This window comes from Paenibacillus sp. MMS20-IR301 (assembly GCF_032302195.1).
Taxonomy (GTDB): Bacteria; Bacillota; Bacilli; order Paenibacillales; family Paenibacillaceae; genus Paenibacillus_AQ.
Window position 1 is genome coordinate 403,700 of record NZ_CP135275.1, and the last position, 57,671, is coordinate 461,370.

Consider the following 57,671-nt stretch of genomic DNA (forward strand, 5'->3'; position numbering starts at 1 on the left):
CGCCGGGCGACCGGCATTTCGCCCGGACCTTCGGGGTATACGATCTGCTGCTGGTCAAGCGGGGAACGCTGTATATGGCTGAAGAGGGGAAGGAATACGCGATCGGTCCGGGCAGGCTGCTGGTGCTGGAGGCCGGGCTGCCGCACGAGGGTTACCGGGTCTGTGAAGCGGATACGGAGATTTACTGGGTGCACTTCATTCATGAGGGGAAGCCGGCCTATATCCGGCAGGAGGAGATTCCCTGGTCCGCACTGCTGGCCAAAGGAACGGTCGAGGATGAAGAGCCCTCTGCGCAGCAGCGGCTGTACATGCCGAAGTTTGCCGAAGTGGATGTAGAGTCGCTGGAGCCGATTTTGCATGAAATGAACGAAATTCACAGCCGGCTGAACGCCGAAAATGCCCTGCGGCTCCACGTTCTTCTGGCCGAGCTGATGGCGGCGCTTCAGGCCGAATGCGCCCGCACGGCACTGCCGGAGCCGGCGGTCCGGCTGGCCCGCGCAGCGGCGGCGTATCTGGACGGGCACTGGCGGGAGCCGTTTCAATTGACGGGGCTGCAGGAGGAGCTGCACTTCCAGGCGGATTATATTACGAGGTGCATGAAGCAGCATATCGGCACGACGCCGCTGCAGTATGTGCTCCAGCGGCGGCTGGAGGAAGCGAAGAAGCTGCTCGGCGGCACGGTGCTCAGCGTCTCCGATATTGCCGAACGGATCGGCATCCGGGATGCCAACTACCTGACCCGGCTGTTCAGCGCCAGATTCGGCATGACCCCGGTAGCTTACCGGAGGCGGCTGCGCCAGCGGGATGAAGCCGCCTCCGCAGGAGACAACAAGCAATAACTATCCGCGCTCCCCGGAGCCGCTGATCCGTTCACGGTATTCGGTTGGCGTGCAGTTATATAATTTGCGGAACTGGCGGGCGTAATAGTTCTGGTCATGGAAGCCGCTGTCCATGGCCACCTGGGATACCGGAAGATCCGGGTCCCGCAGCAGCGTGCAGGAATAGTCCAGCCGCTTGCGGATGACATAGTCCATGGGCGTAGTTTTGTAGTTGCGGGTGAAGACCCTCAGGAACTGGCGGGTGGACATATAAGCCATATCCGCCATAGACTGCAGGGTGACCGGCTGGAGGAAATGCTCCTCGATATAGGTAACTGCCTCACCGATCCGCAGCGCCTTGTTGTCCTCGCCTCCGCTGCTGTTCTGATAATAACGGGAGAGCATGCCCACGAGGGCGGTAAAATAGGTGCGGACCATCAGCCGGTAGCCGTCCTCCCGGCGCTCATGCTCAGCCAGGATCAGATCGAGCAGCCTTGTTGCCTCCAGCAGCTGCCCGGCATTCAGGGACAGCATGCCCCTGAAATACATCTCCTGCCGGTAAAAGGGCTCGATGTAGAACAAGGCCTGAAAGCCGGGAAGCAGCCTGAGCTCGGGCTGCTGCAGCAGCTCCTCGGGCTGGAACATCACGTTCACGTACTCAATATCCTCGACATTCTTGTAGCCATGGGAAACACCGCTGTGAATCAGAAAAACCTGGCCGGCCGTTACCGGATACTCTCTCCCCTCGATAATATGCACGGCGCTTCCTGACAGAATGACGACAAGCTCAGAGAAGTCATGGCTGTGTACATAGTAATCATGGGTCAGCGGACATTTCTGGATGCGGAAGGTAAATCCGGGCTCAAGTCCGATGTCCCGCGCTAATAATTTGGTTGTCATGGCATTATTATGCTAAGGAAGGGCGATATCGTCAAGGCGGAAAAGGGCAGGCGGCGCTACCATTAGATTGCGGGCATACCGCCGTTAAGGAAGGTCATACGCCTTGGCGTACTTGTCAGGAGGGAAAAGCATGCTGCCTTTATTCACGACTAAGATAATGGAGAACCACAATTCCGAGCAGCCGCATGCCCTGTTTCTTGGAGACAGCATTACGGCTGACGGTCAATATATCCGGCTGGCCGGAGAATGGCTGAAGAAGCACCGGCCGCAATCAGGAGTCCGGCTGACGGCACGGGGAGTGCCGAGCGAGACGGCCTCGGGACTCAGCGAGGCGGCACATCCGTTCCCGCGTCCCTGTATCCATGAACGGCTCACAAGGGAGCTTGCCGAAGCCTCCCCGGATGTAGTCGTAGCCTGCTACGGGATGAATGACGGGATCTACCATCCGTTCGTAGCTGACAGGTTTGCCGCCTATCAGGACGGAATGCGGCGGCTGAGCGCACAGATCCATGAAGCCGGGGCGAAGGTGGTCCTGCTGACCCCGCCGCCGTTCGATGCCCTGTCTATGAACGGCCCGCTGCTGCCGGCGGAGGCGGATGATTTCAGTTATCTTGCGCCCTATAGGGATTACAACCGGGTGCTGGAGCATTATGCGGACTGGCTGTTGTCCGGGGGCTGCCCGGCTGATCAGGTCATCGATCTGCGCACACCGCTGCTTGATCATATCAGGCAGGAACGGTCGATTAACACTGCTTACCGTTACGGTGACGGGATTCATCCGGATGTCTCCGGCCACCGGGTTATAGCGCATACTCTTTTACAAGAGCTCTTTGGTACAGAGCCGGAACTATGGCCGGATGTACGCCAGGAATAACAGAAGCTGCCCCAAAGGACGGATTGACAGGCAAAATCAGCCGGGATTATAGTTAGGTCACCTAAGCGCAGGGGGAGTGAACCCATGAATGTACTCCAGACGATCCGTTCACGCAAATATCTGCAGCGGATCTTACTCAGCTTTATGCTGGTGGTTGCCACACTCGCTGTGGCCTCGCTGTTTCTGAATGCCAGTGCCCGCAGCCGGGTGCTCAGCCTGCAGAATGAAGCTGACCGGAAGCTGCTGACCCAGATCAATTATAACGTTGAGAATATGAACGGCATCGTGAAGGATCTGGCTATATCGCTGTACAACGATGAAGAGCTGCTTGCGCTGAAGTCAGGTGCAGATTACAAGCAGAGTATTCTAAAGATAGAACGTCTGAATCACACCGTCGCCTCATCGCCGTATCTGCACGCCGCAGTCTTTTATAACGGCGCCCAGCAGCGGTTCTTTTCCTCACTTAACCATGACATCAATAACAGCACCTTGTATGGGGCTTTGGAGAGCTATATGGCTTCCCGCGCGGATCTGCCGAAGCTGCAGCTGATTCCCCTGGATCTGGACGGCAAAAACGAGGGGATCGATGTGTTCGCCTTCTTTCTGTATGACGGGGAGGCGCTGGGCTCCATCAATGACAATGTGCTGATTCTGACGGTGAAGCCGGACTGGATGCTTGACAATGTGAAAGCGCTTAATATGGTGGCCGAGCGGCAAAATGATGTGCTGTTCATTACCGACAGTGATGGCGAGGTGCTGATCTCGACGGACGGCCTGCTGCCCGCAGGACTTAACATTAAGCAGGACCTGCTGCCGCGGCTCACGCCGTCGGATAAGCCGGTGGATTCTTTTATCTATAATCATGAAGACCGCAAATACAAGGTCACTTATTTAAGCAAGGCGCTGAATAACTGGCAGATTGTCAGCCTGCAGGATTATGATGTGGTGCTGGGCAGCGTGCGGCAGATGAAATGGACGGAGGTGGCGGTCACGCTGTCGGTCGTTCTGCTTGCGGTCATGCTGTCCGTGTTCTTCTCGCTGCGGCTGTATAAGCCGGTGGGCCAGCTGCTGACGCTGGTGCCGCAGAATGAACGCGGCGCCCCGCAGGGCCGGGATGAGCTGTCGCTGATTGCGGCCAATGTGACGGAGATGATCGGCAAGCTGAAGGGGCTGGAGCAGGAACGGGCCTCGCAGTCGAATATCGCCAAGGTGTACCAGCTGCGCAGCCTGGTCGGAGCAAGCGGGAATATAGACGAGAATACGTTCCTGCAGATCAGGGAGCAATATGGCCTTGATATTGCTTATCCGGGGCCGCTGCGGCTGGCCCTGGTGCAGATTGACGATCTTCAGGGGCTGGCTGCCGGCCAGGGTGCGGCGATGGAGCCCCTGCTGTACTTCGCCATTGCCAATATCGGCCAGGAGCTGCTCAGCCAGGACGGATCATGCGAAGCTGTAGATATGAAAAGCGGGCATCTGGTCTTCATATTCGGCAGCGGGGCAGTTACGGCAGACGGCCCCCCGGGAGCACGGAAGCTGGAGCAGCTGAATGACCGCTTTAAGGAGCTCCAGCAGACCGTACTGGCTTATTACCGAATTACCTTCACCGTTACACTCAGTGAGGTATTCACAGACTACCGCAGCCTGACCCGGCATTATAATCTGGCGGTCCGCCACTCGAATTACCGGATGATTTACGGCAAGGGGGCGGTGCTTAAGCCGGAGCAGCTGCGGGAGAATGAACAGAATGAGACACTGCGCATCCCGCAGGAGCTGGAGCGCCAGCTGACCGAGGGGCTGAAGGGCGGCGATCTGGAGGAGACGGAGCAGGCGATCCGCAGCTGGAGGGAGCTGCTCGGCGGCTTCAGCTACGAGAATATGTTCTCGGCGGTATTGCATCTGGCGGTTACGCTGAGCAATACGCTGGGGGAGATGAACAGCCATAACGTCAATCCGGTATCCGTCAACCTGCAGGCCATCAACCGGCGGATTCTGGAGAAGGAGACGCTTGATGAGATCGAAGCCGTGCTGCTGGAGGTTGTGAGCGAGGTGGCAGAGCAGCGGCGGAGCGGCCGCGAGGACAAGAGCCGCCTGCTGGCGGAGACCGTGAAGGAGATTATCGGCCGGCACTATGCTGACCCGGACCTCAATGTGCAGCGGATTGCCGACATGCTGAAGATGAGCTCCGTTTATCTGGGCCAGGTATTTAAGTCGCAGGAGGGCATAACGGTGGTTGACCAGATCAATGCGGCGCGCCTCGCCTATGCCAGGGACTACCTGGAGCAGAAGGATTTAACCGTAACAGAGATTATGGAGAAGGTAGGCTTCGGCAACGAAAGCTATTTTTACCGGCTGTTCAAACGCCGCTACGGCACGACACCGAAGGAATACCGCCTGAAATCAGCCATTGACCGCAGTAAATAAGAACAGAATGCGGGCCCGCGAGTGAGATTTTTTCATTCCGCGGGTCTTTTTTTGCTTTTCACCGCACAGCCGCAGTGTAAGCTTGGCCTGAACAGGAATCAGGGAACTGTACAGCCCGGATTTACAGCATTCTTGTGATTGTACAGTACCGGAAATGCTCGCTGCTGCGCTATTCTAAGGCCATGCAAAGCCTGACACACAGGCAGCCGTTAACGAGGAAAGGAAGGGGCTTTGGTTATGCAGAAGAACGTTACACTTACCGGGCAGGGGGCACAAGCGGGTGCGCCGCCGGGAAAACGGAGGAAGTCATGGGCCGGAAGAGAGCTGCATCATTTTAAGAACAACCGCGAGCTGTTTCTGCTCTCCCTGCCGGGGATATTGTACAAATTAATTTTTGCTTATATTCCGATGATTGGGCTGATTATTGCCTTCAAAAACTACCGCTATGATCTGGGCATCTTCGGCAGCAAGTGGGTGGGGCTGGATAATTTCCGTTATTTGTTCACCACCGATACAGCCTGGCGGATTACCCGCAATACGGTTCTTTATAACACCGCTTATATCCTGGTGGGTACCTCGGCGGCGCTGCTGCTGGCGATCCTGATGAACGAAATTAAGGCCAAGGTGAGCAAGTTCTACCAGACGGCGCTGTTTTTGCCCCATTTTCTGTCATGGGTGCTGGTCGGGTATGTCGCGTACGCCTTCCTGAACCATTCCGACGGCTTCATCAACCGCACGCTGGAATCGTTCGGCCTTGATCCGGTCAGCTGGTACCAGAATGCCGCACCGTGGCCGTTCATCCTCATCCTGGTGCAATTATGGAAGGTTGTGGGCTTTAATACGCTGATTTATTTTGCCGGCATTATCGGCATTAACAGTGAATATTACGAGGCGGCGCGGATCGACGGGGCAACCAAGCCGCAGATGGCGTTTAAGATCACGATCCCGCTTATGGCTCCGATCATCATCATCATGCTGATCCTGTCCATCGGCAATATGTTCCGCGGCGACTTCGGCCTGCACTATTTTATCCCGAACAACTCGGGCTTTCTCTACGGCTCTACAGATATTATTGATACTTATGTGTACCGTGCACTGCGTGAAGTCGGCAATGTGAGCATGTCTGCAGCTACAGGCTTCTACCAGTCGGTTGTCGGTCTGGTGCTGGTGCTGACGGCCAACGGCATTGTACGCAAGGTTGATCCCGATAACTCTCTATGGTAAGGAGGTGCCAGACAGTGGCCCGCAAAAAATTCGAATTCTCCAAGCTGTTCATTAATCTGCTGTTTACGGTACTCTCGCTTGTAGTCATTCTGCCGTTCCTGCTGGTCGTTGCCGTGTCGCTGACGGACGAAAAGTCGCTGACCGCCAACGGATACCAGTTCATCCCGGAAAAAATCAGTCTGGATGCCTACCGCTATCTGCTGGATGCCCCGGACATTCTGTTCCGTGCTTACGGGGTGACCCTCACCATCACTATAGTTGGAGCGCTGTTAGGCCTGCTGCTGACTGCGATGACCGCGTACGTCATTTCCCGGCAGGATTACCGGTATAACCGGGTGACCACCTTTTATGTGTTCTTTACGATGCTGTTCAGCGGCGGGCTCGTTCCCTCCTACATCCTCATTACGCAATACCTGCATCTGAAGGACAGTCTGTGGGCGCTGATTCTGCCGATCCTGCTGTCGCCGTTCAACATTATGGTCATGAAAGGGTTCATGTCCAAGATTCCGCTTGAGATCATTGAATCGGCCAAAATCGACGGGGCGCGGGAGTTCCGCATCTTCTTCCGGATCATTCTGCCGCTCTCCACTCCGGCGCTGGCCACACTGGGGCTGCTGATCTCCTTCACCTACTGGAACGAATGGTTTAACGCGATGCTCTACATCGATGATCCGAATAAGGTGCCGCTGCAGCTGCTGCTGGTGCGGACGCTCAACAGTATTGAGTTTCTCACAACCAATTCGGAGTTTACCGGACAGCTTGGCATTGATTTGTCCAGCTTCCCGAACAGCTCGGCGCGGATGGCGATTGCGGTGCTGGCCGGCGGTCCGATGCTGGTGATCTTCCCGTTTTTTCAGCGGTTTTTTGTCAAAGGACTTACGGTTGGCTCCCTAAAGGGTTAACATACAATCATGTACAAAGTACAGGAGGTCACACACATGAAAAAAAGACTGTTTGGAGTTCTGGCGCTCGTCTTGCTGGCGTCATCGGTGCTTAGCGCCTGCGGCGGTAACGGCAACAATGGAAACAACGGCAACAGTGCAGGAGGCACTGCCACGGAAGGCGCACAGACGGCGGCTCCGGCTACGGACTCAGGCTCAGCAGAGCTAAAGCCGGTCGAACTGACCTGGTATTATCCGCTGTCACAGCTGCAGGCCGACCAGGCTAAGGTGCAGGAGGAAGTCAACAAGATTGTGCAGGAGAAAATCAATGCCACAGTCAAGCTGATGCCGGTCGCTGTCGGGGACTATGTGCAGAAGATGAATACGGTGCTGGCTGCCGGTGAGAAATTCGACATTCTCTGGACCGGGTATATGCTGAAGCCGGAGGAGCTGGTCCGTAAAGGCGCGATTCAGCCGATGGATGCGCTGCTGGAGCAATATGCCCCTGAGCTGAAGGCCGATGTGCCGCAGGTGATGTGGGACGGCCTCTCGGTAGACGGGGAAATTTACGGGATTCCGAACCAGCAGATCAACGGCTCGCGTTACGGATTCATTATCCAGAAGCGTTTTGCCGACAAGTACAATCTTGACACCGCTTCCATCAAAAAGATCGCTGATATTGAGCCGTTCCTGGCCCAGATCAAGCAGAACGAACCGGACATTATCCCATTCGGCGTCTTCGGCACCTCCTTTATCAATCCGCAGTCGCATGATGACCAGTACTGGGTAGTTCCGGGCCTGGATGACCACTTCTATATCAAGACTGATGATCCTACCTATACCCTGCACCGTTACCCGGAAGAGGAGCTCGACAATTTCCGGCTGGCCAGCAAATGGTATAAGGAAGGTTATATCTACAAAGATGCCGCTACGGAAAAAATGAACGATTATCTGACCAAAGGCCAGATTGCCGTTGACTTCAACGTTACGCTTAAGCCGGGTGTTGAGGCGGAAGTGAAAGCCAAAAACGGCGGTAACGAAGTCATTACGGTTCCGCTGAGCGACTGGTTCTCCAACGGCTATTCGGCAACGACCAACCAGTCGATCAGCCGCACGTCTGCCAATCCTGAACGGGCTATGATGCTGCTCAACCTGGTGAACACCGATAAGGCGCTGTACAATCTGCTCGCCAATGGTGTAGAAGGTGTCCACTACGAGAAGACAACAGGCGATTACATCAAGGCACTGCCGGATTCACGTTATATGCCGAATATGGACTGGGTTTTTGGCAGCGTCTTCAATTCCTATCTGAAGGAAGGCCAGCCGGAGAATGTCTGGGAAGAAACCAAGAAGATCAATTCCGATTCCGAGGTTAATCCTGTCGGCGCCTTCAAGTTCAACTCCGAGCCGGTCAATACGGAGATTGCCAACCTGAACGCCGTCTGGGGCGAATACAAGCGGGGACTTGTTACAGGCACCCTGGATTTCGAAGAAACCTGGCCAGCACTGTACGGCAAGCTGAAGGAAGCCGGCGAAGAGAAGTATGTAGCGGAAGTAACGAAGCAGTTCGAACAGTTCCTGAAGGATAAAGGCTTGAAGAAGTAAGACTAGAGAGACACTGCAATACTGGAGAAACCTGCTGCTCATGGACGGCTTTGCCAATTCAATCATTTTGGCAGGGCCGTCTTTATTTCAATCCGAAAGGAAGAGGAGCTTTGGTGAAAAAAAGGTTGCTTGCAGCGCTTATGGCTGGTCTGCTCTTCATGACGATTCCCGTTCCGGCTGTTACGTCTTCTGTGTCAGCGGAGGGAACAAACCCTGGAATGACATTGTATGTGGCTACAAATGGAAGCGATTCCAATAGCGGGACGCTGAATGCCCCCTTTCAGACGCTGGAAAAAGCGCGTGACGCCATCCGCACCCTGAAAGCGGGGAACGGGCTGCCGGAGGGCGGTGTTACCGTTATGCTGCGCGGAGGCCGGTATGAACGGACCGCCAGCTTCGAGCTGCGCCAGCAGGATTCAGGTGAAGCGGGCAAGCCGGTCACTTATACGGCTTATCCGGGGGAGTCCGTAACCTTATCTGGCTCTAAGCACCTGGCCAAGTCAGCGTTCGTCCCGGTCACGGATTCCGCTATACTCGGCCGTATTATCAGCCCGGAGGCGAGAACCAAGGTGCTGGTTGCCGATCTGGCCGCGCTCGGGATTACCGATTACGGCCAGCTCAGCCGCCACGGCTATTATCTGGCCAATGATCTGAGCGAGGTGCCGCCGATGGAGCTGTACGTGGCCGGGGAAGGGATGACGCTGGCCCGCTGGCCTAACGAATCCACTGTCCAGATGGATGAGATTATAGATCCCGGTCCGACGCGGCGTGATCCGAACGGGGAGGTCCATACGCGCGGCGGCACCTTCACCTATACGTATGACCGGCCCCAGTACTGGACCGAGGCGGATGATATCTGGCTGGACGGGATTTTCGGCTACAGCTGGGAATGGTCGTACAATAAAATCGCCTCCATCGATACAGCCGCCAAAACAATCACCCTCCGTTACGGGGAGATGAGCGGGCTGTTCAAGAACTGGTATCCGGATTTCCATTTTGCGCAAAATCTGCTTGAAGAGATCGACATGCCCGGCGAGTATTACATCGACCGCACCGCACGCAAGCTGTACTTCCTGCCCAATGCCTCCTTCGCGGCTGCAGCAGACCCTGATATTGAAGTCACGATGCTCAAAACACCGATGATCAACGCGCTTAACGCCTCTTATACCGATTTCTCGGAGCTGGTGCTGGAGAACGGCCGTGATTCAGCTGCGGTATTCATGGGCGGCAGCCATATGCGTATCCTGAACAGCGAAATCCGCAATTTCACCAACAGCGGTGTGCTGATCAATACGCAGAGCAGATTCTATTACAACAACTTTGAAGGCGCACCGGGAACAGATCATGACATTATCAGCACTCACATCCACCATATCGGCGGTACGGCCGTTACATTGACGGGCGGTAACAAGACAACGCTCGCGCCGGGAAATAACGCCGTGGAGAACTCGCATATTCATGATTTTGCCTACTACCATAAGGCCTATAATCCGGGAGTGCTGCTGTCCGGGGTCGGCAACCGGATGTCGCATAACGAGCTGCATGATGCGCCTCATCCCGGCGTGCTGATCTTCGGCAATGACCATACCGTGGACTACAACGAAATCTATGATGTATGCACCACCTTCTCCGACCTCGGTGCAATCTACATGAATGCGGGCGAGCAGCCTCATGAGCGGGGCACCGTCATTAAGCGGAACTACTTCCATAACATCGGGGAGAGCAAGGCGGGGGTAGAGGGCGTTTATCCTGACAATTTCACGATGGGGCTGACGATTGACGAGAATATTTTCTACAAAATGGGCAATTCGGCTATTAAAAACAACGGCGGCGCGCATATCCAGACGCGGAACAATATTTTTATCGACAGCAAAATTCCGTACGATTATGCCGACCTGTACCTCGGCGATGAGCCGGATGACCAGGTACCGCTGAATTACATGCCGAAGTGGCAGGCGCTGTTCGCAGCGAACAACAATTTCACGGGTACGCCTTATATGGCGAAGTATCCTGAGCTGGCGGACTTCTTCACGGAGAACCGTTATTATCCCGACACCAACACCTTCCAGGGGAATGTCATTTATAATCCGGTGGTCCCGCGCAGTGTGACAACCAATGTGTACGGGGCGTATGACAAATTCGGACTGGTGCAATACGCAGATAACCTGGTAAGCACAGCAGACCCGGGCTTCACCAATCTGGCCGGAGGGGACCTGTCCCTGCGTCCGGATGCCGCGGTATTTAATGCTATTCCGGACTTCCCGGACATTCCGTTTGCCGACATCGGCATCAATGGCAAGGCGGGGACAACGGCAGGACCGGACAGCTATCCGGTAGAGGACGTTGTGGTGTATGACCAGGCCGTTACCGTAGACCGCTGGAAAACAGTCAAGCTGCGCACGGCTGTCCTGCCGTGGAATGCGGATCATCCTGAGCTGACCTTCTCCTCGGCCGATCCTGCGGTCGCATCCGTGGACAGTTCCGGTGTCGTTACCGGAGGGACGGTTGTCGGCAGCACGGTGATTACAGTCGCTTCGGCGGAGAACCCGCTGCTTACGGCAGAGGTGAGCGTGACCGTGGAAGCGGGCGACGGCGTAATGGATTTCACCAATTTCGAATCGGGGGCGAACGGCTGGAGTCAGGATGCCTACCGCAGCATTGAGAAAATCGGCGCAAACCGCTGGTACAAGGTGCTGAACGGGGCTTCCTCGCTCAGTGCCAAAAGCTTCTCCGAATATGAGCTGAGCTTCCGGCTCAAGACGCCGGCGGTGATGGGCGACAATGTGAACCTGTATGTGTTCGACCGGCAGGCCGGCAGCGGCTCCAGCCGGATCGGTTATAAGACACGGGCAGACGGCAGCTCGGCCTGGCTGCTCTACAATTCAGCCTGGACGGTGCTGAAGGAAGTGAAGCTGCCGGAGCATGACCTGCTGCCGGATACGGAATATAACGTCAAAATGCTAGTAAAAGGCGGAGACATCAGCCTCTACCTGGACGGGGAATTCCGGCTGAAGGGCAATGATCCGGGGCACAATGCCGCGGGGAAAGTCGGCTTCTATGTCAATAACATCAGCCACATGCTGTTCGATGACATTCAGTTCAAGGCCCCGACCACGGAGCTGGCCGGAATCATTCCGGCGGAGAGAGAGGTGCGGCTCGCCGCCGGGGAACAGCAGCAGCTGCATCTGTCCTTCGATCCTTCGGATACGCCTGACACTGGAGTTACCTGGCAGTCGGCCAATCCGGCAGTAGCCACTGTAGACCCGGCTGGAGTCGTCAGCGCTGTGTATGAAGGAAGTACGGTGATTACAGCTGTGTCGGTGGCAAATCCGCTCATTACAGCTGATATTTCCGTAACTGTCTCCAATATTATGCATGAGACGACCTTTGAGAACGGCGGCAACGGCTGGCCGGTGGACCCTAACCGCAGCATCTCAGCCGACCCTGACGGGAACCGGCGCTACAAGCTGCTGAACGGGGCTACGGCGCTGCTCGAGCGCAGCTTTACGTCCTACCAGCTGGAATTCAAGCTGAAGACACCGTCCGTGATGCCGGATAACGGGATTCTCTATCTCTTTGACCGCCAGGACAGCTCCGGCTCGACCCGGATCGGTTACCGGACCCGGGCAGACGGCACCTCGGCCTGGATTCTGTACAACACCGCCTGGCAGAAGCTGACCGAGTCCGTCCTGCCGGGACATGATCTGCAGCCGGATACCGAATATACGGTGAAGCTGACGGCCAAGGACGGCGATATCAGCGTTTACATTGACGGTACATTAAGGCTGTCCGGCAGCGATCCGGGCCATCGGCCGTCGGGTAAGGTCGGTTTCTACACCAGCGGTTTTGACTATATGCTGTTCGACGACATTGTGTTCTCGGTGTTGCCTTGAGTGACTTGAGGCTGGCGGCGGCCCTCCCTGCGGGGAGGGCTGTTTGCATCCGGGCAAGAAAGTCCGGTTAGCCAACGAGCGGAGCGGATGTCGTTATCATGCTAAACATGGGCAGCATCGTCAAGGCGATACAGGGTTGTATGCGGTAACATGAAAGAGAAGACACGTTTGGGAGGTGCAGCATGAAGCGCTGTTTGTATAGGGCTGAATGGCTAGGGGAAGAGAAGGAAGCTGCTGCTTTTGTACGGAGCAGTGAGCTCGCAGGTTCACTTAACGAAGCGATGGCCGGTCTGCGCGCAGATCATTTAAGCCTGTTTGCCGCCGGTAAACAGCTGTTTCTGTATTATGAATGCCTGGCAGAGCCGGTTAGACCGGAGCAGCTGCTGCCAGATATCTCACGGCAGCTTGCCGTCTGGCCGGGCGGGAAGCCGGGACGGCGCTGGGCACCGCTGGCCGATATTTTTCATTACCAGCAGCCAGTGTCGGCGGAGCATTGGCAGCGGCGGAATGCTGCGGGTAAGCCTTACGGCCGCCTGGCTATGCTGAAGCCGGAAGCGGCGGCCAGCTACATTTACTATCACTATCAGTATCAGGAGGAACGGCCGGGGGACGGGGATAAGTACGGGATGATCGGGCTGCACGAGAATATGCTGTTTTTTTATGCCGAGCAGCCGGACACCCGGGAGCCTGCGCCATATGAAGGCAAGCTGCGAACCTCGCTGCGTCCGGATAATTGGGGGGAAGTGATGGAGCCGCATTTCATGAAATGGGAGGGTGCCCCGGCGGGGCAGGCGCTGTGGAAGAACATGGAGCTGCTGCTTGAGCTGCGCGCTCAGAGCGGACAGCAGGGGGTGCGGCATGCGTAATTTATTATGCCTGAACGGCGAATGGGATTTCATGCCGCTGTACGGTCAGCCGCAATGCCGCAGCCTGCCGGACACTATTGTGTACGAGGATTGCAAGGTGCTCGTACCCTCCAGCTGGAGGCGGACCTATCCGCAGCCGGACGGCAGAACCTTCGGGAAAATCCCGGAATATGATTATGCGCCGTTTGACCTGTACGGTTACCCGGAGGAGTGGGACGCCGCTGAGTCAGGAGTGCTGCACCGCAGCTTCCGGGTTCCGGAGAGCATGGCGGGACAGCGGATCGTGCTGCGGCTGGACGGGATTATGCAGAAAGCAGTCATCTATCTGGACGGCCAGGAAGCAGGTGTCTGGGAAGACGGCTATCTTCCGCTCAGGCTTGATATCACTTCCTTAGTGGAGCAGGGGCGGGAGCATCAGCTGCATGTAGTATGCAGCAGCTTCGACACGGTCCTCCTGCCGAATGGAACGTCCAAGATTACCGGACTGATGGGCTCCTGGTATGGCAGAATCAGCCGGGGCATCTGGCAGGATGTGTATCTGGAAGGCTATCCTGTGCTTGCGCTGGAGGATGTAACCTTCCATACCTCTGTGAGGGAAGGGCGGTTAGAGGTTCAGGCGCTTGCAGCCGGGACAATAGCTGCCGAAGCTGACCGGGGTCCATTAAAGGTAAGGCTGAGTATACGGGAGAAGGGCGTGCTGCGGCGGGGTGAAGACGATGCGGAAGGGCCGGATGTGCGGGAAACAGATGAGAATACCGTGGAGCTGAAAGAGCTGCGGGGGCTAGAAATCAGGGGAGTACCGGGAGCTGCTGCCGGGTCTGTCCTGTCTGCGGAAAGTCCGGCTGAGCCGGCCGAAGCTGCGGCTGCCGGGAAGCTCAGGCTGTGCGAGAACACGCGGGAAGGAGCCGTATACAGCGCCTCCTTCCACTTGGATTGGGACAGCGCCAGACTGTGGAGTCCGGATCAGCCGTTTCTCTACACTGCGGTGCTGGAGCTGCTGGAGGGCCAAACGGTTATTGACCGGTATACCGAAGATTTCGGCTTCCGCGAATTCTGGAGCGAAGGCCCGCAGTTTATGCTGAACGGCATTCCGGTCAATCTGCGCGGCGACTCCTGGCATTTCCAGGGCGGGCTGCAGATGACAGATAATTATATCCGCAACTGGTACCGCATCTGCCGGAGCGTTGGCATCAACAGCATCCGGCTGCATGCCGAGCCTTATCCGGCTGATTATCTGCGGATTGCCGATGAGGAAGGGATGCTGATTGTTGATGAGACGGCGATTTACGGCTCGGGCAAATCGATGCTGGCTGATCATCCGGCCTACGTAGAGAACTGCCGGCAGCATGTGCGGCGGCTGGTCCGGCGTGACAAGAATCATCCGTCCATTATCCTCTGGAGCCTGCAGAATGAAATGCGCTGGGTGGACGGGCGGGACGGCTTCAAGCTGCACATGCCCGGCCTGATGGCGGAGATTCGCAGCCTTGACCCGACCCGGCTGATCATCGCCGATGGAGACAACCGGCTGCTGGCCAAGGAGCATACGGAGGTGGAGAGCCGTCACTATAATATCGACGGAGCCCTCAGCCAGTGGGACCGGTCGGTACCGCTGACCTTCGGGGAGCACGGCGGCTGGTGGTATATCTGCCCGCAGAACAGCAGCATGTACACCGGCCTTGAGGTCTACCGGGGTACGGATGAGAGCACAGCAGGGCTGGCCCAGAAGGAGCGGCTGTTTGTCGAGTATGCCAGACGGCAAGGCGTATCCGGCATTTCGACCTTTAACTTCGCCCATTATTTCATGCGGGCGATGCCGGAGCGTGAGATTGTCCTGCCGCCATCAGACCCGGCTGTTCCGGGCGTGAAGCCTAAGTGCATTCCGGCCTACTCACTGACGATTAACAACGGCATGCTGCCGGAGGAGTATCAGCTGTACACCCCTAACCCGGCCTTTGCCATTATGGCTGCAGCCTTCAAGCCGGCAACGATCATTGCCGCTGAATACAACAGCTGGTTCTATGATGACCAGCCGGTGGCCCGCAGCTTTGATGTCTATAACGATACGTATTCGCCCCAGGATGTCCGGGTTGAGGTCGTGATCCGCCAGGGCGGCAAGAGTGTCCATGAGCAGACCCTACAGTTCGTTCAGCAGCCTGCTGAACATAAGGTGATTGAACTGGAGTGGAAGCCTCTCCCGGCTGGTGACGGGGAGCAGGCAGAGCTGACAGCACTGCTGTTCCATGGCGGACAGCAGCTGCATGAGCTGCGTCTGGAATACAGAATGGTATCCGCAAGTCTGCTGGAGCAGCCGGTGAACCTCGGGGGGCAGGCAGCCTATTACGGAGCCGACCGTGATTATGCCTACATCCGCAGGCTTGTTCCGGACTGTAAGCGGGTGGTCTCCGCCGAGGCGGCCGGACTTGCCTCCGGTTCGCTGCTGATTGTCGGCAGCTATGCGGAGGATGCGGACGGCATGCTTGAGACGCAGCTGCAGGCCTTCGCCGCGCGCGGCGGCCGGGTGCTGCTGCTGGAGCAGAGCAGCTTGTCGCTAGGCCGGCTGCCGCTCTCGCGCCGGCCGTTCCTCCGCGCCCATGCCGGCAGCTACAAGCATCCGGTGCTGGAGGGCTTCGACGACAGCAGCCTCATGTTCTGGCACGCGGAGCTGCGGGAAGAAGGGCCGCTGCCGATTATCCGCGCGGCCTTCGAGAAGCCGGTGACCGGCGATTTCACCCTGCTGCTGGAATGCAGCACGGGCGATTTCGGCGACGGCGGCGATCTGTGGTCGCCGCTCCTTGAATACCGCAGCGGAGCGGGCCTGCTCCTGGCCAATCAGCTGGAGCTGATGGCCCATCTGGAGCAGGTCCCGCAGGCCTGCCTGCTGCTGCGGAACCTGCTGGCCCACGCCGGTGGCACCGCCGGCGCAGGCCAGCCCCTGCCCGGGGCGCCGCTGGCCCGCCCCGGGGGCCCGCCGCCGCGCTGGTCCGCGCCGGCGGTGAGGCCGCAGCCCTCCTGGCGGGGCTGCGGCTGCGGTACACGGCGCTGGAGCTGCCAGCGCCGATACCGGGCGCGCCTGGTGCAGCGGCGCGCCCTAACCTGCAGGACTTCGGCCTGATCGTGGCCGAAGCCTGCATGCTGGAGGCGCCGGGCACAGCCGCGGCGCTCCGGCACTACGCCGAAGCCGGCGGGCAGCTGGTGCTGCTGTCGGCTGAGCCGGGGCAGCAGGCGGCGCTCAGCGGCCTGCTGGACCGGCCCGTGCGCGTACAGCCGCACGAGGCGTACCACCTGGCGGCGGAATATGATTACGCCGCCGTGCAGGGATTCAGCCCTGTCGACCTGTTCGGCTTCGACAAGGTGTTTTTATCGCCGCGCGAGGTCAGGAACCATGTGCTGGCTGCACACAGCCTGGACATTGCCGGTGCGGACGCACTCTGCACAAGCTTTGAGGGAACAGCCTGGAAGGACTACTTCGTGCATGGCTACACGGCTGAGTACAGCCGGCTCGCGCTGGTGGAGCTGAACCGCAGGAAGGCCCGCCCTGCTGGAGCGTTCATGACTGAAGTCAAGCTTGGCGAAGGGTCCGTCATCTGCTCCCAGCTGCTGACCGGCCCCGGCAGTGACAAGGCGGTCCGCCTGTATACCCGGCTGCTGGCCAACTTAGGCGCATCCTTTGATGACGGCCTGCTGGACAGTGTGAAGGGGGACGGGGAGTGGGCTGTGGAAACGATGATGGCCCTGCCCTGCCTGCCCCACATTCATTTCGAAGAGATGAAGGCGTACTACATTGACCCGGAATTTTCATTAAATAATCTGGGCGAGGGCCTGTACGGCTGGATGCAGAAAAAAGAGCGCCGCCCCGGTGACGGCACCCTGCGCATAGCCAATGCTGGGAATAACCGCTGGTTTCTGAGCTGTTTTGTGGATGTCCCCGGAAAAGCAGGGGAGGCCGCTCAACATTACCCGGGCCGGCTGCGGATCAACACGGATGCCCCCTATGAAATTTACCTGAACGGTGAGCTTGTGTCTGAGCCGGAACGGGAGCTTACGCTGCAGACCGGGCTCAACCGGCTCATTGCCATCCTGCAGGGAACGGGCGGAGATCTGGCGTTTGGCCTGACCTTTTTGAACCGGGACGGCACCTACATGAAGGGCCTGGAATACCGTCTGACCCTGGACGAGGTTGAGCCGAAATAACCCCATTACATTATAAAGGAGCTGAAGCCCGGTGAATGCGGAGCTTACCAGACATAACGATCCGAAGGCATACTATGCCTTCAGGGATGAGGACAAAGAGGTCGAATTCAAGCGGCATGACATGCCGACACCGTGGATGAACTACTTGTCGAACGGCACCTTCCATATGATGATGTCGCATGCCGGCGGCGGTGTGGCTTTTTATAAGTCACCCCAGATCTGGCGGATTACACGCTACCGTTTCTTCCATCTGCCGATGGACCGCTCCGGCCCGTACATCTATGTGCAGGATGCCAAGACAGGCAGCTACTGGTGTCCGACCAATGAGCCTGCTCTGGATAAACCCGAGGAATGGAAAAGCGCCCACGGAATGGGCTACACCCGCTTTGAGGCCAAGCGCGGCGGTGTCGCGGCCCGGACGGTTTATTTTGTCGGACCGCATGAGAACTCACTGATCTGGAATCTGAACCTGACCAATGAAGGGACCGAGGCAACAGAGCTGAAGGTCTACGCCTATGCCGAATTCGGGATGATGGAGTTTATGCGTGAGCTGCAGTGGCAGTGCTATAACAAGCATCAGGTGTCGGTGCAGTATCATGAGGCTGAGGCGCTGGTCTACCGGTACGGGGTGGAGAACCAGCCGAAGCCTGAGGAGACGCCGCTTGTCTATCTGGCTGCGGATACGCCGCTTGCCGGCTATGACGGTGACCGTGAGGAGTTTATCGGCAGCTACCGCAGTGAAACCAATCCGGCGGCCATTGAACATGGCGGCTGTACCGGATCAACGCTGCTGGGCGGCGACCCGTGCGGCGCGTTGCAGTTCAATGTTACGCTTCAGCCGGGCGAGAGCCGGACGATTAATGTGTTTCTTGGTACGGCAGCGGATGAGGCGGAGGTATCGCGCGCTATCGCACACTCCAGGGAAGGCGGATTTGTAGAAGCCTCCTTCCAGGCGCTCCAGGAGAACTGGTCCGGCTACCTTGGCGCATGGGAGAGCCGCCTGCCGGATCAGGATGCCGAGCGGATGATCAACATCTGGAATCCGTATCAGGCACACCGCAACTTTCTGTTTTCACGCAATATTTCCTTTTACGCGACGGGCACGTTCCGCGGTGTAGGCTACCGGGATACGGCTCAGGATATACTTGCGGTTGTGCCTTTTGATACGGAGCTTGCTTGCGACAAGCTGAAGCTGCTGCTCGGCCAGCAGTACAGGGACGGGCATGTGAACCATTACTTCTTCCCGAACGAGGGTTGGGAGCCGGTCACGAGCATTCACTCGGATGACCATCTGTGGACGGCGCTCCCGGCCTGGGATCTGCTGGCGGAGACGGGGGATGCCGCGTTCCTGCAGGCCAAAGTGCCTTATTATGACGGCGGTGAAGGTACAGTGTATGAGCATTTGCGGGCGGCTATAAATTTTACGGCCTCCGAGCTCGGCTCCCGCGGCTTTCCGCTGATGCTGCGCTCGGACTGGAATGACCAGCTGTTCCGGGTCTGCCGCGAGGGAAAAGGGGAAAGCATCTGGACCTCAATGCAGCTTGGAACCGTACTGCTGCGGATGACTGATCTGGCTGCGGCAGCCGGGCATCCGGAGGATGCCGCCCGCTATGAGGAGATGTATGAGCGTCAGCGTGAGCTGGTCAACAGCATCGGCTGGGACGGCCGCTGGTTCCGCCGGGCAATCATGGATGACGGCCGGTTCCTCGGCAGTGATGAACACGACGAGGCCAAAATCTGGCTCAACGCCCAGACCTGGGCCACTATCTCCGGTATGGCAGACGGGGATAAGGGGCTGCAGGCGATGGACAGTGTGCGGGAAATGCTGGACACCGAGCTCGGAATCAAAAAAATCCACCCGTCCATCTCCACCTTCCCCGATCCTGCCGACCCTCTGACCAATTACAACAAGGGAACAGGAGAGAACGGAGCGGTTTTCTGCCACGCCAACACCTGGGCGATTATTGCGGAATGCCTGCTGGGCCGGGGGGATCTGGCTTATAAATATTACCGCCAGCTGCTGCCGAATGTTGCCATGGACAAAGCGGGCTTGTGGCGCTACAAAGCCGAGCCTTATGTCTATGCCTCCAACCTGTTCGGGCCGGAGTCCGACAAATTCGGACTCGCTAATGTTTCCTGGCTGACCGGCACCGCTGCCTGGATGTACGTGGCCGTTACCCAGTATATTCTCGGTGTAAAGCCGGTGCTGAAGGGCCTGTCCATCGACCCGTGCATTCCGGCGGACTGGGAAGGGTTCACGGTCAAGCGGCGTTTCCGCGGCTGCGTCTACGATATCTCGGTTACCAATGCCAATAAGGTCTGCAAAGGCGTCAAAAGCATTACCGCCGACGGCGAACCTGTAGAGGGGAACGTGCTCCCGGCTTATCCCGGACGCTCATCCGTTAAGGTCGAAGTCGTTCTGTAGAAAAACAGGCTTATCTCATCAGCGGACTGTATTTGGTGCTTGAGCCTGCCGCCCTTAAGCAAAATGGCTGTTCAACCTACCATTTGCCTAAGGGCGGTTCTTTGTGTTTGCTGCCTGCCTAATTATTTTCTTCTAGTTATGGCCCAAAAGAATAGAGCAAATGCACTTACACCGGCTCCGAGCCAGCATACTCCGTTCCACCCGGCATGGGCATACATACTGGTTGCGGCAATAGAACCCGCCGAGCTGCCGGTCGAATAAAAGATCATATAAGCGGCGGTGAGACGGCTGCGGGCCTCGGGACGCACGTTGAGAATCATACTCTGATTCGTAACATGTACCGCTTGAACGGCCATGTCCAGGAGAAGTATTCCAGCAACAAGTGCTGTCAGGGAGTGTTTCGTATAGCTGATAGGCAGCCAGGAAAAGAGGAGCAGCACGAGTGCTATTCCGGTTGTGATTTGTCCATATCCGCGGTCGGCCAGCCGTCCGGCGCGGGTTGCCCCTAACGCTCCGGCAACTCCGGCTAAGCCGAACGCTCCGATAGCGGAATGGGAAAGTGACAGCGGAGGCTGGCTGAGCGGTAACACAAGCGAGGTCCACAAGATGCTGAAAGCGGCAAAAATGAATAGGCAAAGCAAGGAGCGGATACGTAAAATCCGCTCTTCTCTATACATGCCCAGTACGGAACGCAGCAGCTGGAAATAGGTCAATGAGGTTGTTCGTTTCTCCTGAGGCATAATCCGCAGCAGCGTTAATGCGGCCGCAAGAATGCAGACTGCGGACAGAAGATAGACCGTGCGCCAGCCTGCCGCGTCCGTCAGCAATCCTGCAGCGGTTCTCGCCAGCAAAATACCAATGACAACCCCGCTGGTTACAATTCCAACCGTACGCCCTCTTTCGGAGGGTGCGGCCAACGTTGCAGCATAAGCAACTAAGGTTTGTGTAACTACGGCCAATAATCCCACGATGGCCAAGCCTCCAAAAAACACGCTGACATTCGGGGCGAAAGAGATCGCCGTTAAAGCCAGCACGGATAAGAACATCTGGCCGGGAATCAGCAGGCGCTTGTTAAGAATATCGCCAAGAGGCACCAGCAGAAAAAGTCCTAATGCATAACAAATCTGTGTAACCGTGATAACAATACCTACGGATGAAGGGGCTATAGCGAATTCCTCGGCGATAACATCCAGCAGCGGCTGGGCGTAATACACGTTTGCAACAGACAGCCCGCAGGCTATGGCGAATAATAAAGTTAGACTACGCGGCATTGAGGCAGGCCGTCCGTCAGTTGCCCCGGGGTTACCTATTCCGGTTCCAGTCCCCGTTCCCGTATTTCCGCTGGTTTGCGGCTTTTGCAGCTTGCCCAAATAGATTCACACACCTCTCATTATAAAATGTACTTTTTAGTATAATATACTGATTAGTACAAAAAGCATGGAATAAAAATACCCCCTTTTATTGATGAAGTCAAGGGAATATCGGGATGGGTTTGACAATTAGACAGCCGAATTATAGAATTCATAATATACTAATTAGTATGATATGGAGGATGAACAATGGTCCGGCTCAGGGAATTTGATGAGGACAAGGTGCTTCATGCGGCGATGCGTGTTTTTTGGGAGAAGGGCTATGAGGCTACTTCAATTAACGATTTGACCTCGGCCATGGCGATTCAGCGGCCCAGTCTTTATTTAGCTTTTGGCGATAAAAAACAGCTGTTTGAAACCACTCTGCGCAAGTACACCCAATGGCACGCGGCGGGGATACGGAAGAAGCTTGAAAGTAATAGCTCTGTCCGGGAGGCCATCCGTGCTTACTTCAAAGGTTTAGTTGACGAGGAGTACGCGGGAGAGGGGAGCCTGGGGTGCTTTTGCATCAATACCATGGTCGAGCTGTCGCCGCATGACGAGAAATTCGAGATTATTACGCGGGAGCATCAGATGTATCTTGCCGTCCTGTTTCAGGAAACGATTGAGCGCGGCATCCGTTCAGGCGAGCTTAATCCAGAGACGAACGCCAAAGCCCTGGCTCAGAGTCTCGTTGTGTCCTTAATCGGAATTACGGTATTGCTGAAGTCCCGGCCCGACCGGATGTTTGTCGATAATGCGGTTGCGGTATCGCTATCCCATTTGTAACCAGCTTCGTTCAGCGGATGCTGTTCCTGTATTTCTCCGGCGGGATTCCTTTCTGCTTTTTGAACATTTGGCTGAAATACGACGGGGAATAGCCGCCCACCTCTGCCGCAATCTCCTGAACAGTCATGGAGGTGTTGGCGAGCAGAATGCTGGCTTCCCGAACACGCCGCTGCATCACATATTCGGACAGGGTGATCCCGGCAGTATCCTTAAACAAATGTGAAATATGATACGGGGACAGGTGCATCGCAGCAGCCAGCGTGTCCAGACTGAAGGGCTCTTTATAGTGTTCGTCCAGCCAGCCGGTAATCCGTTCTACATGCGAACCTCCGCGTGACTGGTTATCGGAATCCCCGGGCAATTCGCCGGACATGTTTTTTTGCAGCAGCCGGATTAACTGGAGCATCAGGAGCCCGGTATTTTCTTCTCTGTCCGCAGCAAAGGTATTGTCGGCATAATGCAATTCCTCCAGCACAGCGGCAACCGGCGTGTTTTGCATGTCATATGCAACCGGACGCTGAAGGCTTCCCCTCCACAGGCTGCGGAAAAACTTCTCCAGTGAAGGAAAAGCCGCAAGATAGCGCTCCAAAAAGCCGGGATCAAAGGTCAGATTGGTCCGGATATACGAATGGCCCCGGGCCGCTGGAACAAGCACACGGTGCAGCTGATAGGGCTGGAACCAGACCAGCGTGTGATCCCGGATCGGATACGTCTGATTCTCCGCCATAATCTCACCGTGGCCGCTATAAATATACAGCAGCTCAATTCCCCTGTGCGCGTGGAAATAGTGGGCTTCCGCATCCTCGTACTTATACTTGTACATAAACAACCCGGGCTCCAGCCCCTGGGGCAGATAATCGTTCCTGTTCATGCAGCGCTCCCTCATCAACCAGTATTTCTTTTAGTATAAGCAGCACTCCGGCAAAAAGAAACCGTTTCATATCTGTGCTTAAGTAACTATACAGCTCCAGGTAACCAAGTGAATATTTACTGGGAAAAATCCGATTAATTATAAATAACCGCGTACTTTTACTAGGAATAGGGGCACTAATGCCCCTGATTTCCGCAAATCCGCTCAGCCGGATTGCGGCGAATCAAAAATTCCATCTAAGTACGCCTCAATATGGCTTCAGAAAGAAGAAGGAACACTGCCACCCGAGTTAAATACGAATACCTTCTGGCACATACTTTGGGTATTTCGGAGACTTCGGGTATTGCCGGCATTCCTGCTGCCCCTCCCCTTACGCCTGCCGTCCGTACCAATATCCCGGAATCCCCTGCTCCAGGCGCAGCAGTGCCTCAAGGAAGAAATAGTCGCCCCAGATCATGAAATCGTCCGGCGAGGAGTTGCCTCTGACCGAATAGGAGCCGTGGCGCAGGAAGCCTTCCTCTTCCGGATTGCCGGCGGTGAAGTAGTTGCTTATCAGCGAGTCCATCGACTGGTTGACCGCTTCACTCAGCAATGTGCGGTCCGGGTCGCCTTCCGGCAGATGGTCCAGCAGCTCAAGCGTACCGCACACAAAGATGGCAGAGGCCGAACTGTCACGCGCTGTGCCTTCCTCCTGCGGGGCATCGAAATCCCAATAGGCGACATGGTCCTCAGGGAGATGCTCAAGGAAGTAGCGGGCCAGCTTCCGCGAGGTTTCGAGGAAACGCTCCTCCCGCGTATAGCGGTAAGCGAGGGCGAAGCCATAGACACCCCAGGCCTGGCCCCGTGTCCAGGTGGAGCCGTCCTGGAAGCCCTGCGCGGTTCCGCCGCGGATGGCATTTCCGTTCTCCTGGTCGAAGTAGAAGGTATGGTAGGAGGAGTCATCTCCCCGGACCAGGAACCGGCGGCTTTTGTCGGCATGAATGGTGGCACATTCAGCATACCTGCGGTCTCCGGTCTGTTCAGCCGCCCAGTAGAGCAGCGGGAGGTTCATCAGGCAGTCGATGATAATCCGGCCGCCGTTGTCGGCGTCACCTTCCGGCCCCCACGCCTGGAACACCTGCGGTGCTGAGCGCCAGCGCTTCATCAGCACATCAGCGGCCTGCAGCGCCAGCAGGCGGGAGGCTTCATCGTTGTCGGTGATCCACCGTGCCTTGGCGGACAGGGAGTAGAGGAAGCCGATGTCATGATGATCCAGATCTTGGCCTGCTTCCATACGCTCGCGGAAGGAATCCACCGTCCGGACCGCTGCATTATAAAGCGCAGGATCTTTGCCGTATTCATAACTCAACCACAAAATACCGGACCAGAAGCCCTCCGTCCAGTTGGTCTGGTCAGTCAGATAGTATTTGCCGTCACCTATACTGACAATTGGAAAGCGGTTACCGAAACGTTCGATGTTAAGATGGGTGGTGGCCAGCGTGTGTTCAATTACAGATTTCCGGTTCATGATGGAATAACCTCCTGATATCGCTGTATTGTTCTTAGCCTCATTATAAATCTGATGTGTTATCGGTTTGTTGTGTACTTATTTAGGTATGTTGCGGTTTGAGTATTGCCGGATTATAGATTGTGAAGAAAATTAAAGTGAAAAATCCCACTATTGCCGCCCAAAGTGGGCTCTATGGTGAGAATAAAGTGAAAAATCCCACTATTGCCACCCAAAGTGGGCTCTGTGGTGAGAATAAAGTGAAAAATCCCACTATTGCCACCCAAAGTGGGCTCTGTGAGGAAATTAAAGTGAAAAATCCCACTATTGCCGCCCAAAGTGGGCTCTGTGGTGAGAATAAAGTGAAAAATCCCACTATAGCCGCCCAAAGTGGGCTCTGTGGTGAGAATAAAGTGAAAAATCCCACTATTGCCGCCCAAAGTGGGCTCTATGGTGAGAATAAAGTGAAAAATCCCACTATAGCCGCCCAAAGTGGGCTCTGTGGTGAGAATAAAGTGAAAAATCCCACTATTGCCGCCCCTTTGGATCACCGCCCTTTTGTTGTGATAAGCTCTCTGTGAGATAATTACTCTACTGCAATGCAGCCTACTATTGAACCGGGAAGGACAGAGCGATGATATTCGGACGATGGCGCGGATTCATGAAAGCCTGGAGAGATTATCCTTATCCGGCAGGGGCAGTAATCGGTAACCGGTATAGGATTGAAATGCTGCTGGGTGAGGGGAGCTACGGGCTTACTTACCGCTGCCGGGATACCCGGGACGGGGCGGTGCTGGCGCTGAAGCAGTCCAGACCAAGCAAGGGAGAGGCCGGACGGAGGATGCTTGGCAGGGAGAGCAGTATTTTGCAGGCGATGGATCACCCTAATATCCCGGGCAGCCGCGATTATTTCCGGTATAAGGGGGAGAACTGGCTGGCCAGTGATTATATTGCCGGAAAAACGCTGGAGGATCTGATCTTCGATGAGCAGGTTGTCTACGGTGAACGGGAATGTCTTGCCGTCACGCTCCGGCTGATGGAGCTGGTGAAGCATGTTCATGCGCGCGGATATGTTCATCTGGATCTGCGGATTCCCAACGTGATTCTCCGGGAGGAGGAGCTGTATCTGATAGATTTCGGCTTGGCCAGAGAAATTGGGGAGACGGACATCCTCCCTCCTGATCCTGAACGGAACCGGGCGTGGAAGTGGAAGTGGCCACCCAAACCGAAGGAAGAGGAACCCCCTTCACCGCCCCTGCCGGAGATTGCCTCTGATCTGTATGATGCCGGGCAGCTGATGCTGTTCATGCTATATTCCGGCTTTAAGCCGGAGCGGGGAGCCGCAGAGCGGCACTGGCGTGAAGAGCTGAGCCTGTCGCCGGGTATGCTGCAGCTGCTGGAGAAGCTGCTCGGAGAGCAGGGGACTTTGGTGTATACGGATACCGGGGATTTTGTCCGGGAGGCGGAAGAATTATATAAGTGTTTAATGTAGCTGCCGCAAGTATCTTTCATTCACAGAGAAGGCGCCTTTACCCATGGGGGTAAGGCGCCTTCTCTGTGAATGTCCCGGGCAATCAGCTGGAGCTGCCGTAACGGTTCTTGTAGTATTTATGCCCGCCGCTTCTCCGGCGGGCGTCGGAAGAAGAATGTCCTTTGTATTTGCGGCTGCTGCTGCTGGAGTGCCTGCTGTATACCGGCCTCCCCTTATGGCTGCTGGAGTATCTGCGGTGCCCGCCTGACTTGGAATGCTCGAGGGAATGCATCACTTTTCCGAGTAGTTTCTTTAGCATCGTATTACCTCCTCATAGTGTTGAGTTCTTAAGCCTGCTGTGGTAATAATCTATATTTACCCGTTAGTACGGCGGTATTCCCTCGGGGTTTCGAAATCATCAATTTAAATTAAAATTCGTGGAAGTTTCTCCCGCTGCTCAATCCAAGGTGTATACCTGTGTACCATCCGATGGCAGTTTGAACAGAGTAAGGCGATATCCTCGACTTTGGTAACCTCATTGTCCTGCAGCTTGGAGACGGGCTTTAGATGATGGGCTTCTATGAAATCTTCGCCTAATTTGCCGTACTTTTCATGGAAGCTGAAGCCGCAGGCCTCGCAGCAGAGTTTACCGTGTTTACTTTTAGCCAGCTCTTTTGCTTTTGCTGTAAGCCGGGGATTTCTTTCCCTGACGATATGAGTGCGCAGAAGCTTTTTCCCTTCAGGGAATCCGATATCATCCTCCGTCAGATCTACAGTCTTGTCTGTCGCTTCATAATCCCGTAGTCCCCAATGACCATTCCCTATTCCATCTACGCTGTAAAAAATATCTCTCCTAACCTCACTATCTTTTCTATGTACCTTTGAATCACTGGAGTAGTACTCGATTGTAGCTCTAATTCTGGCTTTATGCTGCCTCACTGCTTCGGAGTCAGTTTCGCTAGGATCCATCAGCTGTGCATAAAGGTCTCTGTACCGGACATGTCCGCCGAATTCATTCATAACAGCAATAATTTGATCAAGTAACTCGTTGTCTGTCATTTAACAGTCTCCTTACTTATGTATTGTCTTATCAATACCATTGTAAATGGGGCACTAGGGCTGTGGCTACTTTAGAATTGACGGGGAAAAAGACTCAGGTTTATAATATTTTTATAAATGTTAATTAATTAATAAAAATATTAATCTAAATTTGCATTGCAAGGGAGAATAGTGATGAATGAACCTTTGTACCGGGACCCGGTCTATGATGGAGCGACAGATCCGGCAGTAATCTACAACAGGCAGGCGGGGGAATGGTGGATGATCTACACGAGCCGCCGGGCGACAGCTGAAGGCCCCGGTGTCGCCTGGGTGCATGGCAGCGATCTGGGGGTGGCCGCTTCGGGAGACGGAGGTGCAACCTGGACATACCGCGGAGTATTGACGGGACTTGAAATCGAATGGGGCCGCAACACCTTCTGGGCTCCGGAAATTATCTGGCATGACGGCTTATACCACATGTACGTCAGTTACATTCAGGGTGTGCCGGTCGTTTGGGCAGGGCATAAGCGTCATCTGCTGCACTATACCAGTCCGGATCTGCTGAACTGGAGCTACCAGTCCCGTGTGCAGCTCAGCACCGAGTATGTTATTGATGCGTGTGTGCATCAGCTGCCGGACGGCCGTTTCCGGATGTGGTACAAGGATGAAGAGAGCGGCTCCTATACTTATGCTGCTGACAGCGAGGATCTGTACACCTGGAAGAATGCCAGACCTGTATTGACCCATCAGGCCCATGAAGGTCCGAATGTATTCCGGTTCAAGCAGTATTATTGGATGATTATTGATGAGTGGCGGGGACAAGCCGTATACCGCTCAGAGGATTTGGAACATTGGGAGCGGAACGGTCTCATCCTCGGGGAATCCGGCAGCCGGACCGATGATCAGGGATATGGCTTTCATGCGGATGTCGTTGTGCAGAACGGGCAGGCGTATATCTTTTACTTCACTCATCCAGGCCGGTACAGCGGCAGTGAAATCTTATCCACACATGAGAATCAGCGCTCTTCCATTCAGGCTGCGCGGCTCGGGGTGGCTGATGGCGTGCTGATCTGTGACCGGAATGAAAGCTTTGAATTAAAGCTGCTTCCCGAGGAGTAAGCGGCGGAGGGCAACAGGTTCTGCAGGGAACAGATAAGCTGACGGCTGCCAGAAGCACTATATATACAAAATATTAGTCAATGTTCAAGTAGTCTGCGAGACGATATTCAATAGTGTACACAGAGGAGACTGATGATATGGAAGCATCCAATAATCTGAAGATCTATACCCGGCGTAAAGGGGCCGCGCTTGGGGATTTGTACGGGATTTTCTTCGAGGATCTGAACCACGCCGCTGACGGGGGATTATATGCAGAGCTGGTGCAGAACCGTTCGTTTGAATTTGATCCGGTGGACAAGGAGGAATACCATGCCTTGACCGCCTGGGAGAAGGTGGAGCGGGGGGACGGCCGGGCGCAGCTGACGGTAGAGACCGGCAGCCCGCTGCATCCGAACAATCCGCATTATGCGGTAATTACGATTGAGCAGGCCGGTGAAGGTGTCGGACTGAGCAATGCCGGCTTCAACACCGGGATTCCCGTCCGCGAAGGAGAGGCCTACCGGTTCGCGGTGTATGCCCGGCGGAATGCAAGCTTCGACGAGCCGGTTGTCCTGAGCATTGAAGACAGCGCCGGAAAGACTGCCTGCCGTGCGGAAATTACGGTTGCCGGCAGCGAATGGCAGCTGTATCAGGCTGAGCTGACAGCTGAGTTCACGGCCTTTGACTGCCGGCTGGTGCTGCTTACCGGAGGAACAGGCCGGCTTGAGCTGGATCTGGTCTCGCTGTTTCCGGCGGAGACCTTCAACTCCCGCCCGAACGGGCTGCGCCGGGATATCGCCGGGATGCTGGCCGGGCTGAAGCCGAAATTCATGCGTTTCCCCGGAGGCTGCCTCGTCCATGACGGCTCCCTGAATCCGGATGACCGGGATTCGATGTACCGCTGGAAGAATACCCTCGGGGATATCTCCGCACGGCCCCCTAGACGCAATAACTGGCGGTATAATCAGACGCTGGGCCTCGGCTACTATGAATACTTCCAGTTCTGCGAGGATATCGGCGCCAAGCCGATTCCGGTGCTGCCCGGCGGTTATGACCCGCATCATCAGCGGATGGTTCCACTGGACGAGCTGGGTCCCTGGATTCAGGATGCGCTGGATCTGATCGAGTTCGCGCGCGGCGATGCGTCCACGCCGTGGGGCGCGGTCCGGGCCGGGATGGGTCATCCGGAGCCGTTCGGGCTGGAGTATGTGGGCATCGGGAATGAAGAGGTGGGAGAGCCGTTCTTCGAGCGTTATCCGTATTTCCACCGGGCAATCAAAGCGCAGTACCCGGATATCAAGGTGATCAACAGCAGCGGGCCGTTCGCGGCAGGCGGTGAATATGAGCGGGGCTGGGCCTCGGCGCGGGAGCATCAGTCGGATCTTGTTGATGAGCATTTCTACCAGTCACCGGAATGGTTCCTGGCCAATGTGCGGCGTTATGCCGGATTTGATGCTGATGGACCCAAGGTATTCTTGGGGGAATACGCGACCTGGGGGAATACGTACTATAATGCACTGGCCGAAGCGGCCTTCATGACCGGGATGGAGAGAAGTGCCCATGCCGTCGGCCTGGCCTGCTATGCGCCGATGTTATGCAATGTGGATTATGTGAACTGGAAGCCGAATCTGATCTGGTTCAACAATCATGAGGTCTACGGGACGGCCAATTATTATGTCCAGCAGCTGTTCATGCATCACCAGGGCGATTATCTGCTGGAGATGGAAGCCAGCGGCTTCAAGCCCGTAGCGGGCAGAGAGCCGGAACCAATCACCGGAACCCTAATGCTGCAGGCTGACGGGAACCGGGTCTGCTACCGGGACATTGTACTGACTAACCGGGAGACCGGTGAGGTAACGGAGCTGGCGGGTGAAGTCCGCTTAACCGATATGCCGGAAGACCGGGAGAACGGCACGGCCGTGAAGGAGCAGATTATCGGGTTATGCGCTGCCGGCAGTTATACTCTGAAGCTGAAAGCCGTGAAGCTTGCAGGCAGCCGCGGCTTCGGCATCGTATTCGGCCTGCAGGATGAACAGAATAAGCTGCTGTGGGAAATCGGCGGCTGGCAGAATCAGGACACCATCCTCCAGTCGGTAATCAACGGCCGTGGCTCCTGCCTGACGCAAAGCTTGTTCAGCGTCGAAACAGGCAGGGAGTATGAGCTGGTGCTTGAAGTGGACGGCCGGGAGATCAAGGCTTATATCGATGGTACAGAGGTTAATCAGGCTGAAGATAAACAGCCGGCAGCTGAAACGCTCTACTATTCTTCCAGCATAGAAGAAGCTACCGGAGATGTCATTGTCAAAGCGGTCAACGTGCAGGAGACTCCTGTAGTCTCCCGGCTGGAGCTGCCTGATCTGCCGGAAGGTTCCTTGAGCATTGAAGTGCACAGCCTGTCCGGCCATCAGCTGGAAGATGAGAACGGGTTCGCTGAGCCGCAGAAGATCTATCCGCAGGTGAGCGGATTCACGGCCGGAGAGAATGCCTTCACCTATGAATTCCCGCAGCATTCCGTAACGGTATTCCTTATCAGGGCGGAATAATACCTGAAGCATCATACGCAGATCAAACCTAAGCCGGCGGTGTCCTGAACAGGATACCGCCTTTTGTGACTTTAAAAAATTCATAAGATTTGTGTGGCTGCATGGCGCGCTACTCCGCGGCCCTCTTCCGGAACCCGCTCGGCGTGACGTTCAATGCCTGTTTGAAGATTTTGCAGAAATACATGGATGAGTTGAAGCCGCAGGCATTCCCGATCTCCAGAACGGACAGCCTGGAATTCACGAGCAGGCTGCAGGCATGCTGGATCTTGATATTGTTCAGGTATTGAATCAGGGTCATGCCGGTCGCCTCTTTGAAGATATGGCAGAGATAATATTTCGAGATGAAGAACTGCTCGGCGATCTCCTCAATCTTGCTGATCCGGTTATAGTTCTGGTTGATGTACGACAGAATCGGCGCGAAATTAGCGTAAGCCGCCGGCACATGCCCGGCGCTTGGCGTCTGCTTATGCTCATTCATGAGATTCAGAATATCTGCCAGATAGATGAAAATGCGGTTGTCAGGATCACTGACATTCTCCTTGTCCAGCAGCAGGAGCAGCTTCTTCATTCGCGGAAAGGCCTCTTTGCTGATGGAGATCACGCTCTGGTCAAAGCAGCTCAGCAGCTGCCCGATCGACCGTTCTGTAAAATGCAGCCGCAGAAACCGTTCCGTGAAATAAAGGCAGGTCCGGGCACAGGAGTGGTTGCCCCGGCTTTTGTGGAAGGAATTCGGCCTGAATAAGGCGACATCATACATCTTAATGTCATGCAGCGAGTCATTGACCATGAAATGGTGATGGCCCTCCTCCAGAATATACAGCTCATAGGAATTATGGTAATGGAAATTAGGCATCTCGTAGTTGGAGTCATGTTTCCCGTATTCAATGGAGAACAGGGGATGGGACTGGTATAAATCTGCACTCATCGGCACAGCCTCCTTCAATCTATAGCAATATAATATAACAAAATACGAATTAAACAATATAATAAAAGATTATTGCTGTGGAATGCTGTATATTCGAGTTGTTAAATTAAAGATTTATATAAGATGAACTCAAAATGAAAACTTAAAGCTCAGGTGTCACTGCGGTGAACATTCGGACTTCCGGCCGCTGTTGTCCCCAGATTCCTTGATTTAAACCGCTGTTAGCGGTAGAAATCCGGTGACAAAGGCGGTCGCTACCGCTCCTACAGTTCCGAATTTCCCCTCCGATCCTTATTGCTTTGCGTTAGTTAATTTAAGTAAATCTTATATACAGGAGGGGAAGCAGTTGGAGGAACATACATTATTTAAGCGGGGCAGCACAGTACGCATCTACTTGGCGGAAACGGAGAACAGCGCGGTACTTATAGCGGTTAACAATCTGATCCGGGATATTGCTGCGGTATGCGGCTCTGCGGCAGAGATTTCACGGGAGATCGGTCTGTGCAGCGTTGTGATCGGGACTGTGGACAATGACAATGCCGGGCTGGCAGATGTGCTGAACAGCAGGAATGTGCCGCTCGACAGGCTGCAGGCTGAAGGCGCTTACCGCTGGGAGGGGTATCTCCATCAGCTGGCGGACGGTGTACTGTATATAGCCGGGACGGACAGAAGGGGAACGATTTACGGAATCTATGATTTATGCGGACAGCTCGGCGTCTCCCCCTGGTATTACTGGGGCGATGTTCCGGTTAAGCTGAAGGATTCCTTCAGCCTTCCGGCGGATTATGCCAAGGCAGACTGGCCGTCTGTGAAATACCGGGGGATCTTCATTAATGATGAAGAGGAGCTGAATGACTGGGCCAGACTGCATACGGCTGACGGTACAATCGGACCTGAGGCTTATGAGCGGATATTCGAGCTGCTGCTCCGCCTGAAGGGCAACTATATCTGGCCGGCGATGCATGTGAATTTCTTCAACGGCAATCTCCGGAACGGGGCACTCGCTGAACAGATGGGGGTTGTCGTCGGGACTTCCCACTGTGATATGCTGCTGCGGAGCAATCAGAATGAATGGGAGCCGTGGATTAAGAGCAAGGGATATACGGATGCAGTTTACGATTACTCCATTGAAGGACGGAACCGCGAAATTCTGCGTGAGTACTGGCAGGAAAGCGTGGAGTTGAACAAAGACTATGAGGTTAGCTATACGATGGGCATGCGCGGAATTCACGACTCCGGCTTCCACACACAGGCGATTGATGCCGACGAAGCCTTGAGTGCGGAGGAGAAGACCGCAGCCAAGGTCCGGCTGCTTGGTGAGATTATTCAGGACCAGCGGAAGATTCTTCAGGATGTGCTCGGCGAGGTCCGGGCCGGTGAAGTGCTGCAGACATTTGTTCCTTACAAAGAAGTACTGGACCTGTACAATCTCGGCCTTGAAGTGCCGGAGGATGTTACCTTAATCTGGGCGAATGACAACTTCGGGCATATGCGCCGTTATCCCGATGCGGCAGAGCGGGAGCGCAGCGGCGGCAACGGGCTGTATTATCACTCCTCTTACTGGGCGCACGGGGGAACAGCGATGAGTTATCTGTTCATCAATTCGATCCCGCTCGCGCACACGGGCAATGAATTGAAGAAGTCGTATGAATCCGGGATACAGAAGATTTGGGTACAAAATATCGGCGGACTCAAGCCGCTGGAGCAGGATATGGAATTCTTCCTGCGTTACGGGTGGGAGGCCGGCCAAGCGGAAGGCCTCACTAAAGACACACGGAAATTCAGCGAGCACTGGATCAACATGAATTTCTCCGGCAATCACGGCGCCGAAGCGGCTGAATTATATGAAACCTTCGCCCAGGTTACGAATGTGCGGAAGATTGAGCATATGAACTCGGATGTATTCTCGCAGACGGTGCTCGGCGATGAGGCCGGACGCAGGCTGATGCTGCTTGAGGATATTTTCCGCCGGGGCAATGCCATCCTGTACAGCCTGCCGGAAGCGGAGCGGGCGGCCTTCTTCCAGCTGTTCCTGATGAAGATTCATGCCTCTTACTATACCAATCATGAATTCTACTATGCTGACAGAAGCACACTCTCTTATGCGCGGGGGAACATGCAGGCGGCAGACAAGTATGCGGAGCTGTCTGCCGCCATGCTGGACTACAAGCGGAGCATGCTGCATTTCTATAACCGCATCATGAGCGGCGGCAAATGGGAGGGCATGCTTACGCCGGAGAGCTTCCCGCCGCCGCCGACCGCGATGTATCCGGCCAGCAAGCCGGCACTCAGCATCACCGGAAGCGGCGCCCGGGTAGATCTGTGGAACAATGCCGATAGCCTCAGCTTCTCGGCATACGGCCGGTCGCAGAAGTGGATGGAGCTGGGGAATCAAGGCGCAGGCAGCTTCCCGTATTTCATTGAAGTCAGGGAAGGCGCGGACTGGATTACCGTATCTGAAACTGAAGGCATCATTCAAGAGGAGCAGCGGATACTGGTCTCGGTAGCAGACCCGGTGCAGCAGGCCGGCCGGCAGGGGCTTATCGTCGTCCATGACCGGCGGGACGGCAGTGAATATCCTGTGAAGGTGCAGGTGGAGCAGGCTGCAGAACTTCCCGCAGGAAATCCCGGCTACCTCGAAGCCGACGGGTATATTTCCATCCCGGCTGACGGGTATGACCGCAGCGTCTTCCATGAAGCCGGGCAGTACGGCTGGGTAACGGTGCCGGGCATAGGCCGGCATGAGGGAGCAGCGGTAATGGCCTGGCATTCCGGGCTTAAGCCGCTTGAGACTGTGCCGGGGGAGAATCCATATCTGGAATACGGGCTGTATTTACAGCATAGCGGCAGCTTCAAGCTGGAGATCCACCGCTTCCTTACCTTGAATTCCACCGGCCGGATCCGTTTCGCTATCGGCATGGATGAGGCGGAGCCGGTGCTTGTAGAATCGGATACCCGGGATGAATGGACCGGCAGCTGGCAGGAAGCCGTCTTTAGTAACGGCGAGACCTTGACCGTGCAGCTGCCGTTCCTGTCCGCAGGCCGGCATGTCCTGAGGCTCTACATGGTTGACCCTTATGTGACCTTAACGAAGTTCGTACTGTATACAACTGCAGAGAGCGGCGGAAATCTGGGACCGGTGTACAGCAGACGGAATTATACCTCCGCTGCCGGATACGGGCTTGAGGCTCCGGATGTGCAGTGGGACAGGCTTGAACAGCTGTGCAGCAGCTGGTATACGGCCAGCCCCGGCGAGGCTCCGCTTCCGGATGTGCTGTATGCAGACGAGGAGTTCTTCAAGACGACGGATCAGATCTTCAATAAGGTCCGGAGCATGCCGCAAGCGGCCCTTGGAGAACGCCGTTATGCAAGTCTCCGGGCAGCAGACGGGACCAAGAATTGGCTTGCAGCCTTCGGCTCCGGCAGCTTTACAGAAGAGAGCGGCGTACTGGCGATTGAGGCGGAATATGCCCTGGAGAATTCAGCCGATGCGTATCTTACGCCAGGCGCGGACGGCAGCGGCCTTAGCTGGAGCCATCTGCAGGCGCAAACGAACGGCAGGACAGGGCTGGCTATGCATGTAGCCCCGCCGGGGATACAGTGGGATGATCCGCAGCAGGCTCCGGCGATGCATTACGGGCTGAATATCAGTACACCGGGAGTCTACCGGGTCTGGATGCTGCTCCGGCATTATAACGATAAGTCGGACTCCTGCTATCTGGCACTTGACGGTCAAGTGCAGCTGTTAGCAGAGCAGCTCGGTAAGGGCACGCTGCATACGTACAATACTGCGTATGTATATTACTGGTGCCTGATCTCCGAGCTGGAGATCACTGCAGGCAGGCATATCTTCTCTGTGCTCGCGAGGAAGTCGCAGCTGCGGATCGACCGCATCTACCTGACCACCGGCGGGGAGCTGCCGCCGGCGGATGCCCAGTGGAAGGATTCACTTAGAGCATAGTTAAGAATGAATAAAGTAAGCTTAGGCACAATGGAATAAGGTATCTGCAAGAGGCCCTCTGCGAATTTCCGGCAGAGGGCCTCTTCAGCATTTCAATATGGAAATTCTATCCTTACCGGAGGAATTCAAAGAAAACAATAGCTTTCTGCGGTACATTAGAAAGCGCTTACCACTTAAAATGAACAGGAATCTTAATTTAAAGAGGAGGCAGATGAATGTTTCAATTTTTAAGGAGGACTACGGCGAAAATTTTAGCGGCATCGCTGCTTATGTCCATCATTTGCGGGCAGCTGCAGCCCGGTCCGGCGGTTCAGGCGGCGAATGTTCCGGGCTCCGGCCTGCAGCTCAGCGACAGCACTTATTATTTTGCGAGCGATTACTTTTCTGCAATGCCTACAGGAGCTGCACCTGTGAAGCAACTGACTGTTACGGATCTTCCTGCAGGTGTTACGAATGAAGAGGTGGCCTGGTCGTCAAGCGATTCAAGTGTAGCCACAGTGGATCAGTCCGGACTGGTTACGGCTGCCGGCAAAGGCACAGCGCTCATCACTGCGTCAGCTGCGGGCAGCTTATATAGGTCATCCTGTGCTGTATATGTGCCGTCCATAAGTGAGAGCTTCGACAATCTTGCCGCAGGCGATGCTTGGGGAATCACTACAGGTAACGCAGCTGCCATAATGGGAGCTTCAGCCAGTACCATCACAGGCATACCGGGGCAAGTATTTAAAGCAGCGTACAGTGCCTCAGGTACCAGAGGCTTCTATAAGACATTCGCGGCACCGGTGGCCAACGAAAAAGTGCTGCTGAATTTTGATTGGAACGTAGGCACATTAACGAATGGTGCAGGATCACTCAGTATACAGGACAGCATGCACCGAAGTTATATTACCTTTGCCCTTCCGTTAACCGGAACTGCGACTGGTTCACGTACGATTATATATGATACAACGCCTACCACAACAAGAGGCACACCTTATACGCTGCCAGAGGAGAGCTGGGGAACCCAGAAGGGGAAGCCGGTGGCAGGCTCAGGCTTTGACACCGCAAATGCAACCTATAACGTAACCGTAGCTATTGATTTTTTGAATAAAAAAATTGATTTTACACTTACGAACAAGACTGATGCCGCGAAGACGGCTTCAGTCCGCAATATTCCATTCTCCACTGCGGTTACGTACAGCAACAATTTCGGTGCCATTGAAATGCTGGGAATCAGAACGTCAAGTACGGCTACCTGGAATCCATGGCTGGATAATTTCAATGTGTATACAGCGGTTCCTGATATTACTTCTGTATCCCTGAATACAAGCGAGTTGAAGCTGAGCAACATCACAGCTGCTTCCTCCAGTACCGCACAATTGACTGCTACAGTTAATCCGGCAGTTCCTGATGTTAATCAGAATGTGACATGGTCATCCAGCGACACCGCTGTTGCTACAGTCAGTGCTACGGGGGTTGTCAATGCGGTATATGACGGCATAGCAACCATTACGGCAGTTTCAGTCAAAAATCCTGCGGTCAGCAGTACAGCTATAGTAACCGTACGTCCGCCTATTGAGATCTCAGAGCTGCATATTACAGATGCCGGGGTTAACGTCGAAGGAACGGCAATCGGGAAAACGACAGGCACGAACTTCAAGCTTGACTACACTATTCATCCGGCTGACGCGGATTATCAAAGTGTCAGATGGAGCTCAAGCGACCCTGCCGTTGTCAATGTAGGCGCTACTTCAGGAATGGCTTATGTTCTGGCACCGGGAGATGCAGAAATCATGTTAACGGCGGATGCGTTCGCAGAATATGGCGGACCCGTGATCACCCGCACTTTTACAGTACATGCAACGGGAGAGGCGACAGCCTGGGTGCCTGTAGAAGAAGTAACGCTTGATCATGCGGTCCTTACATTGAATGCCCGGGGTGCAAATGGAGTATTGAACGCAAGCATCGGGCCGGTGAATGCGACGAATCAGAATCTCATATGGACGACCAGCGATGCAGCCGTCGCAAGGGTGTCCAGCGGTGTGATTACACCTGTAAGCTCAGGTATAGCAGTCATTACGGTTGCTACAGATGACGGAAACTTCACCGCATCATGCACTGTGACGGTCAACGTAGGTGTAACAGGATTAGCGCTCGACAGATCAAGCCTGTCTCTGACTACGCCTGGCGGAGCCGGGACCGGCCTGCCGGGAACATTGACCCCGGTGATCTATCCTGCTGATGCAAGCATCAAAGATGTAATCTGGACGACAAGCAATCCGGCAGTGGCAACAGTCGATAACGGTATCGTTACACCCGCAGGGGGAGGGACAGCTATCATTACCGCCACTTCGGCTGATGGAGGCTATACGGCGTCGTCAACTGTGACGGTTGCCATTTCAGTAAATGGCATTTCGCTTGCAGCCACCGCTTTAGAACTGTCCATGGGCGGACTGAGCGGCGATCTCACAACGATTATCCAGCCTCTGGATGCCGCCAACAAAAATGTAATCTGGACGACCAGCGATGCGGCAGTTGCAACCGTGTCCGGCAATGGCATTGTAACCCCTGTAAATACCGGTACAGCCCGGATAACGGTTAAGACAGCGGATGGCAGCTTCAGTGCAACCTGTGAGGTAACGGTATCCCCCGCTGTTGCATTAACCGCGCTTACACTTGATCAGTCCAGCCTGCTGCTGCCAAGCGGCGGTGTGACTCGGGCCCTGACTCCCGGGTTCTCACCGGCAGAGGCATCAAATACAAGTTTGACCTGGACGACGAGCGATGCATCCGTTGCTACCGTATTGAACGGGGTCGTCACTTCTGTTGCTCCCGGAACGGCAACAATTACAGCAGCCTCAGCGGAAGGCGGGCTGACGGCTGACAGTACTGTAACGGTGATCCCGCCAAACGGGGCAACAATTACGAATGATACCTTTTATAAGGATACCGACGGGAACCCTATCTATTCGCAAGGGGGAGGGATCTTCAAGTTCGGAGATACCTATTATTGGTACGGGGTGCATTATAAAGAGGCAGAGACCTATGCGCAGACGCTGGTAAGAGTAGCGGACCGCACCACCTTCATGGGCTTCTCCTGCTATTCATCCAAGGATCTGGTTCATTGGAAGAATGAAGGAGACGTCATGACGCGGAATACCCCCGGGGCTGAGAATGCTACCTGGGTAGGACGCATGGGGGTGGCGTACAATCAGAATACGCAAAAATACGTTCTGCTCTCGCAGTTCTATTATGATGGCAGCGACGGCGGTGAAGGCGGCGGCGGTTTGCTGTTTGCAGTCAGTAACAGTCCGGCCGGCCCGTTCACCATTGATCATATCCAAAGTCATATACCTGGCATATCGGATACCGGGCCGGGTACAGGAGACCAATCGTTGTTCATTGATGATGACGGCCTGCCGTATCTCATTGCATCAAGTCCTAACGGCCGGAGCAGGCAGTATGTGGTGCCGCTTGAGCCGGCGGACTTTCTGAGCCTTGGACCTGCAGTTCAGATCAGCCGCGGTCAAGGACTGGAAGGCAACGCTATGTTCAAGTATGACGGCAATTACTATTTCGCTTCGTCAGATCTGCATGGCTGGAATGCATCGCATAGTTATGTATTCCAGGCGTCTAACATACTGGGGCCTTATTCGCCTGTCTATGTTATGGAAGGAACAGATGCCAGCTTCAGCCATGTGTCACAGACGGGATTTTTCTTAACGGTTAAGGGTACAGAGGGTTCGACTGTAATCTATGCAGGCGACCGGTGGAGTAATTTCGCCGGCAACGGGCTTGGCTATAACCAGTGGGTTCCGCTGTCGTTCGACGGAAGCAAGCCGGTATTCAATGATTTAAGCCAATGGACGATTGATGCTGAAGCAGGAACATGGGCCTCCGCACCCGGTAACAACTATGTCAGCAATCCAACCTTTGAAGCGGACCGGGTCGTCACCTCAGCCGTTGCGGGCTGGACGGTTACGGACAATGTATCCGGCGCAGCGAACTCCAATCTGAAGGGCAGCCAATACAGCGGGAATTTTGTCTATCAGCAAAAGGCAGCCACACCGTATATCGCTGCCTTGAGTCAAGTGGTCAGTGATCTGCCGGACGGATCCTATACCTTAAAAGCATGGGTGAAGAGCAGCGGAGGACAGAATGCTGCTAACCTGTATGCCAAGAATTATGGAGGAGAGGCTAAGGCGGTTTCAGTCAAAACTGCAGTTCCGGATTGGACGGAGGTGGTTATCAAGAACATCGTTGTGACTGACGGGGAGATGGAGATCGGGTTATATTCGGATGCGCTCGGCGGACAATGGGTTCAAATCGACAATCTCTCCTTGACCAAGGACGCAGTCTCCGTATCAGGAGTAGAGCTTGATCATGCAGCCCTGCAGTTAACCCTTAACGGGGAACAAGGGGTGTTGACTCCGCTGATGGCTCCTCATGATGCCACGATTACAGGGATTATATGGTCCACAAGCAATCCCGAAGTGGTAACCGTTGAAGCGGGTGTGGTTACTGCTGCGGGACTTGGAACAGCAACTGTAACTGCAACAACCGTGGATGGCGGCTACAAGGCAGCAAGCAGAATAAAGGTTGTTCCCAGCGCTGACGCAAGCCTGAGCGGTATTTCAGTAGGAGGCGTCCCGCTGGCAGATTTCAGTCCCGGTACGCTTGACTACCGGTTCCAGCTAGCAGCAGGCACGCTGACAGCCCCCCAAGTATCCGCAACTGCGGCGAATAGCGGGGCATCCATCGCATATACACAGGCAGCTGCCCCGCAAGGGCAAGCGGTCATTCTCGTCACGGCAGCTGACGGCTCTGCACAGACTTATACTGTACAGTTCATTGTACCGGGTACAGCAGTCACCGGAGTGAAGCTGTCACAGAATTCAGCAGACATCAAGGCTGGAGAGAGCCGCAAGCTGTCAGCAACAGTTATGCCGGCGGATGCAACAAATGCGGCAGTACTGTGGAGCTCGGATAACGAGAGTGTCGCGGCGGTTGAAGGAGATGGGACAGTGACAGGAATCGCAGCAGGCATGGCAATCATTAAGGTAACAACAGCCGATGGCGGATTTAGCGATACAGCAGCAGTGACAGTAACGGCCGCGGCAACAGCGGCAGTACCAGCGGACGGTCTGGCCAGCAGCAGCGGAAGCAAGGCCGGAGCGGGATCAGTTAGCGGGCCAGCAGCGGGGCCTGCTAACTCCGGCCAATCTGCGGAGCCGGCGGGTCTGGGGCAGCCGGCCTCAACTCAGCCGGGATTCAATGATAAAGTTAATCCGGACACCGTCCGCCTGATTGCTGAACGGGGAAAGAAGGCTCCGCCTGTAACATTCACCGATGTGAATCCGGATTCATGGAGTGCACAGCTTATTGAGCGCGCCTCCCGGATGGGCATGGTGTCGGGCTTTGCGGATGGCTTATTCAAGCCGGCCGGCAAGGTGACGCGAGCGGAGTTTGCCGTAATGGTGGTTAGAGCCTTCGGACTCTCTTCTGCAGGCGGCTCACAATTTACAGACACTCAAGCGCATTGGGCGGTGAATGAAATTGCCGTACTCCGGGCTTTGGGCATAAGCTCAGGCTATAGCGACGGCAGCTTTCATCCCAATCAGCAAATTACCCGGGCTGAGATCGTAGGCATGCTTGCCCGTCTGGTAGATTATGCACCTGCGGCGAAGCCTGCGTTCTCCGATACCGCTTCCAGCTGGGCAGCCGGTCCGATCGAAGCCTTCGCTGCATACGGAATCGTCTCAGGTGCAGGCGAAGGGAAGTTCATGCCTAATGCCAGTGCTTCAAGGGCAGAGGCGGTAGCCATTATAGTCCGTATGATAGACCGGTTGGTAGGTTAATCACGGCAGATAACAACAAAAGCGGCAGCCGGGATACCCAACCGGCTGCCGCTTTTTTAACGGATAAGCTTTCAATGCTTCGGGGGTATTTCATTTATTTTATCAGCTTAAGTTTTCGAAGATTATCGTAGGTTTGACCCGTATTTCCGCCTGAAGCGCTCCTCTATAATAACTGTGGAGAGACAAACAGAAACTAGTTGGAAGGTGATGAATGTGAATATGAACTCCCAGCCAAGGGCCGGGGCAAGGAAAGGATCGGGGGGGAAGCTTAGCCGCCGGGCAAAAACAGGCTGGCTGCTGGACTTCCGGACTCATTGGGTGCTGTACCTGATGTTTGCTCCCATAGCTGTCTATTTTATTATCTTTGCTTACATTCCGATGGCCGGTATTGTCATGGCTTTTCAGTCTTACAGCGTGAAGGGCGGCATCTTCGGCAGTGAGTGGGTAGGCTTGGACAATTTCAGTTATTTCTTTCAGTCTGGCAAAGCCTGGCTGGTTACCCGTAACACTATCCTGTACAATGTTGCTTTTTTGGCCTGTTATACCTTCTTTTCCATTGTGGCAGCTATCGTTATCTCCGAAATCCGCCTCAAATGGTTTAAGAAATTGTCCCAGACCCTGATGTTCCTGCCTTATTTCATATCCTGGGTAACGGTATCCGCCTTTGTCTACAACTTCCTCAATTATGAATACGGGATTGTGAACCGGATGTTAGCCTATTTCAATGTGGAAGCGCTTGATATCTATTCGACGACCTGGTACTGGTACCTCATCCTGCCGTTTCTGTATGTGTGGAAGTGGGTGGGATACGGGAGCGTGCTGTACCTGGCGGCTATCGTCGGCATCGATCAGGAAATTTATGAAGCAGCCACCATTGACGGGGCGTCTAAATTCCAGAAGATAACGAAAATTACGCTCCCGCTGCTGAAGCCGACGATGATTATCCTGCTGCTGCTCGGACTGGGACGGATTATGCGCGGTGAATTCGATATGTTCTATCAGCTGATCGGCAACAACGGGCTGCTTATGGACACGACAGATATTATCGATACGCTGGCCTTCCGGTCACTGATGGGCACAGCGGATTTCGGAATGGCTTCCTCGGTCGGTTTCTATCAATCCGTACTAACGCTGATTATTATTCTTGGTGCTAACTGGCTGGTGCGCAGATACGACAAAGACCAGGCTTTATTTTAAACCCCTATTTTACTAAAGAAGCAGGTGATTTATATGAGCAGCAAAACCGCTGATCACAAACTGGATTCAGCCCCAATATACACGGCTATCGCTTATACACTGGTTGCCGTCATTGCCTTAATCTGTGTCTTGCCCTTTATCGTGCTTGTATCAGGCGCCTTTTCTTCAGAAAGCGCCATTCTCAAACATGGCTACTGGTTCTGGCCGCGTGACTTCTCACTGGAGGCCTTCGCCTTCATCTTCCGCTACCCGGAGGATCTGTTCGCCGGATACAAGGTTTCGATTATTGTCACTGTGGCCGGGACCACACTATCGTTGTTCATTTCGATGATGGCTGCTTACGTCCTGTCCCGTAAAGATTTGAAGCACCGTAACGCGTTATCGTTCTTCCTGTTCTTTACGACGCTGTTCAATGGCGGGCTGGCTCCGTATTACATCTGGCTCAGCCGTAATCTCCATTTATCCAATACCTATGCGGTGCTGATTCTGGCCCCGATGTTCAATGTAATGTACATCCTGATTCTCCGGAGCTTTATCCGGGAATCTGTACCGGAGCCGCTGATCGAATCGGCCAAAATTGACGGTGCAGGGGACTTCCGGATTTTCCTGAAAATTGTCCTGCCGCTTACGAAGCCTGCGATTGCCTCGATTGGTGTATTCACGGCGCTCGCTTACTGGAATGATTGGTGGACCGCCATGATGTTCACGAATAAAGATACGCTGATTCCGCTCCAGTACCTGCTCTATAAGATGTTGTCTTCCATTAATCTGTCGGCGGCTATGTCCCAGCATGTCTCCAACCTGGATATGCCAAAGGAGACGTTCAAGCTGGCGATGACGGTGATTGCCACCGGTCCGATCGTGCTGGTCTTTCCGTTTGTGCAGAAGTATTTTGTCAGCGGGATCACGATTGGTGCAGTGAAGGGATGATATAGATTCCGGCCGGGCCGGGGTTTATATAGATGCTTATCAGAATATAAGGAGGCATTAGCATGAAAGGGTTCAAAAGAAAGGGTCTTACGTTATTAAGCGGGGTATTGTTACTGTCAATGGCTCTTACAGCCTGCGGGGGAAATAATAATTCAGAGAGCGCGGCAACGAACGCACCTGCTGATCCGGCCGCTGCTACACCAGCCGCCACGGAAGCGGGCGGTACACCTGATCATTCCAAAGAAGTGAAGCTTGTAGGTTATCTGTTGGGTGAAGCCCCTAAGGGAATGCCGGAGGTTATGGCAGCGGTCAATGAGAAGCTGAAGAAGGATATCAATGCCACGCTGGAAATCAATTATATCGGCTGGGGAGATGTAGCATCCAAATACCCCCTGATTCTGGCTTCCGGACAGGATGTTGATTTCGTGTTTGCTGCGGACTGGAACTTCTATGTCTCAGAGTCCAACAAGGGCTCATTCCTTGAGCTGAACGAAGATATGATTAAGAGCAACATGCCCAAATATTATGCCAATCAGGATCCGGCGGCTTACCAGGCGGCACAGGTCAACGGCAAGCAGTATATGATTCCAACGACCACCCCGGACCGGAAGGTCAATGTTATCGTGCTCCGCAAGGATATTATGGACCAGGCGGGACTGGTGAATCCGACGAAAATCTCCGAGCTGGAACCCTATCTGGCTGCTGTCAAACAAAGCCATCCCGATATGATTCCGCTGAATCTGGATTCACAGTATGATCTCCCGACCCCGTTCGGCGCGCTGGCCAGCGAGAAATTTGCTTACCCCGGGGCGCCAATGGACTCCGGTGATCCGTCTTCTGTAGGTGTGTTTACGGATAACGAAGATCCTGCAGGCAAAGTGTTAAGCATCACGGATGAGCCTGTGCAGGGCGCATTCAAATATGCGGCAGATACGATGAAGCGATGGTACGATGCCGGTTATATCAACAAGAACCCGTATTCTAACAAGGTCCGCTCCAAGGATAATTTCGTGGAAGGAAAAGCAGGCATTGCCTTCGGCAATTCCATAGATATTCAAGCTACTCTGGCCGCTTGTGCGCAAAAAGGCATTGAAACGTATGTGATGCCGGTGCTCTCCCCGACGGGACATGCTCCCACCAGCAGCTGGTTGAACAATGGCGTTGCCATTGCTGCGAATACACCGAATGCGGAACGTGCGCTGCAGGCCCTGGACCTGATTATGCAGGATGAATCCTATGTATATTTAACCTACTACGGCATCGAAGGCAAGAATTACGCAGTGACTGCAGACGGTAAGCTGACGCTTCCAGAAGGGGTTACGGCTGAGACCAATACGTATCCTGCTGATGCCGCCGGTTTCTGGTTCGTCAATAAGGATTACTTCAAACCAAGCGTTTCCTGGACTGACTCCTACATCGAATTGAACAGCCGGATTAAAGACTTCCTGGCTCCGGTGCCTTATCTGGGCTTCTCCTTTAACTCAGAAAAAGTAAAATCGGAAATCGCCAATCTCAAAAATGTGTCATCGCAATACTTCCTTCCGATTACCATCGGAGCCGTAAAGGATGTTGATAAAGCATTCGCCACGCTGAATGACAAGCTCAAGGCTGCAGGCATTGACAAAGTGAAAGCGGAGGTTGAGGCTCAGACAAGCGCATTCCTGTCAGCGAAGTAATCTGCTAATCTTTTATCCCAGTTCACTCTGTGAATAATTCAGCTTGTATTCCTTGGGGCTCATGCCTGTATATTTGGAGAATACATGGGTGAAATAGGCGGGCGTTTCGATCCCTACAGCCTCCGCAACCTCGAACACTTTGCTTGCCGGATTGCGGAGCAGCTTCTTGGCCATTTCGATCCGGTACTTATTGATGACGTCGATGATTGACTCACCGGTAACTTTTTTGTACAGGCGGCTGAGGTAGCTGCTGTTGATATGGATATGATCGGCAATGATCTGCAGGCTCAGATCCTGGTTGTAATGCTCCCTGATGAATTTCTGGCATTCAATAACGATGTAATTCGGCTGCTGGTCATTAAAGGCTGCGGCTCTGGAGCAGCTATGAATCAGGCGCTTCAGAATGCCGGCCAGCAGCTGAATGCTCTTGCTCTCCTGGATTTGCTTATACACCGCAGACTGGCTCTCCTCCAGCTCAGCGGCGAAGGGCTGGCTGGCACTCAGCAGGCGGAAGCAGTAGGAGCTGATCAGCAGGCAGGCTACCTTTACATTCTCAATCGGCTCTTTCGTACGCTTGTAGTTCTCCAGCAGCTGCTCCAGCTGATAGACAGCCTGGCTGCTGTGCCCCTGCTGCAGATGCTCGGCAATTTGCTCTGCCGCATGGTGCGGGGGAGCGCCGGGCGTGAGCGTCCGGCTGGTATGAGGCATATAGACCGCGACATAATTATCATTATAAAAGCTGCCCTGCAGCGCCTCTCTGGCCTCCAGATAAGCTGTTGACAATGTCAGCAAATCCCGGTGGAGCAGGCTGATGCCAATATTGACATGGTACTGCCTGAAGTTCTCAGCCATGGCGAGAATTTCGCTGCTGATTGTGAGCAGTGTCTGTGTCATAACTGCGGCACTGCCGCTGCCCATGGAGACCAGGGCTAGCAGGGTGTTTTTCTCCATAGCCATAATATAGGAAGGATGTTCCCCTATGGCCAGGGTAAGGAACTGGCGGATGGCGGCCAGGAACCGGTGATAATCACCCGCGGGTGCTCCGGCAGGGCCCTGGGGTCCCGGAATATCCCTGACCTCCATATATACGGCGAAGTAATTGTCCAGCTGCAGTCCAAGCTCGCTTGAGCGGGTGACCAGGCTTCCTTCATCACTGATCAGGCCATAGACAGCTTCCTTCAGGAATTTCTCACTGATTTCAGACAGATTATCACTGATCTTGCTCTCGAGCTGCTTGACCTTCTGCTGTTGCTCCCGTTCCTTATCGAGCAGGAGGGTTGCTTTTTCAATAGCCCGGGGTATCTGTTCGGTAGGGTTGGTCTTGACTACAAAGTCGACTACTTCGTATTGAATCGCCGTTTGGGCATAGGAGAAGTCCGCGAAGGCCGTAAGGATAATTACCTTGATCTGCGGATAATGGTGATGCACATATTCCGACAGCGCAAGTCCATCCATCCCCGGCATACGGATATCCGTTACAATAATATCGATATCATGATAATCAAGCAGTTCTACAGCTTCCATACCATTGGATGCCTCGCAAATCACCTCACACCGGAGAACACTCCAGTCAATGAAGCACTGCAGTCCTTTTTTGATTACAGGCTCATCGTCCACAATCATGATGTTATACATATGTTAAATCCCCCTGATCTTTCGGTATATGCAGGGTAACCTTGGCCCCCGCCCCTGATGCACTCTCAATCTCGATCCCGTATGGCTCACCGTATATCAGCTTCGCCCGTTTATGCGTATTGATCAGGCCGATATTGTTATGGCCCTGCTTGCGCATGGTGCTGCTCTCGAAGGTGCTCCAGTTCCGCGGAACCTCCTCGAAGCCGATGCCGTTGTCCGTAATCTCGAAGTATACGGAATCATCCCGGCTGTAGATGCGGATGTGGATTACACCCTTGCCCAGCTTCTTCTCCACGCCGTGAACTACGGCATTCTCCACCAGCGGCTCAACGCTCAGCTTAGGTAGCAGCAGATCCAGCAGCGCTTCATCTTCAATCTGAATCGTGTACTCAATTTTGTCCTCGAACCGTTCCTTCTGCAGATAGAGATAGAATTTGATGAAATCCAGCTCCTGGCGGATCGGAATCTTCGCCAGGCTGTTTGAATAGATGCTCGCCTGCAGCAGCTCCGTAAGCGAGGTTACCATTTTGTAAACGGTCTCATCTCTGGATAATTTCGCCTTGTAGCCGATGGTAATCAAGGTATTGAACAGGAAATGGGGATTCATCTGGGCCTGCAGAAATTTGATCTCCGAATCCTTGACCAGCAGATGCTTCTCATACACTTCCTTAATCAGATAGTTGATTTCGTCCGTCATATTGTTGAAGGTGGTGCTCAGCAGATTCAGCTCCGCATCTCTATAGGTCGGCATCCTTGCGCTGTAATCCCCCTTCTTCACCTTGCGGATGCTCCGCAGCAGATCACGGACAATCCGGGTAAAGCGGACGGATAACAGGACACCTGCGGCAAGTGACACGACAGCAATCAGCGTGATAATCCAGATGTAATTGTGCATGCTCCCGGATAATTTAGCCAGCACCTGCTTCTTCGGAATGCCGGCAATGAAGGTCAGGCCGGTTGTACCGATGCTGCGGGAAGCAGCCAGATAGGTCTCATGATTCAGCCTCAGCTCCCTGACGCCTGTCGTGTCTTTCAGCGCAAGCACAGCCGGGTCAACTGTAGCGCCGAGCGTCTGCTTATCGGCACTGGAGTAAATGACACCCTGATTATCTACGATGTACGCCACCGCGCCCGGGAAGGCGAGCACCCCGGAATATTGTTCGGCTAAGTCGGCCTCATCCGTGCCGAAGATCAGCACCAGACGCTGCTCGGGCTGATTGATATTGGACATCACCCGGGTGAAGTAGATTGTGGGATCCTTAAGGCTTGGGGTGAGAATCTCCTTGCCGCGGACCATGGTGCCGTTAAGCGACTGATAGACAGCCAGATTGTTCTTATTTGTCTGTTCGATATTGGGCGGCGCCTTTACAACCGATACATAGTTGTCATCATCAAAAAAAACATAGGCCGTTGACAATAGGCTGATATTCCAAGCATTGTTGAACATGAGGCTGTACTTCAGGTCCTCTTCCATTTCTGTTTTATTGACGAACTTCTTATAGAAGTCATTGCTCAGGGACACATTGTCAATCAGCCAGTTGCGGATCATTTTGGTGGAGAGGAAGTGCAGGGAGGTATTCTCGACAATCTGAAAGGACTTCTCAATATTGTCGTTAGTCTGGCGGATCAGCAGGGACAGGTTATCATTGGCATTCTTCGTCAGCATCTGCGAGATGTTCCAGTAGAAGTAACAGCCGGCGAACGTCATGGGCAGCAGAATCAGCAGAAAGATGATCATTACAATTTTGTTCCTGACCGGAATACGGGTGAAGAATCCTGATAGCAGGCGGGGGTTAAGCTGCCGTAGAATCTGTTCTTTGAACATGCGGGTGGCTCCTTGTTGATGATTCTGTTGATGATTCTATAGTACAGCCATTATATAATCATTTCCCGGTTGCGAATAGCGCAGAGGCGTGAAATACAGCGGTTTTAGGAGAGATGGTAAAGAAAACGATACAGAGTTAAAGAAATCTGAAACCCCTTACATCCGTTTCGCTGCCGCGGCCGATTTACACAAGATATTATAAAAGATCATGCGGAAAAACGAATTCATTACCAATTTTCTTTGTTCTACAATGAGAGCTGTAAACAACCATTAGCAGCATAAGGGGGATTTAGTTTGAAGAAACCAATGTACAAGAAGGGCATTACCCTGGCAAGTACTCTGATTCTGGCACTGTCCATTTCGGCATGCGGGTCAGACAATACAGCGAAGAATGGCGGGGCAGCCGCTGACTCCGGTTCCGGAAATAACGCACCTGCGGCCAAGGCACCCGTGAAAATTTCTTATCTGACCTTCCGGGTCGGTACGCACGCCTCAGCCAAGATGGAAGAAGAGCAGATCAAGCAGTTCAATGCCAAGTACGGTGACGAAGTAGAGGTTGTGGTGGAAGAAATTCCAAGTGACGCCGCCTATGTTGACAAGATCAAAATCCTGGCCGCCTCCGGTGATGTTCCGGATGTCGTTATGGGCAAGGACGGCGTGAATGATGTACTGATCAAAGGCAATCTTGCAACCCCTTTCAATGAGTATCTGGATAAGGATGCGGAATGGAAGGCTGCGATTGGCGAAGATGCCCTGGCCTCCAATACGCGGGACGGCAAGATCTGGTCGATCAGCGACCAGAAGCAGAACATCGGCTACTTCTACAATAAAGAAATGTTTGAGAAAGCGGGAGTTAAGCCTGCGGAGACCTGGGATGAGTTCATGAGCAACAATGAGAAGCTCAAGGCGGCAGGCTTCGTTCCGCTCGCACTGATGACCGGGGAGAATGCCTGGACGTCCAATCTGATTCTGGCGGCCATGATCGGCACGAACGGGGAGAACGGCAAAGCGTTCATGAACACCCTGCACCCGACAGACTTCAATACACCGGAAATGATTCAGGCGCTTAACATGATGAAGGAACTGCTGGAGAAGTATACGACGAAGGATGCGCTGGGTGCGGGCTATGCCAATGCAGCGAATGCTTTCAGCCAGGGTAAGGCGGCGATGATTGCCAACGGCCCTTGGATGATCGGGGATTTCAGCGATCCGGCGAAGAGCAGTGAAGGCTTTGATGCCAAAGTAGGGGTTGCCGCGTATCCGGACAACAGCCTGATTTCCACTTATGAAGTCGGCTACATGATTGGAGCCAAAACGCCGGAAACCCGCGAAGCTGCCGAGAAATTCATCAAGTTCAAAACCGGGCTTGAAGGGCAGGCGATCGCGCTTGAATACGGTAATGTAATGCCGGTATCCAGCGAAGTCCAGCCGTCAGATGCACTGAAAGAGAAATATCCGATCCTGGTCGAATCGATTACAGTCGCGCAAAAGACGCAGCTGCATTACCGGACACTGGATTCCATCGTCTATCCAAACGTAACGGATGCCTGGAAAAACCTGTATCCGAAGCTGGCTGCCGGCCGGGCGACCGCAGAAGAAATTGCCCAGGAACTAACGGATATTGCTGCTAAGAATAAATAATAGATAGTCTGAGGATTGGGGAGGACCATATGGATGGTTAGGAAAAATAGAGGATATATCGCGCTTTTTCTGTTGCCGACTGTATTATTATTCATTCTTGTCTATGCCGTTTCACTTGTCATTCTGTTCGGCACCTCCTTTACGGAGTGGTCGGCCGGGCGCAGTCCGGTGTTTACCGGGCTCGCTAACTATATTCAGCTGTTCACGGACGATTCTGATTTCCGCCAAAGCGCTCTGAATACGGGCATCTGGGTCCTGCTTCAGTCGACGATCCACGTGGCCATCGGTACCCTGTTTGCGGTCATTCTCAGCATGAAGGAATTCTACTGGAAGTTCGCACGCACGGTCTACATGTTTCCGAATATTATCTCGGGTGCGGCCGTAGGTATGCTGTTCCTGTGTATGCTCAATCCTGATTTCGGTGCGGTGAACAGTATTGCCCGCTTATTCGGCAATGCGGATTTCTCCCACAACTGGTTTATGGATTACGGTACAGCCTTTCTCTCGGTCACCATGACCTGGCTGCCTTATGCAGCGGTGGTTACAATCCTGATTCTGGCTGAGATTGCCGCCATTCCGGAGAGTCTGTTCGAGTCGGCGAAGATTGACGGAGCGAGCAACTTCAAGATCAACCTGTATATCATCATCCCTATGCTGCGCAATATTATCGGGACCTGCGTCATTCTGTCCGGAACAAGCATGCTGCAGAAGATGGATATTATCCTGATGACTACAGGGGGCGGACCCGGCAATGCAACGATGAACTTGCCTATATATATTTACAAGACCGCACTTATGGACAATAACTTCGGTTACTCCAACTCAGTGGGTGTTTTCCTAATCGGCTTTGGCTTGATCTTTGTCCTGCTGTGCCGAAATCTGTTCAGAATAGGCAGCTCCCAAAACTGAATGGAGCGGATGGGGTGAGAATATGAAAAAAAGTTTGGGTGTACTTAAGTATGGTTTTGTGCTGCTGATTGTCTTCTTGTCACTGGGGCCGTTTCTGTGGGTGCTGCTGGCTTCGTTCAAGACGAATGCCGAGATTCTGAGCAATTCACTCGGCTGGCCGAGCAGCTTCCAGTTCTCCAACTACACGAAGGCCTTCCAGATCGCGCCGATCTCCCGGTTCTACATCAACAGTGTGATCGTCGGGATCTTCGGGACGCTGCTGAATCTGCTGCTGCTGGGAATGTCCGGCTATGTTCTGGCACGTTTTCAATTCCGCGGCAAAAAGCTGCTGATGGCCGCGTTCTCCCTGTCTCTGCTGATACCCGGTGCGGCGATGCTGCAGCCGCTGTATCTGACCGTAAATACGCTTGGTCTGTATGACAAGCTGATCGGCCTGATTATCGTATACACCGGCTTCGGCCTGCCGGTCTCGCTCTATATCCTGTCCAGCTACTTCCTGACCGTTCCGAAGGAAATGGAAGAATCGGCTTACCTGGACGGCGCGAGCTTCATCCAGACGTTCTTCCGGATTATTCTGCCGATCTCGAAGCCGGGCTTCGGTACGGCGGGTGTCATGCAGTTCCTGCTCTGCTGGAATGAATTCCAGTTCGCAATCATTCTGACAACAGGCAATCAGAGCCGGACCCTGCCGCTGGCCCTTTATTATTTCAAAAGCCAGTTTGCCAGTGACTACGGCGTCATGTTCGCCGCTACGATGGTTGTCATCATCCCGAGTATCGTGGTCTATATCCTGCTGCAGGAGCAGGTGGTATCCGGACTTGCTGCGGGAGCGGTGAAGGGATGATGAACCGGAGGATGACAGCAAAGGAAGATACCGGGGAAGCGGGGGGTTACCGATGAATGAGAATAACTTGTGGTGCCTGAAGGAAGATGGCTATCAGGCCTCACTGCATAAGCATTACGAGGGGTTGTTCACCCAGGGAAACGGCTACATGCATATCCGCGGAAGCTTTGAGGAGGGATGCAGCGATGCGCCCCAGGATGAGGAATACCTGCGTTTCCCGGATAATGTCACGCTGGAGAAGCCGCGGCATCTGAAGTCCAAGCAGGGAACCTATATTCCGGGCATTGTAGCGCAGCATCCGCTGCTGAAGGAGGAGATTGTCAATCTCCCTTATATTCTCGGATTTGAGTTCCAGGCTGCGGGCGGGCGGCTGGATATGGACCGCTCGCGGATCAGCGGCTATTCACGCTGGCTGGATCTGCGGGACGGCAGTCTTCACCGCTCCTTCATCTGGGAGACGGCAGAGGGAATGCAGCTGAAGTGTACCTTCGGGCGCTACTTGAGCATGGCGGATACGCATCTGTGCATCCAGGAGGTGCAGCTTGAGGTGCTGGCCGGCGGAGGAAGGCTTGAGGTGGCCGCCGCCCTCCGGGCGGATGTGCGGACTAACGGGATGAATCACTTCGCGCAGATTATTCCTGCAGCGCAAGCGGAGGGCAGCCTGTCACTTGAGACGCTGACGGCAGGGGGCAATCAGATCATCATGCTTTCTGCGCTGGAAGCCTCCCGTGCGGTAGTATGGCATGAAGAGAATACCCCTGAGAGAGCTGCGCTTCGCGGGGAGTTCGTGCTTGCGGCCGGGGACCGGCTGACGCTCAGCAAGCTGACTGCGGTGACAACAGACCGCGATATGGAGGAAGGCGGAGCCGGCAGCCGGGCGCAGGCGCAGCTGAAGCTGGCGCGCGAATTAGGCCGGGAGCAGCTGTATGAGCGGCATGCGGCGGGCTGGAAACGCAAGTGGCAGGCGGCGGATATGGTCATCAAGGGTGATGACCACGCCCAGCTCAGCGTCCGCGCTTCACTCTATCATCTGATCCGCGCGAATGCGGAGCAGGACGCCCGGGTTGCGATCTGTGCCAAGGGTTATGCCGGCGAGGCTTATTTCGGCAGATATTTCTGGGATACAGAGATTAACCTGCTGCCGTTCTTCCTGCATACCAATCCGCAGGCTGCGCGGAATCTCGTGCTGTTCCGCTACCATACGCTGGACGGAGCACGGCGCAATGCGCAGCAATATGGATACCGGGGAGCACGGTATGCCTGGGAATCCTCATTAGGCGGCGAAGAGCAATGTGCCAACTGGCAGTATGCCGATCATGAAGTTCATATAACAGCGGATGTAGTGTATGCACTGTATCATTACGTGCGGGCTACAGGGGATGAGGAATTCCTTGGGCAATACGGCATTGATATTCTGGTGGAGACCGCCCGCTACTGGTGTGACCGGGTGGACTGGAATAAGGAAGGGTTCTGCGAGCTGCTTGGCGTCATGGGGCCGGATGAATATTTGCCGCTCACCCGGAACAATGCCTTCACGAACCGGATGGTCAAATTCAGCCTGGAGCAGACTGCCAGCTGTCTGGACAGCCTGCAGGAGAATCAGCCGGAGCGTTATGCGGCTGCGGCTGAGCGGCTGAATATCGGTACTGAGGAGCGGGAGCTCTTCTTACACACGGCAGAGAAGCTAAGGCTGCCTTATGACAGCGGGACGGACATTGTTCCGCAATCCGATGATTTTGCCCAGTATGCGGATCTGGATTTCGACCGCATCTGGACCGACAGATCCAGACCCTTCGGCCATTTCATCTCCCAGGAGCGCAATTACCGCTCCAAGGCGCTGAAGCAGGCCGATGTCCTGGAACTCATGCTGCTGTTCCCGCAGGAATTCTCCGGGGAGCAGCTGAAGGCGGCTTATGAGTATTACGAGCCGCTCACAACGCATGATTCTTCCCTGTCCGTTGCCGTGCACGGCATTATCGCCTCCTGGCTGGACCGGAAGGAGACTGCGGCAGCGTTCCTGCAGCGGGTGATGGCGATTGATCTCTCGGCGGAGAAGAAAGGCGCTGCTGAAGGAATTCATATCGCCAATTGCGGCGGCCTGTGGCAGCTAATCGTATACGGATTCGCCGGTCTTGGCAGTGCAATGTGGACCGGGGAGATTCAGCTGGCGCCCCGGCTGCCTGCGGGCTGGGAGGAGCTGAGCTTCCCGCTGGCCTGGCGGGGGGAACGTTACCGGATTACGGTTCATCCGGATTCTTATGAGGTGTGTAAGCTGAATGGAGGGGACGATGCTGCGAACACAACCCTTTGAGGCGGCTATCTTCGATCTGGATGGCGTCATTGTCGATACCGCGAAATATCATTATCAAGCCTGGAGGCGTCTTGCCGGAGAGCTCGGCTTCGGGTTCAGCGAAAGCGCCAATGAGCAGCTGAAGGGTGTCAGCCGGATGGACTCGCTTGAGCTTCTGCTGCGCTCCGGCGGAGTAACCGGTTTGACTCCGGAACAGAAGGAGGAGCTGGCTTCCCGCAAAAACGAATGGTACAAGGAGCTGCTTGAGACGCTTACACCGGGCGACGTCTTGCCCGGTGTAAGCAGCTTTCTAAGTCATCTGCGCTCAAAGGGAATCCGGACAGCAATTGCCTCTGCCAGCAGGAACGCTCCGCTCATTCTGGAGAAGGTGAAGATCCGGGCGATGTTCGATGCCGTGGTGGACGGGAACAGCATTGCGAAGGCGAAGCCGGACCCGGAGGTCTTCCTGCAGGCCGCCCGGCTGCTCGGCGCTGCTCCGGAGAACTGTTATGTCTTTGAAGATGCGGAAGCCGGTGTAGAAGGCGCGATCCGGGCCGGCATGCGTGTTGCCGGCATCGGAGACGGGCAGCTGCTTGCCCGGGCCCATCTTACCGTCACCAGCTTTGAACAGCTGGAGCCCGTATTCCTGCTGGGGCAGATCGGTGCAGCCGGCCGGAGAGAAGAGGGGAGCGGGCGGGATGAGTGATGAGCGGGCTGACAAGGAGCGGACAAGCGGAGAAGGGATAAGCGAATTGACGCTGGCGCAGCTGCAGCCGGATGTTCCGCAGCCGCTGCCGGAAGGCGGCTATGTTACATTGACGCTGCTTACAGATCCCTTCGGCTTGCAACTGCACCAGCTGACTGTATCAGGTGGCCGGCTGGTCATTACCGTGATTCTGGAGCGGGGGATGGACATCGGGGAAATCCGGCTGGACGGCGAGAAGATCAGTTGGGAGCGTGATGAGCGTTATCTGCTGCATCCGGAGCAGGTGGATTTGGCCGACAACGAGCATTCCGGCTGGGATTCAGGCTTCTATGCGGCGGTAGCGGCCATAGGCCCTGAAATCTTCGGCACCCCGGATGAGCTCAGAACCGTCCACGGGACCGGGTCTTACTCCCCGGCCTTGCCGGAGTCGGTGCGGCTGAGCTGGGATGACCGGCAGATTTGCCTGGAGGGCAATGTTCCGGTCAGAGGTTACGGGCCGCAGCCTGTGTACGACAAAATCATCCGGATCGTAACCCGTCCCGGGGCAGCCACGCTGCTCCGGGAGGATACGGTGCGGAATTTGACGGATAGCGCCCAGCCGGTGGATGACGGATACCATATCCAGCTGGCAGGGCCTTTCATGTCGGAGGGCGGAAGCTATGTCCTGCCGGTCTTGCCGGAGACTATGCTGCTCCGTGATTCGGCTCCGCCGGAGGCAGACCCGCTAGCCGTCTATGATACGGGCACGAAGCTGGACCCGATCCGCTGCTATCAGTATGTTCCTGAACGGGTAGAAGGACTTGCGGATCTGCCGCAGGTCCGTGATTACCACGTTGCTATTGGCGGGGAGCATGAGCTGACGGCCGAAATGCTGGTGAACACAGGCCAAGACGCCGCTGCCTATGTCATTCGCTCGCTGCAGGATTATCCCCGGTCCCTGATCGCCAAGCGGGCCATCACGGACCGGATGTATGCGCTGGAGCCTTGTAAGACAAGGCCCAATTCCCTGAAGCAAAAGACGATCGACGGCGAAACTGTCTATCTCGCACCCCATGGCCAAAGTACAGGCTGGATCATCATCGGGGCATCGCGTGATCCGCAGGAAATAGCCGCCCTTACGCAGATGATCCGCAGTGCGGCTAAGTAATTGATACCATGAGGCTGTAGCGCAGGCTTCAGCCAAGAATAGATGAAATTAGTCATACCCAGCGCCGGCAGATTTCCGGCGGCTGGGTATTTTTTTGGGCTATTGCCGGGTTTGCTCAAAGGTTGCCCGCTTTGACAATCACCGAGCTGCGATATTATGCAACAGGTGTGCAGCAGCGGGGGTCAACGAGCCCAATGTATGTGAAAAACCGAATACAATGAGCTACTGCGGAGGTAAATGTCCAAATGTGTGTGAAAAACCGAATACAATGTGCAGCAGCGGGGGGTAATGGTCCAAATGTATGTGAAAAACCATATACAATGAGCTGCTGCGGAGGTAAATAGTCCAAATGTATGTGGAAAACCGAATATAAAAAGCTCCCCCCGGACAATGTTCCGGGGGGAGCTTTTTACCTTATAGAACTACTACTAACACTGTCTACGTTACAACTTACCGCAAATAGTTCATCAGAATCTGTGCAGCTTCTGCGCGGGTGGCGGAAGCCTGCGGAGCGAAGGAGCCATCGGCCCGTCCGTTCACGAAGCCGAGCGCTGCCGCTGCTGCTACATCTTCTGCTGCCCAGCTAGAAATGTCTGAAGCATCCTTCATGTCCAGGCTGGCCGGTGCTTCCGGCGCTGAACCCTGCTGCAGACGGTAAGCCCGCATCAGAATGACGGTCATCTCTTCCCGGCTGATCGGAGCAGCCGGCTGGAAGGAGCCGGAGGAACGGCCGGTAATCAGGCCGGCTTCCACCATGCCGGACACGGCGCCGGCGTACCAGGCCTCCGCCGGAACATCGGCGAAGGCGGTCTGTCCGCTGCCGCTTAACTGCAGTGCGCCTGCGATCAGCTGCACGAATTCTGCTCTGGTAATATTCCGGCCCGGCTGATAAGCCTGCTCGGAAATGCCTTTGATCAGGTGCTTCGCTGACAGCGCGCGCAAGGCGTCGAAGGCCCAGTGCGCGGCTGGCACGTCGCTGAATTGCTTGGAGTACTCAAGCAGCGCGTATGTGCCGCTGCCGTCAAGCTTCGCATTCAGCTTGCCCGCTTCAGCTGCTCCGCCCAGGTAAGTGAGCGTGCCGTCACTGCCTACCCGGTACAGGCCGAGCAGTCGCTGGTTAAGCCCTTCATCGGCCAGCCAGCTTAAGGCCACTGGTGCAGCAGTCTTCTCTGCACGGTGGACGGTTCCGTCCGCCAGGATCAGGCTGAGATCATAATCCAGCAGCTTGCCCTTCAGGGCTACACCGGCTTCGGTCTTCAGTGCAGCTTGCGCCAGCGCTTTGAACTCTGCCCTGAGTACAATTTTTGCACCGCCGGATGCTGCAGCAGTAACGCTTCCGGCCAGTTGCTTCAGCATATCCGGTGCCAGTACAAGTGAGATTCCGTCTCCCTGTACAGACAGG

At 54.8% G+C, this 57,671-nt stretch carries 37 protein-coding genes (2 of these 37 running past the window's edge); 27 read left to right on the forward strand and 10 right to left on the reverse strand.

From position 1 onward, the window contains the following. Positions 1 to 839 carry the 3' portion of a helix-turn-helix transcriptional regulator gene (locus tag LOS79_RS01750; protein WP_315415830.1) on the forward strand. It extends 67 nt beyond the left edge of the window, so the window shows 839 of its 906 coding nt (coding positions 68-906); its start codon lies beyond the left edge, outside the window; the stop codon is at positions 837 to 839. On the opposite strand, the gene LOS79_RS01755 is transcribed toward LOS79_RS01750, so the two are convergent. Next, positions 840 to 1,718: a helix-turn-helix domain-containing protein gene (locus LOS79_RS01755; RefSeq protein WP_315415832.1), complete on the reverse strand. Its 879-nt coding sequence runs from the start codon at positions 1,716 to 1,718 to the stop codon at positions 840 to 842. 130 nt (positions 1,719 to 1,848) lie between these two features. Between LOS79_RS01755 and LOS79_RS01760 the strand changes: the two genes are divergently transcribed. The 10 genes from LOS79_RS01760 (at position 1,849) to LOS79_RS01805 (ending at position 20,098) form a co-directional block, all read left to right on the forward strand. Then, positions 1,849 to 2,592, forward strand: a complete 744-nt coding sequence (locus LOS79_RS01760; RefSeq protein WP_315415833.1) for a GDSL-type esterase/lipase family protein — start codon at positions 1,849 to 1,851, stop codon at positions 2,590 to 2,592. A gap of 84 nt (positions 2,593 to 2,676) precedes the next feature. Continuing rightward, the gene (locus LOS79_RS01765) at positions 2,677 to 5,013 is read left to right on the forward strand and encodes a helix-turn-helix domain-containing protein (protein WP_315415834.1); all 2,337 of its coding nucleotides are present in this window, start codon (positions 2,677 to 2,679) and stop codon (positions 5,011 to 5,013) included. A gap of 237 nt (positions 5,014 to 5,250) precedes the next feature. Continuing rightward, positions 5,251 to 6,237, forward strand: coding sequence for an ABC transporter permease (locus tag LOS79_RS01770; protein ID WP_315415835.1), 987 nt, complete (start codon positions 5,251 to 5,253; stop codon positions 6,235 to 6,237). Beyond that, a complete protein-coding gene (locus tag LOS79_RS01775; RefSeq protein ID WP_315415836.1) occupies positions 6,231 to 7,139 on the forward strand; it encodes a carbohydrate ABC transporter permease in 909 nt (302 codons plus the stop codon). Before LOS79_RS01770 ends, LOS79_RS01775 begins: the two co-directional genes overlap by 7 nt. A 36-nt stretch (positions 7,140 to 7,175) precedes the next feature. Further along, complete coding sequence (locus tag LOS79_RS01780) at positions 7,176 to 8,723, forward strand: ABC transporter substrate-binding protein (RefSeq protein WP_315415837.1); 1,548 nt, start codon at positions 7,176 to 7,178, stop codon at positions 8,721 to 8,723. A gap of 113 nt (positions 8,724 to 8,836) precedes the next feature. After that, positions 8,837 to 12,616, forward strand: a complete 3,780-nt coding sequence (locus LOS79_RS01785) for an Ig-like domain-containing protein (RefSeq protein WP_315415838.1) — start codon at positions 8,837 to 8,839, stop codon at positions 12,614 to 12,616. A gap of 182 nt (positions 12,617 to 12,798) precedes the next feature. Continuing rightward, complete coding sequence (locus LOS79_RS01790; protein WP_315415840.1) at positions 12,799 to 13,482, forward strand: hypothetical protein; 684 nt, start codon at positions 12,799 to 12,801, stop codon at positions 13,480 to 13,482. Beyond that, the gene (locus tag LOS79_RS01795) at positions 13,475 to 16,594 is read left to right on the forward strand and encodes a glycoside hydrolase family 2 protein (RefSeq protein ID WP_315415842.1); all 3,120 of its coding nucleotides are present in this window, start codon (positions 13,475 to 13,477) and stop codon (positions 16,592 to 16,594) included. Before LOS79_RS01790 ends, LOS79_RS01795 begins: the two co-directional genes overlap by 8 nt. A 2-nt stretch (positions 16,595 to 16,596) precedes the next feature. Continuing rightward, positions 16,597 to 17,673 carry a hypothetical protein gene (locus tag LOS79_RS01800; RefSeq protein ID WP_315415844.1) on the forward strand — a complete coding sequence of 359 codons (1,077 nt, stop codon included), beginning with the start codon at positions 16,597 to 16,599 and terminating at the stop codon, positions 17,671 to 17,673. Between the two features lie 31 nt (positions 17,674 to 17,704). Further along, a complete protein-coding gene (locus tag LOS79_RS01805; protein ID WP_315415846.1) occupies positions 17,705 to 20,098 on the forward strand; it encodes a GH36-type glycosyl hydrolase domain-containing protein in 2,394 nt (797 codons plus the stop codon). Between the two features lie 122 nt (positions 20,099 to 20,220). On the opposite strand, the gene LOS79_RS01810 is transcribed toward LOS79_RS01805, so the two are convergent. Next, positions 20,221 to 21,369 (reverse strand): MFS transporter, encoded by a 1,149-nt coding sequence (locus LOS79_RS01810; RefSeq protein WP_315421926.1) that lies wholly within the window; start codon positions 21,367 to 21,369, stop codon positions 20,221 to 20,223. 288 nt (positions 21,370 to 21,657) lie between these two features. On the opposite strand from LOS79_RS01810, the gene LOS79_RS01815 reads away from it, so the two are divergent. Next, positions 21,658 to 22,236: a TetR/AcrR family transcriptional regulator gene (locus LOS79_RS01815; protein WP_315415848.1), complete on the forward strand. Its 579-nt coding sequence runs from the start codon at positions 21,658 to 21,660 to the stop codon at positions 22,234 to 22,236. 10 nt (positions 22,237 to 22,246) lie between these two features. Here the strand turns inward: LOS79_RS01815 and LOS79_RS01820 are convergent, their stop codons facing one another. Together LOS79_RS01820 and LOS79_RS01825 are read right to left on the reverse strand one after the other, a co-directional pair. Continuing rightward, entirely contained in the window at positions 22,247 to 23,107 is an 861-nt protein-coding gene (locus LOS79_RS01820; protein ID WP_315415849.1) for a helix-turn-helix transcriptional regulator, read from the reverse strand. A gap of 370 nt (positions 23,108 to 23,477) precedes the next feature. Then, positions 23,478 to 24,614, reverse strand: coding sequence for a glycoside hydrolase family 88 protein (locus LOS79_RS01825; RefSeq protein ID WP_315415851.1), 1,137 nt, complete (start codon positions 24,612 to 24,614; stop codon positions 23,478 to 23,480). Positions 24,615 to 24,736: 122 nt separating this feature from the next. On the opposite strand from LOS79_RS01825, the gene LOS79_RS01830 reads away from it, so the two are divergent. Beyond that, positions 24,737 to 25,174, forward strand: a complete 438-nt coding sequence (locus tag LOS79_RS01830) for a hypothetical protein (RefSeq protein ID WP_315415852.1) — start codon at positions 24,737 to 24,739, stop codon at positions 25,172 to 25,174. 80 nt (positions 25,175 to 25,254) lie between these two features. Continuing rightward, complete coding sequence (locus LOS79_RS01835) at positions 25,255 to 26,085, forward strand: serine/threonine protein kinase (protein WP_315415853.1); 831 nt, start codon at positions 25,255 to 25,257, stop codon at positions 26,083 to 26,085. An 82-nt stretch (positions 26,086 to 26,167) separates the two neighbouring features. Here LOS79_RS01835 and LOS79_RS01840 read toward each other — a convergent pair whose 3' ends face one another. Together LOS79_RS01840 and LOS79_RS01845 are read right to left on the reverse strand one after the other, a co-directional pair. Further along, the gene (locus tag LOS79_RS01840) at positions 26,168 to 26,383 is read right to left on the reverse strand and encodes a hypothetical protein (RefSeq protein WP_315415854.1); all 216 of its coding nucleotides are present in this window, start codon (positions 26,381 to 26,383) and stop codon (positions 26,168 to 26,170) included. Positions 26,384 to 26,487: 104 nt separating this feature from the next. Then, the gene (locus LOS79_RS01845; RefSeq protein WP_315415855.1) at positions 26,488 to 27,123 is read right to left on the reverse strand and encodes an HNH endonuclease; all 636 of its coding nucleotides are present in this window, start codon (positions 27,121 to 27,123) and stop codon (positions 26,488 to 26,490) included. A 174-nt stretch (positions 27,124 to 27,297) separates the two neighbouring features. Here LOS79_RS01845 and LOS79_RS01850 point away from each other — a divergent pair, with 174 nt between their 5' ends. Then, on the forward strand, positions 27,298 to 28,224 hold the full coding sequence (locus LOS79_RS01850) for a glycoside hydrolase family protein (RefSeq protein ID WP_315415856.1): 927 nt from the start codon (positions 27,298 to 27,300) through the stop codon (positions 28,222 to 28,224). 137 nt (positions 28,225 to 28,361) lie between these two features. Next, positions 28,362 to 30,746: an alpha-L-arabinofuranosidase C-terminal domain-containing protein gene (locus LOS79_RS01855; protein WP_315415857.1), complete on the forward strand. Its 2,385-nt coding sequence runs from the start codon at positions 28,362 to 28,364 to the stop codon at positions 30,744 to 30,746. A 109-nt stretch (positions 30,747 to 30,855) separates the two neighbouring features. Here LOS79_RS01855 and LOS79_RS01860 read toward each other — a convergent pair whose 3' ends face one another. Then, complete coding sequence (locus LOS79_RS01860; protein WP_315415859.1) at positions 30,856 to 31,671, reverse strand: helix-turn-helix transcriptional regulator; 816 nt, start codon at positions 31,669 to 31,671, stop codon at positions 30,856 to 30,858. A 346-nt stretch (positions 31,672 to 32,017) separates the two neighbouring features. On the opposite strand from LOS79_RS01860, the gene LOS79_RS01865 reads away from it, so the two are divergent. The 5 genes from LOS79_RS01865 to LOS79_RS01885 all read left to right on the forward strand — a co-directional run bounded on the left by LOS79_RS01865 (position 32,018) and on the right by LOS79_RS01885 (position 45,272). Continuing rightward, positions 32,018 to 35,632, forward strand: a complete 3,615-nt coding sequence (locus tag LOS79_RS01865) for a glycosyl hydrolase 115 family protein (RefSeq protein WP_315415860.1) — start codon at positions 32,018 to 32,020, stop codon at positions 35,630 to 35,632. 215 nt (positions 35,633 to 35,847) lie between these two features. Beyond that, positions 35,848 to 41,469: an Ig-like domain-containing protein gene (locus LOS79_RS01870; RefSeq protein WP_315415861.1), complete on the forward strand. Its 5,622-nt coding sequence runs from the start codon at positions 35,848 to 35,850 to the stop codon at positions 41,467 to 41,469. A gap of 330 nt (positions 41,470 to 41,799) precedes the next feature. Then, positions 41,800 to 42,666, forward strand: coding sequence for an ABC transporter permease (locus tag LOS79_RS01875; RefSeq protein WP_315421928.1), 867 nt, complete (start codon positions 41,800 to 41,802; stop codon positions 42,664 to 42,666). 33 nt (positions 42,667 to 42,699) lie between these two features. Beyond that, positions 42,700 to 43,596 carry a carbohydrate ABC transporter permease gene (locus tag LOS79_RS01880; RefSeq protein ID WP_315415863.1) on the forward strand — a complete coding sequence of 299 codons (897 nt, stop codon included), beginning with the start codon at positions 42,700 to 42,702 and terminating at the stop codon, positions 43,594 to 43,596. Between the two features lie 62 nt (positions 43,597 to 43,658). Beyond that, on the forward strand, positions 43,659 to 45,272 hold the full coding sequence (locus LOS79_RS01885) for an extracellular solute-binding protein (RefSeq protein WP_315415864.1): 1,614 nt from the start codon (positions 43,659 to 43,661) through the stop codon (positions 45,270 to 45,272). 12 nt (positions 45,273 to 45,284) lie between these two features. On the opposite strand, the gene LOS79_RS01890 is transcribed toward LOS79_RS01885, so the two are convergent. Beyond that, on the reverse strand, positions 45,285 to 46,907 hold the full coding sequence (locus LOS79_RS01890) for a response regulator (RefSeq protein WP_315415865.1): 1,623 nt from the start codon (positions 46,905 to 46,907) through the stop codon (positions 45,285 to 45,287). Next, a complete protein-coding gene (locus LOS79_RS01895) occupies positions 46,900 to 48,732 on the reverse strand; it encodes a sensor histidine kinase (RefSeq protein ID WP_315415866.1) in 1,833 nt (610 codons plus the stop codon). The genes LOS79_RS01890 and LOS79_RS01895 overlap by 8 nt, the downstream gene beginning before the upstream one ends. 294 nt (positions 48,733 to 49,026) lie before the next feature. On the opposite strand from LOS79_RS01895, the gene LOS79_RS01900 reads away from it, so the two are divergent. From LOS79_RS01900 to LOS79_RS01925, 6 genes are read left to right on the forward strand one after another with little or no spacing between them, the layout of a single operon-like run. Then, positions 49,027 to 50,373 (forward strand): ABC transporter substrate-binding protein, encoded by a 1,347-nt coding sequence (locus LOS79_RS01900; protein WP_315415867.1) that lies wholly within the window; start codon positions 49,027 to 49,029, stop codon positions 50,371 to 50,373. A 33-nt stretch (positions 50,374 to 50,406) separates the two neighbouring features. Next, positions 50,407 to 51,282, forward strand: coding sequence for a carbohydrate ABC transporter permease (locus LOS79_RS01905; RefSeq protein ID WP_315415869.1), 876 nt, complete (start codon positions 50,407 to 50,409; stop codon positions 51,280 to 51,282). Positions 51,283 to 51,304: 22 nt separating this feature from the next. Next, positions 51,305 to 52,126: a carbohydrate ABC transporter permease gene (locus LOS79_RS01910; RefSeq protein ID WP_315415871.1), complete on the forward strand. Its 822-nt coding sequence runs from the start codon at positions 51,305 to 51,307 to the stop codon at positions 52,124 to 52,126. 52 nt (positions 52,127 to 52,178) lie between these two features. Further along, complete coding sequence (locus tag LOS79_RS01915) at positions 52,179 to 54,437, forward strand: glycoside hydrolase family 65 protein (protein WP_315415873.1); 2,259 nt, start codon at positions 52,179 to 52,181, stop codon at positions 54,435 to 54,437. Next, the gene (gene pgmB, locus LOS79_RS01920; RefSeq protein WP_315415875.1) at positions 54,415 to 55,122 is read left to right on the forward strand and encodes a beta-phosphoglucomutase; all 708 of its coding nucleotides are present in this window, start codon (positions 54,415 to 54,417) and stop codon (positions 55,120 to 55,122) included. The genes LOS79_RS01915 and pgmB overlap by 23 nt, the downstream gene beginning before the upstream one ends. Further along, entirely contained in the window at positions 55,115 to 56,269 is a 1,155-nt protein-coding gene (locus LOS79_RS01925; RefSeq protein WP_315415876.1) for a DUF4432 family protein, read from the forward strand. Before pgmB ends, LOS79_RS01925 begins: the two co-directional genes overlap by 8 nt. Before the next feature lie 450 nt (positions 56,270 to 56,719). Here LOS79_RS01925 and LOS79_RS01930 read toward each other — a convergent pair whose 3' ends face one another. After that, a protein-coding gene (locus LOS79_RS01930) for a CBM35 domain-containing protein (protein WP_315421930.1) crosses the window boundary here: on the reverse strand, positions 56,720 to 57,671 show its 3' end. The gene runs 4,397 nt beyond the window's last position; the window shows 952 of its 5,349 coding nt (coding positions 4,398-5,349); its start codon lies beyond the right edge, outside the window; the stop codon is at positions 56,720 to 56,722.

What these genes read in the sequence shown, in the direction of transcription:
- pgmB (WP_315415875.1), top strand. Translation starts at nt 54,415, where the DNA reads ATGCTGCGAACACAACCCTTTGAGGCGGCTATCTTCGATCTGGATGGC.
- LOS79_RS01760 (WP_315415833.1), top strand. Translation starts at nt 1,849, where the DNA reads ATGCTGCCTTTATTCACGACTAAGATAATGGAGAACCACAATTCCGAG.
- LOS79_RS01855 (WP_315415857.1), top strand. Translation starts at nt 28,362, where the DNA reads ATGGAAGCATCCAATAATCTGAAGATCTATACCCGGCGTAAAGGGGCC.
- LOS79_RS01890 (WP_315415865.1), bottom strand. Translation starts at nt 46,907, where the DNA reads ATGTATAACATCATGATTGTGGACGATGAGCCTGTAATCAAAAAAGGA.
- LOS79_RS01870 (WP_315415861.1), top strand. Translation starts at nt 35,848, where the DNA reads ATGTTTCAATTTTTAAGGAGGACTACGGCGAAAATTTTAGCGGCATCG.
- LOS79_RS01910 (WP_315415871.1), top strand. Translation starts at nt 51,305, where the DNA reads ATGAAAAAAAGTTTGGGTGTACTTAAGTATGGTTTTGTGCTGCTGATT.
- LOS79_RS01885 (WP_315415864.1), top strand. Translation starts at nt 43,659, where the DNA reads ATGAAAGGGTTCAAAAGAAAGGGTCTTACGTTATTAAGCGGGGTATTG.
- LOS79_RS01840 (WP_315415854.1), bottom strand. Translation starts at nt 26,383, where the DNA reads ATGCTAAAGAAACTACTCGGAAAAGTGATGCATTCCCTCGAGCATTCC.
- LOS79_RS01825 (WP_315415851.1), bottom strand. Translation starts at nt 24,614, where the DNA reads ATGAACCGGAAATCTGTAATTGAACACACGCTGGCCACCACCCATCTT.
- LOS79_RS01860 (WP_315415859.1), bottom strand. Translation starts at nt 31,671, where the DNA reads ATGAGTGCAGATTTATACCAGTCCCATCCCCTGTTCTCCATTGAATAC.
- LOS79_RS01810 (WP_315421926.1), bottom strand. Translation starts at nt 21,369, where the DNA reads ATGCCGCGTAGTCTAACTTTATTATTCGCCATAGCCTGCGGGCTGTCT.
- LOS79_RS01880 (WP_315415863.1), top strand. Translation starts at nt 42,700, where the DNA reads ATGAGCAGCAAAACCGCTGATCACAAACTGGATTCAGCCCCAATATAC.
- LOS79_RS01915 (WP_315415873.1), top strand. Translation starts at nt 52,179, where the DNA reads ATGAATGAGAATAACTTGTGGTGCCTGAAGGAAGATGGCTATCAGGCC.
- LOS79_RS01895 (WP_315415866.1), bottom strand. Translation starts at nt 48,732, where the DNA reads ATGTTCAAAGAACAGATTCTACGGCAGCTTAACCCCCGCCTGCTATCA.
- LOS79_RS01765 (WP_315415834.1), top strand. Translation starts at nt 2,677, where the DNA reads ATGAATGTACTCCAGACGATCCGTTCACGCAAATATCTGCAGCGGATC.
- LOS79_RS01845 (WP_315415855.1), bottom strand. Translation starts at nt 27,123, where the DNA reads ATGACAGACAACGAGTTACTTGATCAAATTATTGCTGTTATGAATGAA.
- LOS79_RS01925 (WP_315415876.1), top strand. Translation starts at nt 55,115, where the DNA reads ATGAGTGATGAGCGGGCTGACAAGGAGCGGACAAGCGGAGAAGGGATA.
- LOS79_RS01850 (WP_315415856.1), top strand. Translation starts at nt 27,298, where the DNA reads ATGAATGAACCTTTGTACCGGGACCCGGTCTATGATGGAGCGACAGAT.
- LOS79_RS01795 (WP_315415842.1), top strand. Translation starts at nt 13,475, where the DNA reads ATGCGTAATTTATTATGCCTGAACGGCGAATGGGATTTCATGCCGCTG.
- LOS79_RS01835 (WP_315415853.1), top strand. Translation starts at nt 25,255, where the DNA reads ATGAAAGCCTGGAGAGATTATCCTTATCCGGCAGGGGCAGTAATCGGT.
- LOS79_RS01815 (WP_315415848.1), top strand. Translation starts at nt 21,658, where the DNA reads ATGGTCCGGCTCAGGGAATTTGATGAGGACAAGGTGCTTCATGCGGCG.
- LOS79_RS01905 (WP_315415869.1), top strand. Translation starts at nt 50,407, where the DNA reads ATGGTTAGGAAAAATAGAGGATATATCGCGCTTTTTCTGTTGCCGACT.
- LOS79_RS01755 (WP_315415832.1), bottom strand. Translation starts at nt 1,718, where the DNA reads ATGACAACCAAATTATTAGCGCGGGACATCGGACTTGAGCCCGGATTT.
- LOS79_RS01820 (WP_315415849.1), bottom strand. Translation starts at nt 23,107, where the DNA reads ATGAACAGGAACGATTATCTGCCCCAGGGGCTGGAGCCCGGGTTGTTT.
- LOS79_RS01780 (WP_315415837.1), top strand. Translation starts at nt 7,176, where the DNA reads ATGAAAAAAAGACTGTTTGGAGTTCTGGCGCTCGTCTTGCTGGCGTCA.
- LOS79_RS01775 (WP_315415836.1), top strand. Translation starts at nt 6,231, where the DNA reads ATGGTAAGGAGGTGCCAGACAGTGGCCCGCAAAAAATTCGAATTCTCC.
- LOS79_RS01770 (WP_315415835.1), top strand. Translation starts at nt 5,251, where the DNA reads ATGCAGAAGAACGTTACACTTACCGGGCAGGGGGCACAAGCGGGTGCG.
- LOS79_RS01875 (WP_315421928.1), top strand. Translation starts at nt 41,800, where the DNA reads ATGTTTGCTCCCATAGCTGTCTATTTTATTATCTTTGCTTACATTCCG.
- LOS79_RS01790 (WP_315415840.1), top strand. Translation starts at nt 12,799, where the DNA reads ATGAAGCGCTGTTTGTATAGGGCTGAATGGCTAGGGGAAGAGAAGGAA.